The following is a 55,480-nucleotide window of genomic DNA, read 5'->3' on the forward strand; positions in this document are numbered from 1 at the left end:
CAGTTCCACCCGACGGTTTTATGGCTGGGCTCCGGTGTGAAGGGCCAGCTGACGCTCGTCTCGGAGGCGGTGCGCGGTGAGGGTGCGCTGCTGCTCGACACGGACGGCGTGCGGTTCATGCCGGACGTGCACCCGATGGCGGAGCTCGCACCGCGGGACATCGTCGCGCACGCGATCGTGCGCCGGATGGCCGCCACGGGTGCGGACCATGTCTGGCTGGACGCGCGGCACCTCGGCGCCGACTTCCTGCGTCGCCGCTTCCCGACGATCCACGACCGGCTGCGCGAGCACGGCATCGACCTGACCACCGACCTCGTCCCGGTCGCCCCGGCGCAGCACTACCACTCCGGCGGCGTCGTGACCGACCTCGTCGGCCGCACCACCGTCCCCGGTCTGTACGCCGTCGGGGAGGTCGCGTGCACCGGGGTGCACGGCGCGAACCGGCTCGCCTCCAACTCCCTCCTCGAGGGCCTGGTGTTCGCCACGCGCGCGGCTCGGCACATCGCGGCCCAGGCCCCCCGCCCGCCGCTCGAGCCGGTCGAGCGGCCCGGTGCCGAGGCGCTGGTGGCGGCCGCCTCGCGCTCTCGGGTGCAACGCATCGCGTCCGACGGTCCCGGCGTCCTGCGCTCGGGCGACGGCCTGCAGCGCGCGTCCGTGGCCCTCGCGGCGGTGCCGACCGATGCCCACCTGCGCAGCGACGACGGTCGCCGGCTGGCCGCCCCCCAGGTGGCCGAGTGGGAGACCACGAACGTGCACCAGGTGGCCACGGTCCTGACCGCGACCGCCATGGAGCGCGAGGAGTCTCGTGGCGGGCACGCCCGCAGCGACTTCCCGTCGCCGTCCGACGCGTGGCGGCTGCGTCTCGAGGCCTGGCTCGACGCGGAGGGCACACTCCTCACGCGCAGGGTCCCGCTGACCTGACGGCGCGACGGGTTCACGGACCGACGACCCGGGCCCGGGCGGAGCCTGGGTACCGTGGCGCCGTGAGCCTTCCCGCACTCGACCCCGCGTGGGTCGCCCGGACCGTCGCCATCGCCCTCGACGAGGACCTCGGCCCAGCCCCGGGGCGTGACGTCACGACGCAGGCGACGATCTCGCCGGACGCCACGGGCACCGCCGAGCTCGTCGCGCGGGCGGCCGGGGTCGTCGCGGGCCTCGTGCTCGTGCCGGCGGTCGTCGAGCAGGTGGCGCAGCGGCTCGGGCTGCCCGTGCCGGCCGTCGACCAGCGCGTCCCGGACGGAACCCGCGTGGCGCGGGGTGACGTGCTGGCGGTCCTGGCGGGGCGCACGCAGGTGCTGCTCGTCGCGGAGCGGACGCTGCTCAACCTGGCCAGCCGCGCGTCGGGCGTCGCGACCCACACCCGCCGGTGGGCGGACGCGCTGGAGGGCACCGGCGCCCAGGTCCTCGACACCCGCAAGACCACGCCCGGGCTGCGTGCGCTGGACAAGTACGCGGTGCGCTGCGGCGGCGGGACGAACAAGCGGATGGGCCTGTACGACGTCGCGATGGTGAAGGACAACCACGTCGTCGCGGCCGGCTCGGTGAGCGCGGCGGTCAAGGCCGTCCAGGACCGGTTCCCGGACGTCCTCGTCCAGGTCGAGGCGGACACCGAGGCCCAGGCGCTGGAGGCCGTGGACGCAGGCGCGCGGTTCCTGCTGCTCGACAACATGCCGACGGACGTCCTGCGGCAGGTCGTCAAGGCCGTCCGGGAACGCGACCGGACCGTCGAGCTCGAGGCCACGGGCAACCTGACCCTCGACCGCGCCCGCGAGGTCGCCGAGACGGGTGTCGACTACCTCTCGGTGGGCGGCCTGACGCACTCGTCGCCGATCCTGGACCTCGCGCTGGACCTGGAGCGGTCCTGAAAGGCGGCACAGTTCCCGCCGGTATCCTTGCCCGGTGACTGAGGCACCCACCGACGACGCCCCCGAGCAGATCCGCGTCCGGCGGGAGAAGCGCGAGCGACTCCTCGCGAGCGGCCAGGAGGCCTATCCCGTCGGCGTCCCGCGCACGCACACGATCGCCGCCGTCCGTTCGGCGCACCCGGACCTCGAGGCGGGCACCGAGACGGACGACGAGGTCGGCGTGGCCGGTCGCGTCGTGTTCGTGCGGATCGGCGGCAAGCTCTGCTTCGCCACGCTCCAGGACGGCGAGGGCAACCGCCTGCAGGCGATGTTCAGCCTGGACGCGGTCGGCGAGGAGCGCCTGGCGGCGTTCAAGACGGACGTCGACCTGGGCGACCACCTGTTCGTGCACGGCCGCGTGATCTCGTCGCGCCGGGGCGAGCTCTCGGTGCTCGCCGACGAGTGGCTGATCGCCGCCAAGTCCCTGCGCCCGCTGCCCAACCTGTACGAGGGCGTCGAGCTGTCCGAGGAGGCCCGCGTCCGGCAGCGCTACGTGGACCTCATCGTGCGCCCGACGGCGCGTCAGACGGCCCGGTTGCGTCCCGCGATGATCCGCTCGCTCCGCGACAACTTCCATGCCCGTGACTTCGTGGAGATCGAGACCCCGATGCTGCAGACGCAGCCCGGCGGCGCCGCGGCTCGTCCCTTCGTCACGCACATGAATGCGTTCGACATCGACCTGTACATGCGCATCGCGCCGGAGCTCTTCCTCAAGCGCGCGGTCGTGGGCGGCATCGAGCGCGTCTTCGAGATCAACCGCAACTTCCGTAACGAGGGTGCTGACTCCACGCACTCTCCGGAATTCGCGATGCTGGAGGCGTACGAGGCCTACGGCGACTACGACACGATGGCGGAATTGACGCGCGACCTCGTGCAGACGGCCGCGCTCGACGTTCTGGGCACGACGACGGTCACACTTCCCGACGGCACGGACTACGAGCTCGGCGGGCAGTGGGCGCAGCTGTCCATGTACGACTCGCTGGCCGCGTCCCTGGGAATTGCGATCACCCCGGAGACGTCGTTGGACGACCTCCTGGTGCTGGCGCAGAAGTTCGACATCGAGGCGGACCCGAAGAAGCTCAATCACGGCAAGCTGATCGAGCTGTTGTGGGAGCACCGCGTCGGTGACGACCTGTACGCACCGACATTCGTGCGCGATTTCCCGGTGGAGACGAGCCCGCTGGTGCGCCAGCACCGGACGGTGCCGGGGGTCGTCGAGAAGTGGGACCTCTACGTGCGGGGCGTGGAGCTGGCCACGGGCTATTCCGAGCTGGTGGACCCCGTGATCCAGCGGCAGCGGTTCGAGGCGCAGGCGCTGCTGGCTGCCGCCGGCGACGACGAGGCGATGCGGGTCGATGAGGATTTCCTCACGGCTGTCGAGTACGCCCTCCCGCCGAGCGGCGGTATCGGTATGGGCATCGACCGACTTCTGATGACGCTCACGGGGCTCGGCATCCGCGAGACGATCCTCTTTCCGCTCGTGAAACCGCAGGGCTGAGATGAATCCCCTGTTCACGGCCCTCGCGGCCCTTCTTCCCTCGATCGGTGTCGGGCTGCTGTTCTGGGTCGCCATCCGCGCGCTGGTCAATGCAGACCGGACCGAACGGCAGGCGCTCGCCAAAATGGATGCCGAGGAACGCAAGGCCGAGGCCGCCGCGAAGGCGCGAAACACAAATGGCGAAACGCCCCCCAGCGTTTGACCTTGTAATCTCACGATGCCATAGTGACCGCGTCAGCCTTGCTACACCAGCCAGACGGAGCGAACAATGGCACAGAAGGTCCAGGTTCTCCTGGTCGACGACATCGACGGTGGAACCGCCGATGAAACCGTGACGTTCGGGCTCGATGGCGTCACCTATGAGATCGACCTCACCGCCTCACACGCGACCGAGCTGCGTGACGCCCTTGCCCAGTGGGTCGGGCACGCGCGCAAGCTCGGTGGTCGTACGTCGAGCAAGCCGGCCGCCCGCGGTCGGCGTTCGTCGTCCGGCGACGCGCAGGCGATCCGCGAGTGGGCCAAGGAGCACGGGCACCAGGTGTCCGAGCGGGGTCGCATCTCGGCCGAGGTCAAGGCCGCGTACGACGCGTCGCACTGACGCGAGTAGAGCATCGCCGGCCCCCGCCGGCAGACGGAGAGCCCGGCGCCCCCGCGCCGGGCTCTCCTGCGTCCCACCCGTACAACTCCCGATAAACCACAACGTCCGCACTCGTGGGCGCTATAGGCCCATCGAGTGCGGACGTCGTGTGTGTGTGTGGCGCTAGCGGGGCTGCGTGCCCGTGAGCTCGCGGACCGCGGCGTACTGCTCCCGGATGTGCGGGCGGGGCGCGGAGCGGTGGACGGCGGCCTCGGTGGCCGAGGACCACGTCGGTGCTTCGCCGGTGAGGACCCACGCGGCCTGCCGGGCCGCCCCGTCGGCGACGTACTCCCCGGGTGTCGGGACGGAGACATCCAGCCCGAAGACCGCCGGCGCGATCTCGCGCACGGCGGCGGACTGGGCACCGCCGCCGACGAGGAACAGCCGCTCCACAGGCACTCCTTGGGCGCGCAGCGCGTCGATGCCGTCCGCCAGCGCGCACAGCATCCCCTCGACGGCGGCCCGGGCGAGGTGCGCGGGCGTCGTGTTGGCCAGCCGCATCCCGTGCAGGGCGCCGGTGGCGTCGGGCTTGTTGGGCGTGCGCTCGCCCTCGAGGTAGGGGATCAGGACGAGGCCGTCGGCTCCTGCGGGGGCGCTGCGGGCCAGGTCGGACAGTCCCTGGTGGTCGACGCCGAGCATGCGTGCGGCGGCGCCGAGCACCCGGGACGCGTTGAGCGTGCACGCGAGCGGGAGGAAGGCGCCGGTGGCGTCGGCGAACCCGTTGACGAGGCCCGACGCGTCGGCGGTCGGGGCGCTCGAGATCGCGGAGACGACGCCGGACGTGCCGATGGAGACGGCGACGTCGCCGGGCGCCAGGTCGAGCGCGAGGGCGGCCGCCGCGTTGTCGCCGGCACCCGGGCCGAGCACCTGGCCCGCGAGCGCGCGATATCCGGCGTCGGACGGGCCGAGCACGCGCGGGAGCAGCGCGTCGTGGCCGAGCGCGAGCTCGAGCAGGTCGTGTCGGTAGGAGCCGCTCGACGGCGACCAGTACCCGGTGCCGGAGGCGTCCGACCGGTCGGTGACGAGCGTGTCGAGGCTGACGGCGCCGGAGAGCTGCCAGGTGATCCAGTCGTGGGGGAGGGCCACGGCCGCGACGCGTGAGGCGATGTCGGGCTCGGCGTCGCGCAGCCAGCGCAGCTTGGTCACCGTCAGGGAGGCCACGGGCACGGAGCCGACCGCCGAGGCCCACGCGGCCGAGCCGAGCTCCTCGGTCAGATCGGCGGCGGCTCCCGCCGACCGGGTGTCGTTCCAGAGCAGGGCGTCGCGGAGCACGGCACCCGACGAGTCGAGGGCGACCAGCCCGTGCTGCTGACCGCCGACGGAGATCGCGGCGACGTCGTCGAGACCCCCGGCCTCGGCGATGGCGGACTGCAGGGCGTCCCACCAGCGCTGCGGGTCGACGGACGTCCCGTCGGGGTGCGGCGCCCGGCCGCTGCGCACGAGCGCCCCGGTGTCGGCGTCGCGAACCACGACCTTGCAGGCCTGCGTCGAGGAGTCCACCCCGGCGACGAGCGTCATGACGATCCCCTCACACAGCAACGTCGAACAGAAGGAGCCCAAAGGTGCCGCAACGTCCGCACTCACGTGGGTCAGGGGCCACACGAGTGCGGACGTTGCGGGGTCTAGCCCGGTGGCACCACGAGGGTGCCGTCCGGTCAGCGGGCGCCGAGGGCGTGCTCGAGCGCCAGCTGGTTGAGGCGCACGAAGCCGAAGCCGCGCTCGGCGACCGCGTCGACGTCCAGGTCCTCGTACGCGGACGGGTCGGCAAGCAGGTCGCTCAGCGTCTCGCCCTCGGAGAGCGTCGGCTGCGAGAGCTCGAGGACGCCGGACTCCTCGAGCGCGGCCTGCACCTCGGGGTCGGCACGGAACGCCTGTGCGCGCTCCTTGAGCAGCAGGTACGTCGACATGTTGGCCGCCGCCGAGTCCCAGACGCCCTGGAAGTCCTCGGTGCGCGACGGCTTGTAGTCGAAGTGCCGCGGACCGTCGTAGCGCGGGCCGCCCGAGGGGAAGCCGTTCTCGATCAGGTCCACCGTGGCGAACGCGGAAAACAGGTCGCCGTGGCCGAACACGAGGTCCTGGTCGTACTTGATCGACTTCTGTCCGTTCAGGTCGATGTGGAAGAGCTTGTCCGCCCACAGCGCCAGGCCGATGCCCTGCGTGTAGTTGAGCGCGGCCATCTGCTCGTGCCCGACCTCGGGGTTCAGGCCCACGATGTCCCCGTGCTCGAGCTTCGCGATGAGCGCGAGGGCGTGGCCGATCGTCGGGAGCAGGATGTCGCCGCGAGGCTCGTTCGGCTTGGGCTCGAGCGCGATGCGCAGGTCGTAGCCCTTCTCCTTGATGTACGCCGCGACCGTGTCGATGCCCTCCGCGTAGCGCTCGTGCGCGGCGAAGAGGTCCTTGGCGGAGTCGTACTCGGCGCCCTCGCGGCCGCCCCACATGACGAAGGTGCTGGCCCCGAGCGACGCGGCGAGGTCGACGTTGCGGACCACCTTGCGCAGGCCGTAGCGACGGACCCGGCGGTCGTTCGACGTGAACGCACCGTCCTTGAAGATCGGGTGGCTGAACGTGTTCGTCGTGACCATCTCGACGGTGATGCCCGTCTCGGTCAGGGCGCCGCGGAACCTCTCGAGGATCTTGTCGCGGTCGGCGTCCGAGGAGCCGAACGGCACGACGTCGTCGTCGTGGAACGTGACGTGGGCGGCGCCGAGCTCGGCCAGCTTGTGCACGGACTCGACCGGGTCGAGCCAGGGGCGCGAAGCGCCGCCGAACTGGTCCTGCGCGTTCCAGCCGACCGTCCAGAGGCCGAACGAGAACTTGTCCTCAGGGGTGGGCCGCGGTGTCATGGCATGTCTCCTCGTCGAGATTGATTTGCGCGACGAATTTATCGCGGCGAGCCGCTAAGGTCAACCCCATGGCGAGACAGGAGCAGATGCGGGACCAGAACCTGGCCGTGGCGCTGCGCGCCATCATCGACGCCGTCAAGCCGCTGTCTCGTGCCCAGCTGGCCGCACAGGCGGGGTTGGCTCGGGCCACCGTGACGGGGCTCGTGGACCAGCTCGTCGAGGCGGGCCTGGTCCGCGAGCTCGAACCGACCCAGACCCAGCGCGCCGGTCGGCCCGCGGTGCCTCTCGTGGCGCAGCGTGGGACAGTCGCCGGGCTGGGCATGGAGATCAACGTCGACTACCTCGGGGTTCTGGTGATCGACCTCGCCGGGGACGTGCTGGCCGAGCGGGTCGAGTTCGAGGACCTGCGGAACTCGGACCCCAAGGCCGTGCTGGGCCGTCTGATGCGGATCGCCGACGACGTCGTCGCCACTCTGGACGGCGTGTCGGTCGCGGGCTCGGCGCTGGCACTGCCGGGGCTCGTCGACCGCGTGACCGGACCGCTTCGGATCGCCCCGCGCCTCGGCTGGCGGGACGTCGACGTGATCGCCCTCCTCGGCGGCCCCCGCCCGCGGCTGGCCAACGAGGCGAAGCTCGCCGCCCGGGCGGAGGCGCACGCGCGCCGGGGCGGCTCGTTCGTGTACGTGTCCGGCGAGGTCGGAGTCGGCGGCGCGATCGTGCTCGACGGCGAGCTGTTCCGCGGCCGCCGCGGGTGGAACGGCGAGATCGGTCACATCCGCGTCGACGGCGGATCGCTCGAGGAGGTGGCCGGCCAGCACGCGATGCTGCGCGCGGCCGGCATCGACCCGGTCAGGCGGCTCGAAGCCCTCCTGCAGGCGCTCGACGCCGGCGACTCGCGGGCGCAGGAGGCGGTGGCGCAGGCGGGCCGGTCGCTCGGTGTCGCGCTCGCCGCGGCCGTGAACGTGGTCGACGTCCCCGAGGTGGTGCTCGGCGGCACGTTCGGTCGACTGTTCGACCATGTCCGCGGGCCCGTTCAGGAGGAGCTCGACGCGTCCGTCATCTTCGCGCCGTGGGCGCCGCTGACCGTCTCGAGAGCCCGCGCGGGTGCCCACCCCGCCATGAAGGGTGCGGCGCTCGCTGTGCTGAACGGCGTGCTGTCGGACCCGGCGAGATGGCTGCGCACCGCGCGGGTGTAGTTCTCGCGCGGTCACTGGCGTGTGCGCGGGGTGCCGTTCTCGCGCGGGCCCGGGCGGGCGCGGCTGTGCCCCTGTCGCCGTCGTAGGCTCGTGCCCCGTGAGCAGCCTCTGGATCGGTACGTACCCCGTCGCAGGAGCCGGCACTCCTGTCGGTCAGGGGGAGGGCATCTGGCGGGCCGACCTGGTCGACGGGGTCCTGCAGGACGCCCGGCAGGTGGTGCAGACCCCGTCGCCGTCGTTCCTCGCGCTGCACCCGAGCGGGACGGTCCTCTACGCGGCGAACGAGCAGACCGTCGGCACGATCAGCGCGTTCGACGTCGTCGGCGACGGACTGGTCCACCGCGCGACGGTCCCCAGCGGTGGGGACGACCCGTGCCACCTGCTGCTCGACACGGACGGCCGTGCGCTGCTCGTCGCCAACTACAGCAGCGGTTCGCTCGCGGTCCTGCCCCTCGACGAGGCCGGCGGGTTCGCCGGCGAGGTCCGCGTGCTCGGGCATGCCGGCGCCGGCCCGCACCCGCAGCGCCAAGAGGGTCCGCACGCACACTTCGTCGCACACGCACCCGGCAGCTGGGTGCTCGTGGTCGACCTCGGGACCGACGAGATCCGGCGCTACGGCCGTGGACCGCAGGGTCTGCACGCCGACGGGATCGCGGCCACGTTCCCGCCGGGGACCGGCCCGCGGCACCTCACCTTCGACGAGGACGGCCACGTCGCGTACGTCGTCGGCGAGCTCGACGTGACGGTCCGCGTGCTGGCCTGGGACGCCGCCAGCGGCACGGGGACGCTCGTGCAGACCGTGCCGGCCGTCGAGCGCACGACCGACGGAGCGCTGCCGTCGCACGTGGTGCTCGACGGGCGTCGGCTGCTCGTCGGCACCCGGACGGCCGACGTGGTCGCCGAGTTCGCCACGGGCGACGACGGCCTGCTCGAGCACGTCGCGGACCACGCCCTGCCGGGTCGGTGGCCGCGTCACTTCGAGGTCGTCGACGGGTGGACCGTCGTCGCGGACCAGGTCTCCGGCGACGTGGCGGTGCTGGCTGCGGACGGCTCGGTGCGCGGATCCTGGCCGCTCCCGTCACCCGCCTGTGTGGTTCCTGCGCATCCGTGACGTCGTTCCTGTGCATCCGTGACCGTTTCGTGATTCGCTGACGAGTGTCGCGAGGTCGCGACTGGGCGACGGGGCCCTCGGCGACATCGCGGCGCCGGCTGCGCGACGGAGCGCGGTCGTGTCACGAGGGAGTGGCCGTGCGCCGTGCCGATCGTCCGAACCGGGTCCCCGCGAGCCTCGCCGCTCTCGCACTGGTCGTACCGCTGTCCCTGTTCGCGCTCGCGCCGCCCCCGGTCACCGAGGTGGCGCACGCCCGGGTGGCCGAGGACGTTCGCGGGTCCGCCGAACCCGAGCTGTCCGCCGCCGAGCCGGTGGCCTCGGCGACGGCGCTCTCGCTCTCGTCGGGCGTCACCGTGTTCGGGCTGCCGGTCTCCGCGCGGGTCACGGTGACCGCGCCCGGGGCGACGCCGTCCGGCGAGGTCGAGGTCCTCGTCGACGGGACGGCCGTCGGGCGCGGCCGGCTGGGCGCGGACGGCACCGTGCGGGTGCCGCTCCCCGCGACGGTCGAGGTGGGGCGGCACAGCGTCACCGCCGGCTACACGGGTGGTCCGGCGGTCGTCCCGTCGTCGACCGCAGCCCGCACCCTGACGGTCACCAGGACGCTCCCCACGGTGCGCACCGACGGCACCGACTGGTCGGTCGGTCGGTCGAAGCCGAAGGCCATCCGCATCCAGGTCACCGGGTTCGCGGGCGTCCCGCCGACGGGGACGGTCGTCGTGTGGGTCAACGGTGTGCGCAAGGGCTCGGCGATCCTCGACCGGTTCGGCCAGGCCGATGTCCGGCTCGCGAGCTCGACGAAGAACTCTGTCGTCGTGGTCACCTATGCCGGTGATGCGACGTTCGTGCCGTGGGCCGCGTCGCCGCACCTGCTCATCGTGAGGTGACGCCCGGATTCTTCAGGGAGAATGGAGGCCGACCAGTCCCTGACAGGAGCCTTCGTGACCCTCGCACCCCGCGTCGCCATGCTCTCGGTGCACACGTCGCCTCTCGAGCAGCCGGGAACCGGTGACGCGGGCGGCATGAACGTCTACGTGCTGGAGCTCTCCCGGGCGCTCGCCGGGCGAGGCGCGCGCGTCGAGATCTTCACGCGCGCCACGTCGTCGGACCAGGCGGAGACCGTCACGCTGCCCGGCCTCGACGCTGCCGGTCGGCCGTTGTCCCGGGCGCAGGAGCGCGAGGTCCTGCTTGCCGACGACGTCGAGGCGGGCGTGGTCCCGCCGATCCTGGTCCACCACGTTCCCGCCGGCCCGTTCGAACGGCTCGACAAGAACGACCTGCCTGGCGTGCTGTGCGGGATGGCCGCGGGTGTCCTGCGCTCGGAGGCCGCGCGCCGGCCCGGCTGGTACGACGTGGTGCACTCGCACTACTGGCTGTCGGGGCAGGTGGGCGCGATCGCGGCGGACCGGTGGGAGGTCCCGCTCGTGCACACCGCGCACACGCTGGCCCGCGTGAAGAACGCGTCCCTGGCGCCGGGCGACGTGCCCGAGCCGAACGTGCGCGTCATCGGCGAGGAGCAGGTGGTCGCCGACGCGCACGCCCTCGTGGCCAGCACGCCCGTCGAGGCCGAGGAGCTGGTCGAGCTCTACGGTGCCGACCCCGACCGTGTGCACGTCGTCGAGCCCGGGGTGGACCTGGACCGCTTCGTGCCGGGGGACCGGTCGGCGGCCCGCCGGTCGCTCGGCCTGCCGCCCGACCGGCAGATCGTGCTGTTCGCCGGCCGTGTCCAGGCGCTCAAGGCGCCGGACGTGCTGGTCAGGGCGCTCGGGGTGCTCAAGGTGACCGGCCGGCCCGTCCCGCTGCTCGTCGTGCTGGGTGGCCCGTCGGGACGGACGACCGCCGTGCGGGAGCTGCTCGCGCTCGCCTCGATGACCGGGGTTGCCGACGACGTGATCATGCACCCGCCCGCCGACCGCGACACCCTCGCCCGGTGGTACCACGCGGCCGACGTCGTCGCGATGCCGTCGCGCAGCGAGTCGTTCGGGCTGGTCGCCGCCGAGGCGCAGGCCAGCGGGATCCCCGTCGTCGCCGCCTGTGTCGGTGGCCTGCGCACGATCGTCGACCACGACGTCTCCGGCAGGCTCGTTCGGGGCCACGATCCCGCCGTCTGGGCGGACGTGCTCTCCGAGGTGCTCGCCTCCGACGACCTGCGCCAGGCGTACGCGGTCGGTGCGCGTCAGGTCGCCGAGCGGTTCGGCTGGTCGACCACGGCGGACCAGATGCTCAAGGTGTACTCGGTGGCCGGCGAGATCCGGGCGTCCAGGGTCTGATAGCCCTGCTCACCCCTCGTGGCTCTGCGGCAGGATGGCAGCCATGACCTACACCCTCGTGCTGCTCCGCCACGGCGAGAGCGAGTGGAATGCAAAGAACCTGTTCACCGGCTGGGTCGACGTGGCCCTGTCCGAGAAGGGTGTCGAGGAAGCCAAGCGCGGCGGCACCCTGCTGACCGACGCGGGTGTGCTGCCCGACGTCGTGCACACGTCGCTCCTGCGGCGGGCGATCACGACCGCCAACCTGGCGCTGGACGCCGCCGACCGGCACTGGATCCCCGTGAAGCGCTCCTGGCGTCTGAACGAGCGGCACTACGGCGCCCTGCAGGGCAAGGACAAGAAGCAGACGCTCGACGAGTACGGCGAGGAGCAGTTCATGCTCTGGCGCCGTTCGTACGACTTCCCGCCGCCGGACATCGAGCTGGGCTCGGAGTTCTCGCAGGACAGCGACCCGCGCTACGCCGGGGAGCCGATCCCGCGCGCCGAGGCCCTCGAGCAGGTGCTCGTCCGTGCGCTGCCGTACTGGGAGTCGGACATCGTCCCCGACCTGAAGTCCGGCAAGACCGTGCTGGTCGCGGCCCACGGCAACTCGATCCGCGCCCTGGTCAAGCACCTGGACAACGTGGACGACGCGACGATCGCCGGGATCAACATCCCGACGGGCATCCCGCTGCTCTACACGATCGACGAGACGACCCTCAAGCCCACCAACGCCGGCGGCACGTACCTCGACCCCGACGCCGCGGCCGAGGCGATCAAGGCCGTAGCCAACCAGGGCCGCTGACCCTCCGCAACGTCCGCCCTCGTGGGGCCTATAACGCCCACTTGTGCGGACGTTGCACTTTGCGCACTAGCGACGTCCGCCCATGTGGGGCCTATAGCGCCCACGTGTGCGGACGTCGCGGTTTCCGCACTAGTGGCTTCCGCACTAGTGGTTTCCGCACTAGTGGCGTCCCCCCATGTCGGGCCTATAGCGCCCACTTGTGCGGACGTTGCGGTTTGCGCACGAGTGGCGTCCGCACTCGTGGGGGCTGTAGCGCCCACGAGTGCGGACGTTGCGTTGTGGGGGGGGGATCCTGGATCTCGACGACGAGAGAGAGCGGCAGCTCCCTCAGGAGCTGCCGCTCTCGTCGGCCGGTCGCGCGTCCCCCTCAGAACGCGCGACCGGCCCGCCCAGAGACACCACGGGCGACCGATCGGCCCGCGCGACAGACGCGCCAACCGACCGGAGGTCTCAGCCGACCGTCTGGTCGAGCTCCTGGCGTCCGGCGCCGGTCACCAGGTAGGTCACGCGCCGCGCGACGGAGACCCCGTGGTCCCCGAAGCGCTCGTAGTACCGGCCGAGCAGGGTGACGTCGATGGTCTCCTGCGTGGTCCCGGCCCACGAACCGCCCAGCAGGGCGGCGAACGTGTCCTCGTGCAGCTCGTCGAGAAGGTCGTCGTCCTGCTCGATGCTCTCCGCGAGCAAGACCTCACGGCTGTTCAGCAGGGTCGTGGTGCGACGCGCCACCCGCACGGCGGCGTCGTGCATCTCGGCGAACGTGCCGGACAGTGCGTGCGGCACGGCGTGCCGGGGGTAGCGCCCACGCGCGACCTGCGCGACGTGCCGAGCCAGGTCGCCCATCCGCTCGAGCGTGGCGCTCATGCGCAGGGCCGAGACGATGATCCGCAGGTCGGTGGCGACGGGCTGCTGCTGGGCGAGCAGGAGGACGCACCGCTCGTCGAGGTCGCGCTCCATGGCGTCGATGTCCAGGTCGTCTGCGATGACCGTCTCCGCCAGCGCGAGGTCGGCGGTCAGGAGCGCGATACCCGCGTTCGTGATGGCGTGCTCGACCTTGCCGCTCATCGCCGCCAGGTCCTCGCCGAGCTGATGCAGCTCGGCGTCGAAGATGTCCCGCATGTGCTCCCTCTCGTGCCGCGCAGGCAGGCGCCCCGCGGGGTCAGATTCGCATCGGCAGATGAACGGAGGGTCCCACCAAGATGAACGCACGGAGACCGTTGCGTAGGACTCCCGCACTTTCGGGCGGAATCAGGATCCCACGTCGATGTCCGGAACGATCGCCATCTCGGTCACCGGAAGGTCGAGATCGTTCAGCAGCGTGACCAGTCCGGTCAGGGCGGCGGTGTCGGGCAGGCGGCAGGACAGCACCGTGTCCGCGCCCACGCGGGCGCTGACGATGTCGTAGGAGCTCAGCCGGGCGGCCTGCAGGTCGACGACGGCCGCGGTTCCGGCGATGCGGATGTGGTAGAGCACGGGACCCCCATGGGGTACGAGCCTCCAGCCTCGCGCGCCTTGCCCGTGCACGAATCGCCCGGCCGGGGTGAGATACCACTAGCACCGGCGGAGTCATCCGTCGCGGGTGAGCCGGTCGGCACCGCAGGGCCGTCGGGAAGGCACCAACCGAAGGGATCCGCGATGACCACGTTCACCGCTTGGAAGTTCGACACCGCCGACGGCGCCCAGAAGGCCGCCGAGGCGTTGCAGGGTGCCGCGACGGACCACCTGGTCAAGATCGTGGACCACGCCGTGATCAGCTGGCCGGACGGCGCGACCAAGCCGGACATGCACCACTCGCACGAGGACAAGTGGCGCGGCACGGGCTGGGGCGCGTTCTGGGGGATCCTGTTCGGCGGACTGTTCTTCGTCCCGCTGCTCGGCGCGGCCGTGGGTGCGGCGGCCGGCGCGATCAGCAAGGCGATCGCGGCGGTCGGGATCGACGACGCGCAGCTCGCCACGATCCGCGAGCAGATCACGCCCGGGACGTCGCTGCTGTGCGCGGTCACGGAGGAGGGTGACCTCGACCGGCTGGGCGAACGGTTCCACGGGCTGCACTGGACGCTCGTCGAGACGAACCTCACCGAGGCGGAGCGCTCGGTCCTGATGGAGACGTTCGGCTGACGGGCGTGAACGCCCGGTGAACGCTCGACGGCAGGACGGGCCGGCGGGGCGTCGCGGGCGGGGTGCACGCCGGAACCCGCCCTAGGGTTGTGGTGTGGATGTACATGGGATGAGCCTGCTGCTGGCCGGCGGGCTCGGCGTGCTGGTCGGCGTCGTGGCGACGCTGGCCTTCCGCTGGAGCGAGCACGCACAGAAGGGCCCGCTGCCGTCGACCCCCGAACCGGACCTCGACGAGGGCCTCGTCCGCACGCTCGCCGTGCTGCGTTCCGCCGCGGTGGTCCTGGACGAGGCGGACCACGTGGTGCGGGCGAGCGCTCCGGCCCACGCGCTCGGGATCGTGCGTGAGGGCCGCATCGCCCCGGCGGCGATCCGGGACCTGATCGCCGCAGTCCGTCGCGACGGCGTGATCCGCGACGAGGAGCTCGAGGTGCCGCGCGGGCCGGTGGGTCCCGGCGTCCTGCTCGTCCAGGTCCGGGTGGCGCACGTGAGCGGGAGGCATCTGGTGGTCCTCGCCGAGGACCTGACGCAGGCCCGCCGCCTGGAGGCGATCCGACGGGACTTCGTCGTCAACATCTCGCACGAGCTCAAGACGCCCGTCGGTGCGCTGTCCCTGCTGGCCGAGACCGTGCAGGACGCGGCCGACGACCCGGACGCCGTGCGACGGTTCGCGGGTCGGATGCAGGCCGAGGCGACCCGGCTGTCGGCTCTGGTGCACGAGATCATCGAGCTGTCGCGGCTGCAGGTCGCGGGCGCGCTGGGTGAGGCCGGGCTCGTGGACGTGGACGCGGTGCTGTCGGAGGCCGTCGAACGCGCCCGCACGACCGCCGAGGCCAAGCGCGTCCGGCTCGACATCGGCGGCGTGCGCGGCACCACCGTGCTGGGCCAGCACGAGCTGTTGGTCACCGCCGTCCGCAACCTGCTGGACAACGCGGTCGCGTACTCGGGGGCCGCCTCGCACGTCGGCGTCGGTGTCCGGCTCGTCGACGACCTCGTCGAGATCGCGGTGGTCGACGAGGGGATCGGCATCAGCGCGGCCGAGCAGGAGCGCGTCTTCGAACGGTTCTACCGGGTCGACCCGGCCCGCTCCCGGGACACGGGCGGCACGGGGCTGGGTCTGTCCATCGTCAAGCACGTCGCTGCCGACCACGGGGGCGACGTCACGGTGTGGTCGCAGCCCGGACGCGGGTCCACGTTCACGCTCCGCCTCCCGCGAGCCGAGAGCGCGGCCGTGACCGACGCGCCGGAGAATCAGCTCGAACCCTCGATCCCCGACCAGCCAGCAAGCCCCGAAGGAGCACCAGTGCGCAGGAGCGCCTCATGACCCGGATCCTGCTCGTCGAGGACGAGGAGTCCTACCGGGACCCGCTGACGTACCAGCTCGAGCGTGAGGGTTTCGACGTCGTGACCGCCGCGACCGGCACCGATGCGCTGCTGCGGTTCGAGGAGCTCGGCGCGGACCTGGTGCTGCTCGACCTGATGCTCCCGGGTCTGCCTGGGACCGAGGTGTGCCGCCGGTTGCGGCTGGTCAGCGACGTGCCGGTCATCATGCTCACCGCCAAGGACGACGAGATCGACAAGGTGGTCGGCCTCGAGCTCGGCGCCGACGACTACGTCACCAAGCCCTACTCGTCGCGCGAGCTGCTCGCGCGCGTGCGGGCCGTGCTGCGTCGGCGGGCGGCCGCCTCCGTGACGGTCGGCGCCCCGCCCGCGGCGCCGCTGGCGGATCCGGAGGACGACGAGCTGCTCGCCGCCGGGCCGGTCCGCATGGACGTGGAGCGGCACACGGTCCGGGTCCGCGGCGAGCTCGTCGCGTTCCCGCTCAAGGAGTTCGAGCTGCTGGAGATGCTCCTGCGCAACGCCGGTCGCGTGCTGACGCGCGGCCAGCTGATCGACCGGATCTGGGGTTCGGACTACGTCGGTGACACCAAGACCCTCGACGTCCACGTGAAGCGGATCCGCGCCCGCATCGAGAACGACCCCGGGAACCCGGAGCTGGTGCTGACCGTGCGCGGGCTCGGCTACAAGTTCACGGACGACGTCGAGGACTGACGACGCACGACGGAGCCCCCTTCCCGTGAACCTCACGCGGTGGGGGCTTCGTCGTTTCCGTTCTCCGTCGGCTGTGGTGAAATCGGGACGACCAGGGCGAGCGAGGGCACGACGACGTGCTCGTGACGAATAACCGTCGGCCACCGTTCACCTGGGGTTCACCCGAACCCGTCCGGACGGTCACGTCCGCTTCCTACCGTCAGCCTCGCCGCGCACACACCCGGTGCGCGCACGAACGACAGGACGGACCACAGTGAAGCTTCCCCTCCACGGCCGCATCGGGGCGGTTGCCCTCGCCGGCGCACTCGCCCTCACCCTCTCGGCCTGCGGATCGGACAACGCTACCGAGACTCCCGCCGCGACAGGCGGCGCCTCCGAGGCCCCCGCCTCGACCTTGAGCGGCTCGCTGAACGGCGGCGGCTCGAGCGCGCAGGAGAAGGCCCAGCAGGCCTGGGTCGCCGGGTTCCAGACCGCCAACCCCGACACGACGATCAACTACACGACGTCCGACTCGGGTGCAGGCCGCAAGGGCTTCCTCGACGGCTCGCTCGACTTCGCCGGCTCGGACAGCGCGCTCAACGCGGACGAGATCGCCCAGGCGGCCACCCGCTGCACCGGCGGCGCGGGCATCGACCTGCCCGTCTACGTCAGCCCGATCGCCGTCGCGTTCAACATCGACGGCGTCACCGAGCTGAAGCTCAGCCCCGACGTCGTCGCCAAGATCTTCAACGGCGCCATCACCCAGTGGGACGATGCCGCGATCACCGGGCTGAACCCGGGCGCGAAGCTCTCCGGCCCGATCCAGGTGGTGCACCGCTCCGACGACTCGGGCACGTCCAAGAACTTCCAGGACTACCTGTCCAAGACCGCCCCGTCCGTGTGGACCTACCCGGTCTCCAACACCTGGCCCGCCCAGGTCGGGCAGGGCGCGAACGGCACGTCCGGCGTCGTCCAGACGATCCAGGCGGCGCCCGGCACGATCGGCTACGCGGACGCCTCCGCGGTCGGCACCCTCGGCAAGGTCTCGCTCGGCGTCGGCAGCGAGTTCAACGCTCCGACGGCCGACGGCGCCGCCGCGACTGTCGCCGCATCGCCCCGTGACACCACCCGCGCCGACGGGGATATCGTCGTGAACATCGACCGCACCACCACGGCGACGGGCGCCTACCCGGCGATCCTCGTGTCCTACCTGGTCGTCTGCAACACGTACCCCGCGGACAAGGCCGACCTGATCAAGGGCTACGCCACCTACGCGGCGAGCTCCGACGGCCAGTCGAAGGCGGCCACCGCGGCCGGCTCGGCGCCGATCCCCGACGCGCTGGCCACGGACGTCGCGGCCTCGATCCAGGCGATCAAGGCCAGCTGAGCAGTCAGTTCGCACCGCCTCGTCCGGTGACCGCTCAGCGGTCACCGGACGGTGGCGCTCTCCCACAGTTCTGACAGGAGACATCCGTTGGCTTCGCCTACGACAGCGATGACCCCGCCGGTCGCGCCGGTCCGCACCCCGCAGAAGAGGTCGCGTACGACCGACCGGGGTCTGGACCGCGGCTTCCGGTACCTCGCCGTGTGGTCGGGGATCCTCATCCTGGCGGTCCTCGCGTCCGTCGCGATCTTCCTGATCATCGAGGCGCTGCCCGCCCTGAAGAACCCGGACCTCGCGTCGGTCGTCCCGTGGATCCCGGCGGGTGGCAACCTGTGGTCCGTCGTCGGGCCGCTGATCTTCGGCACCATCCTCGCGGCTATCGTCTCGCTCGTCCTGGCGGTGCCGGTGGCGGTCGGGGTTGCGCTGTTCATCTCGCACTACGCGCCCCGACGGCTGGCCTCGGTCCTCGGGTACGTCGTGGACCTGCTGGCCGCCATCCCGTCGGTCGTGTACGGCTTGTGGGGCGTGATGGTGCTGGCGCCCAAGGTGCAGCCCGTGTGGCAGTTCCTGGTCGACTACTTCGGCTGGATCCCGCTGTTCGCCGGTGACGCCAACGGGAACGCGTCGAACCCGCCCCGCGTGCTCATGACCACCTCTCTCGTCCTCGCCGTGATGATCCTGCCGATCATCACCGCGGTCAGCCGGGAGGTGTTCCTGCAGACTCCGCGGCTGCACGAGGAGGCGGCGCTGGCCCTGGGCGCGACGCGTTGGGAGCTCGTCCGCATGGCGGTCCTGCCGTTCGGACGCTCGGGCGTGACGTCCGCCGCGATGCTCGGCCTGGGCCGCGCCCTCGGCGAGACGATGGCCGTGCTGATGATCCTGTCGCCCGGGATCCTCTACTCGTTCAAGATCCTGGTCGCGAGCCAGCAGCAGACGATCGCCGGCAACATCGCGGCGAAGTTCAACGACGCCAACGACATCGGCCGCTCGACGCTCATCGCGACCGGCCTGGCGCTGTTCGTGATCACCCTGCTCGTCAACCTGGCCGCCCGCGCGATCATCGCGCGCAACAAGGAATTCTCGGGGGCGAACTGACATGGCGACCGCAGAGCTCACTCCCGAGGCGTCCTCCCTGCGCGACACGCTGACCCAGGTCGACGGTGGCCGCAGGCGCAAGGACCGGTTCATGACGGGGCTGATCTGGGGCGCCTTCGGGCTCGCCCTGATCCCGCTCGTCTCGCTGGTCTGGAGCGTGCTGGCCAACGGCCTCGAGCGCTTCAACATGTACTTCCTGACGCACTCGATGCGCAACGTGTACGGCGGGATGGACGCCGGTGGCGTCTACCACGCGCTGCTCGGCACGATCCTGATCACGGCGATGACCGTGGTCATCTCGGTGCCGATCGGCATCATCACGTCGATCTACCTCGTCGAGTACGGCAAGGGACCGCTGGCGCGGGCGGTGACGTTCTTCGTCGACGTCATGACCGGCATCCCGTCGATCGTCGCCGGTCTGTTCGCGTTCTCGCTGTTCTACCTGCTCTTCGGTCCGCAGTCGATGAGCGGGCTCACCGGCGCCGTGGCCCTGTCGGTCCTCATGATCCCCGTGGTGATCCGCTCGACGGAGGAGATGCTGCGGCTCGTGCCCAACGAGCTGCGCGAGGCGTCGTTCGCTCTCGGGGTGCCGAAGTGGCTCACGATCATCCGCATCGTGCTGCGCACGGCGATCGCCGGCATCACGACGGGCGTGATGATCGCGATCGCCCGCGTGATCGGGGAGACGGCGCCGCTGCTCATCACGGTGGGCGCCACGGACTCGATCAACCGCGACCCCTTCCACGGCAACATGATGACGTTGCCGGTGTACGTCTACCGGCAGTACGCCGCGGGACTTGTGCCATGCGCCCCCGGTGCGACAGATTGCATCGCGACGATCAATTACGACCGGGCATGGAGCGCAGCACTCGTGCTGATCCTGTTCGTCATGCTGCTCAACCTTCTGGCGCGCGGCGTGAGCCGCTGGTTCGCGCCCAAGACCCGGGCCTGAGCCCCACAAGGAGATCGACCATGGCACAGCGAATTGACGTCAAGGACCTCAACATCTACTACAGCGACTTCCTCGCCGTGGCGGGCGTCGAGATGTCCGTGGAGCCTCGCTCCGTCACGGCGTTCATCGGCCCGTCGGGCTGCGGGAAGTCGACCTTCCTGCGCACGCTCAACCGCATGCACGAGGTCATCCCCGGCGCACACGTGCAGGGGTCCGTCGCGATGGACGGCATCGACCTCTACGGCGCGGACGTCGACCCCGTCGCGGTCCGCCGGCAGGTGGGCATGGTGTTCCAGCGCCCCAACCCGTTCCCGACGATGTCGATCGCGGACAACGTGCTGGCCGGCATCAAGCTGAACAACAAGCGCATCTCCAAGAGCGACGCCGCCGACGTGGTGGAGCGCTCCCTGAAGAGCGCCAACCTCTGGAACGAGGTCAAGGACCGCCTGAACAAGCCGGGCTCGGGGCTCTCCGGCGGCCAGCAGCAGCGCCTGTGCATCGCCCGTGCGATCGCGGTCAAGCCGCAGGTCCTGCTCATGGACGAGCCGTGCTCGGCCCTCGACCCGATCTCGACCCTCGCCATCGAGGACCTGATCTCGGAGCTGAAGAACGACTACACGATCGTCATCGTCACGCACAACATGCAGCAGGCGGCGCGCGTCTCGGACCGCACGGCGTTCTTCAACCTGCTGGCGACCGGCCAGCCGGGCCGCCTGGTCGAGATCGACGAGACGTCGACGATCTTCTCCTCGCCGCGCGAGCAGGCGACGGAGGACTACATCTCCGGCCGCTTCGGCTGAGCGGACCCGACGCCGGCCCGGTCCGGCCAGGCGCGACGAACGGGCCGGTCCCCCTGGGGACCGGCCCGTTCGTCGTACGGCGTGCTAGCTCGTCGACGACGGCGACGGTGTCGGCACCGAGCTGGCGTAGTCGGAGCCGTCGAGGATGGGCACGTCCAGCTCGACGCTGCCCGCGTCCGTCGTCGCGACCGTCACGGTCACGACGGCGCCCGGAGGTTCGGGTATCGACTCGAAGACGACCTCGACGTTCGTGTCGGTGTTGCCGCCGGGGGCGTCGAGCAGCACGGTCTGGCCGGCGGGCACCCCGACCGTCTGGTCGTCGGTGCCGAGCGTGATCGTCACGGTCTGGTCCTTGGCGCTCGTGTTCTGGAGCGCACCGAGTAGGGCACCGGGCTCGCCCTTGGCCTTGGAGGCGACGAGGAAGTTGAGCGCCTTGACCTGGCCGATCTCGGCGCTCACGCCGTCGGAGGAGTCGTACTCGTTCTCCGTCGTCATGGGGTTGGTGGCCGAGCAGCCCGTGAGCGTCAGGGCGGCGGCGATACCGGCGACGGCCAGGCCGGTCGCGGCACGGAGCCGGCGGGTGCGGGGGCGGGGCGAGGTCACGGTGACTCCTGGGGGCGTCGGGGCGTGCGTGGCGCGCGCCCCTGACCGACGGGGTGAGGCGCGGGCGGTGGTGGCGCAAGCCTAGCCCGGGACCGACGCTCGGCGAGTCCTGCGGCTGCCGTGTGAGCGAGGTCATCGGCGGCCGCGTGACCTGCGGGGACGGGGGCCAGCGCCAGGTAACCGCCCGGCAAAGCGCCAATTTCGCCGTGATAAGATACCCCTCTGCGAAAGGGGACACCTGCAGATGACTTTCACTGTTGGGGAGACCGTTGTCTATCCGCACCACGGTGCGGCATTGATCGAAGAGATCAAGACCAGGACCATCCGCGGAGAGGACAAGATCTACCTCAAGCTCAAGGTCGCTCAGGGAGACCTCACCATCGAGGTTCCCGCTGAGAACGTGGACCTGGTGGGCGTGCGTGACGTCGTCGGACAGGAAGGTCTGGACCGCGTGTTCGAGGTGCTCCGCGCCCCGTACACCGAGGAGCCGACCAACTGGTCCCGTCGCTACAAGGCAAACCTCGAGAAGCTCGCGTCGGGCGACGTCATCAAGGTGGCAGAGGTCGTCCGCGACCTGTCCCGCCGTGACGCCGACCGTGGCCTGTCCGCGGGCGAGAAGCGCATGCTCGCCAAGGCCCGCCAGATCCTCGTCTCGGAGCTCGCACTCGCCGAGCACACCGAAGAGGAGAAGGCCGAAGCGATCCTCGACGAGGTCCTGGCGTCCTGACGCCAGGTGACCGTTGCTGCTGTCCTGACTGCCGCCGGGAGCGGTAGCAGGTTGGGTCATCCCCTCCCGAAGGCACTGGTGCCGCTGGGTGGGAAGTCGCTCGTCGTGCATGCCGCCAGGAACCTCCTGGCGGCGCGCGCGGCGGGCGATCAGCATGTCCGGGCGCTCGTGGTCACGGCGCCCGCCGAGCACGTAGCGGCATTGTCCGAGGAGCTGCTCGCGGCTCTGTCCGACGAGCTCGGCCGCGTCGACGTCGTCGTCGTCGCCGGCGGCCCGACCCGGCAGGCCTCCGTCGCCGCGGGCCTCGGAGCGCTGTCCGACGAGTTCGGCGTCGTCCTCGTGCACGACGCCGCACGCCCGCTCGCGCCCGCGTCGCTGGTCGCCCGCGTGATCGACGCCGTCCTCGACGGCCATCCCGCCGTCGTGCCGGGGCTGCCCGTCGTCGACACGGTCAAGCGGGTGCAGACCGGGGGACCGGTGGAGCTCGTGCTGGCGACGGTTCCCCGCGTCGACCTGCGGGCCGTGCAGACGCCCCAGGGGTTCAGGCGCGAGCTGTTGCTCAGGGCGCACGCGGAGTTCGCCTCGGGTGCCCTCGACGAGGCGACGGCCGCATCCGACGACGCCGGCCTCGTCGAGCGGCTCGGGGAGCCGGTCTGGGTCGTCGCGGGCGACGAGCGGGCCGCCAAGATCACCACACCACGCGACCTCGCGATCGCGACCCTGCTGCTGGAGGACTGATGGCCACGGAGGCTCCTTCGCCCGGCGCTGCACCCGGCCCGCGCGGTCTGCCCCGCACGGGGATCGGGATCGACGTGCACGCGTACGCGGCGGACCCTGTGCCCGGCGCCGTCCTGCACCTCGCTGGCCTCGCCTGGCCCGGTGAGCGGCCCCTGGAGGGCCATTCGGACGCCGACGTGGCGGCGCACGCCTGCGCGGACGCGCTCCTGTCGGCGGCCGGCCTGGGTGACCTCGGGTCGAACTTCGGGACGTCCGAGCCGCAGTGGGCCGGCGCCGCCGGTGCGGTGCTGCTGGCGGAGGCGGCCTCGCGGGTGCGGGCTGCCGGGTTCGTCGTCGGGAACGTCGCCGTGCAGGTGATCGGGAACAGGCCGCGACTGGGTCAGCGGCGGGCTGAGGCCGAGGCGGCACTGTCGGCGGCCGCCGGGGCACCCGTGAGCGTGTCCGCGACCACGACCGACGGGCTCGGGCTCACCGGCCGCGGGCAGGGCGTCGCGGCGATCGCCACCGCGCTCGTGGTGGCCGCAGACTGATCCGCGTCCGCGTCCGCGTCCGCGTCCGTGCCTGCGTCCGGGTCCGTGCCCGTGCCCGTCGCGACGGACCGGCGACGACGTGCCTGCGTGCTGCCCAGCAGCACCCCGCCCAGGACCAGCGCTCCCCATGCCAGCTCGGTCACGCTCGTGCGCTCGCCCAGCAGCAGGAACGACGCCCCGATCCCGACGACAGGCACCAGCATCGAGAACGGCGCGACGGTGCTCGACGGGTGCCGACCCATCAGGCCCGTCCAGAGCACGCCGCCTCCGAGGGTCGCGACGATGACGGTGTACACCAGGCCCACGAGCGCCAGCAGGCCCCGCGTGCTGGTCAGGCCGGTGAACGCGTCGCTGATCTGCGCCGGACCCTCCACGGCGAGGGAGAGCGCGAGCATCGGCAGCGGTGGCACGACCGACATCCACAGCAGCAGCCGGATGGGCTCGTGCGGGCTCGCCTGCATCGCCTTGCGGCTGCCGAGGTTCCCGATCGCCCAGCCCAGCCCGGCCGCGAGCGTCAGCAGGACGGGGACGAGCGTGGCGCCGCCGGCCAGACCTGCGCGGTGCGCGGCGATGCCACCCAGGCCTGCCACCGCCACGAGGATGCCCAGACCCTGCCGAGCGGTCAGCCGTTCGCGCAGGAACGTCGCGGCCAGCACGACCGTGAAGGGTGCCGACGACTGCAGGACCAGCGACGCCAGCCCCGTCGGCATCCCGTTCGCCATGGCCAGGTACAGGAACACGAACTGCAGGACGCCGAACCCGACCCCGTACAGCAGGATCCAGCGCCAGGGTGCCGAGGGTCGCGGGACCAGCAGCAGCGTCGGGACGGCCAGGATCGCGAACCGCAGCGCGACGAGGAAGAACGGCGGGAACTGCTGCAGCGACAGGTGGATGGCCGTGAAGTTGAGACCCCAGAGCACGGCGACGAGCACGGCGAGCAGGCGGTCGCGGGTGGCCATGGAACGAGTCTCGGTCCGGTCTGCAGTTCAGCACCAGCGCAAGATCCTTATCCGACGATGTAGCGTTCCTACATGGACGCCCGCGCACTCGAGACGCTCCGGACCGTCGGGTCGCAGGGGGGCGTGACCGCCGCAGCGGCGGTCCTGCACCTCACGCCGTCCGCGGTCTCGCAGCAGGTGGCCGTGCTGCAGCGCGAGGTCGGCGTCCCCCTCACGGAGCGCGTCGGACGCGGCCTGCGGCTCACGCCCGCCGGCGAGGCGTTGGCGGTGGCCGGGCTCGACGTGGCAGTGGCCCTGGAACGGGCTCAGGCGGCCTGTGACGCCTTCCTGGAGCGTCCGAAGGGGACGGTGAGGGTCTCGGCGTTCCAGAGCGGTGCTGAGCTGCTCCTGCCCGGCCTGCTCACGCGCGTCGGCCGGCTCGGCGGCATCACGCTGGAGTGCACCGACGAGGACGTCGCCCAGGAGGACTTCGCCGCGCTGACCGACCGGATCGACATCGTCGTCGCCCACCGGCCGGAGGGCTCGCCCGGCTGGCCCGGGGTGCGCGTCGTCCCGTTGCTGCGCGAACCCCTCGACGTCGCGGTCGCGCTCGACCACCCGCTCGCGGGGCGCACCGCGGTCGAGCCGGCCGACCTGGCCGACGCCGACTGGATCTCCGTCCGGGTCGGCTTCCCGATCGCCGCGCTCGTCACCGAGGTCGCCACCCGCGCGGGCACGGAGAGCGCGGGGACGGCGCCGCGCATCGTGCACCGGGTCAACGACTTCCACGTGGTCGAGGCTCTCGTCGGCGCCGGCCACGGGATCTCGCTGCTGCCGCGCTACACGTTCGGCGGCAGCACCCGTATCCGGCTCCTGCCGTTGGAGGGCGTGCGCGCGGGCCGTCGGATCGACGCGCTCCTGCGTCGCGACCGTTTCGAGCGCGTCGTCGTGCGTCGCGTTCTGCACGAGCTGCAGACGCTGGCGGGCGAGATCGCCCCGGCACCCTGAGACGCCCGCCGAGGTTCCATCACCGGGCCCCAGCTCGAGACCTGCTCCGACCCTGCTTCGGCCCTGCTCGCCCCGTGCCGCGCCTGCTTCCGCCCCGCTTCCGCCCTGCTTCCGCCCTGCTTCCTCCGTGCTCCACGCCCGTCCGGGTGAGCGACGGGTGATGTCCTGAAATGTGGGCTGGCGTCCGATTCGGCGGGCCGGTACGGTCCTGCCGTGACCCAGACGTCGGACGCTCCCACGCAGCAGCTCCCCGTCGTGCGCACCGCCGGCCAGCGCCGGCTCGACGACCCTCGGGGGTACGTGTCGATGGAGGTGCTCGAGGCCACGCGTGCGGGCCTGACGGGGTTGTCCGACCACGCCCCACGCCAGCTCACGGGCGTGGTCCCACCGGTCCCGGAGCTCGGCCGCACGCTCTGAGCGGTCCTCCGCATGGCGGCGGGTCGCGCGGGGCGCGGCGGTCCCTCGGGACGAGGCAGTCGCTCGGGTCGAGCCCGTGCCGTGCGGCCTCAGGGCAGCAGGACCAGCTTGCCGTGCACGTGCCCGGTGAGGCCGTCGGCGTGCGCCTTCGCGGCGTCCTCCAATGCGTACGTCTGGGCGACGCGCACGTCCAGGGTGCCGTCGGAGGCGAGCTCGGCCAGCTGGGCGCGGGCCGCCTCCCGCACGAGGGTCCCGGGGTCGGCACCCGGACCCCCGCCCAGCGCACGGATGCCCAGCTCGCCGGCTCGTCGGAACCCGGCGATCGTCGCGATGCGCTGGCGGTCCTCGACGACGGCGACCGAGGTGTCGAGCGCCTCGTCGGTACCGACGGTGTCGATCGCGACACTGATCGGGCCCGTCGTGCGGACCACGTCGCGCAGACGGTCCAGGAGGCCCTCGCCGTAGGCGACGGGGATCGCGCCCAGGGTGCGCAGGTCGTCGTGGTGGTTCGGGGACGCAGTCGCGACGACCTGCGCCCCGCGGAGCACCGCGAGCTGCACCACCATCCGGCCGACACCACCGGAGCCGCCGTGCACGAGGACGACGTCACCGTCGTGCGTCCCGGTCGCCGAGAGCGTGTGCACGGCCGTGGCGCCCGTGAGCAACAGGCCTGACGCGGGGGCCCAGTCGAGGTTGGACGGCCGACGGACGGTCACCTGCTCGGACGCGACGATCCGGTCGGCGTACCCGCCGTCGACGCGCCAGGCGATGACCTCGTCGCCCGGCGACAGCCACCGCACCGACGGGCCTACGGCGCTGACGACCCCCGAGACCTCGTACCCGAGGCGCATCGGAAGCTGGTTGGGGTCGGTGGTGAACGCGCCGGAGTACCGCTTCCAGTCGATCGCGTTGACCGCGGCCGCCCGGACGTCGATCAGGACGTTGCCCGGTCCGGGCTCCGAGGTGTCGACGTCGACCACACGGAGAACTTCGGGGCCGCCGTACGCGGACGCGACGACGGCTCTGCTGCTGACTGCCACGGCCTCAGAGTGCACCCGCGTGCCGCCCTTGACCAGCACGGGCCGATGAGAAAACCCTTACGAGCCGAACAGCCGGCCGAGGTAGGGGCTGCTGAAGACGCCGTCGGGGTCCGCCTGCGTCCGGACCCGCTGCGCGTCCGCGAACCGCGGGTAGAGCTCGCCCAGGCGCTCTGCCTCGAGCCAGTGCATCTTGCCCCAGTGCGGACGGCCCCCGACGGCGGCGACGATCTTCTCGACCGCGCGGAAATAGGCCTCGAACGGCAGGCGGATGTACTGGTGGACGGCGATGTAGGCGGTCTCGCGGCCGTGGGCGGTCGACAGCCACAGGTCGTCGGCCGCCGCGAAGCGGATCTCGACCGGGAACGGCACGCGCTGCCCGGACGCCTCCAGCCAGCGGTCGATCTCGGTCAGGACCGGGACGAGCTGGGCGCGCGGGACCGCGTACTCCATCTCGCGGAAGCGCACGCGGCGAGGGCTGACGAACACCTCGGGCGCGGGTGCGACGAAACGGCGCGAGCTCAGGGCCCGGGCGGCCAGACCGTTGATCCCGGCGGTGGTCTTCGGCGCGATCGTCGCCAGGGCGTTGGTCACGGAGAACAGACCGTTCGACAGCAGCTCGTCGTCGAGCCAGCCGCGGACCGGGTTCAGTGGCTTCTCGACCTCGTCGGGAACCCTGTTGTTCCGCTTGGTCAGAGCGCGGCGCGTGTGCGGGAACCAGTAGAACTCGAAGTGGTCGTTGCCGTCGACGAGCCCGTCGGGTCCGTCGAGCCGCTCCAGGACCCGGTCGAGGGCCCACGGCTCCTCGACGGCCTCGAGCTTGAACGCCGGCACGACCTCGAGGGTGACCGCCGAGAGGACGCCGACGCTGCCGAGGCCGAGGCGCGCCAGCTCGAACATCTCCGGGTTGAGCTCGGGACTGGTCTCGAGAACTTCACCCTTCGCGGTGACGATCCGGGCGCCGACGACCTGCGTCGCGAGACCACCCAGGCCGGCTCCGGTACCGTGCGTCCCGGTCGAGATCGCCCCGGCGATCGACTGCTTGTCGATGTCACCGAGGTTCCGCATACCGAGCTCGCGGGCCGCCAGCTCAGCGTTCAGGGCCCCGAGCCGGATGCCCGCCCCGACGGTGACGTGCGTCGTGCCGTCCTCCTGGGGCGCGACACGCTCGAACGCGTTCAGCCGATCGAGGTGCAGGTGGATGCCGTCGGACGCTGCCACGGGGGTGAAAGAGTGCCCGGCCCCGACCGCCCGTACCTGGAGGCCCTCGCTCGCCCCGTTTCGCACGGTTTCGGCGAGTTCGTCCTGGTCAGCAGGGTGCACGACACGCTGCGGCGTCGCGGAGGCGGTGCGCGCCCAGTTACGCCACGGTGCGGTGTCGGACAGTTGTCCCATGAGATAGAGGGTCCTATTGGTCAACCGTCCAAGTCAAGTGCGCCTGGTCCTTGACTATCGTCACGATGGATATTGAACTGTGCACTGGGGAGGCGTCGGCCTCACCACCGGTGACCAGACCGGCCGGTGGGGCCGTCGTTCGAGGGAGGGGACCTTCGTGAATCGTTTGCCAGTAGCCGAGAGACGTGAACAGCTCATCGAGGCCGCGCTGACCGTCGCGAGCCGGGACGGCATCGACGCCGCCACCGTGCGAGCGGTCGCGGCCGAGGCCGGCGTCTCGCTCGGCGTCGTCCACTACTGCTTCCAGGACAAGGACGAGCTGCTGCGGGCGATGGCGCACGCCATCACCTCGGCCAACCTCGAGCGCAGCCTGGGGGAGTTCCCGCCCGACGCCGGCGTGTCCGAGATCATCGACGGGACGATCGACGCGCTCTGGGACGGGATCAAGGACTCGAGGGGCGCGCAGCTCCTGAGCTACGAGCTCACGACCTCGTCGCTGCGCCACCCCGAGCTCAACCAGGTCGCCATCGAGCAGTACCGCGGGCAGTGGGCTGCGGCCGAGCAGGTGCTGCGCGGGGTCGAGCAGGCCGCCAACGTGACCTTCACCGTTCCTCTCGAGACCCTCGCCCGCACCGTCGTCGCGGTCGTCGACGGCTACTCGCTGGCCTGGCTCGTGGACGGTGACGAGACCAAGGCCCGCGAGGGCATGCACGGCTTCGGTCGGTTCCTCCTGTCGACGACGGTCGCCAACCCGGTCGGTGGCCTCGACGAGCTCCTCGGCACCGGCGACGAGGCCCTGCCCGCGTGAGCGAGGTGGTCCCGGCGACACCGGTGGCGTCAGCTCGCCGGGCACGCGTCGCCGTGTCCCTGGGCTTCGGCGCCCAGGGGTTCGTCTTCGCGATGATCCTGACCAGCCTGGACGTGTTCAAGGACAGGTACGGGATCGAGGACGGGACCATCGCGTTCGTCATCCTGGGTGTCTGCGTCATGGCCGGCGTGGGGACGGTGGTCGCCGACCGCGTCGCACGCTCGACCGCCGGCTCACGCGGGGTGCTCGTCCGAGGTCTGGTCGTCGTCGCGGCGGCCGTGGCGCTCGTCGCGGTGTCCCCCACCTTCGCCGTGCTGGCGGCGGGGTTCGCCGTGTACGGGGTCGGCCTCGGCATGGTCGACTCCGGCACCAACATGCAGGCCGTGAGCATCCAGCGTGCCTACGGTCGCTCGCTCCTGACCGGCTTCTACGCCTCGTGGTCGGCCGGGGGGATCCTCGGCTCCGTCATGGTGGCGGTCGCCACCGGGCGCATCTCCGCCGACCCGATCGGCTGGACGCTCCTCGTCGGCACGGTCGTCGCTGTCGGTGTCTGCCTGATCGTGCGTAGATCCGCCTGGCGGGAGCAGTCCGACCCGGTGCCCTTCTCGGTCGACGCGGCGCTCGCGGACACGGAGGCCGCGCAGGACGCCCGCAAGCCCGTCATCCCCTGGGGACCGCTGCTGATCCTCGGGCTCGGCGTCGTCGCCTACTACGTCAACGACCAGGCGATCTCGACCTGGAGCCCGATCTTCATGCACGAGGTGCTGGGTGAGACCGGCACCCTGACCAAGCTCGGCTACGCGGCCTACCTGGCGATGACGCTGGTGTCCCGGCTCGCCGGTGACCCGTGCGTCCGGCGCTGGGGTCGTGTCCGGGTCGTGCGGGTCGCGGCCCTGGTCGGCGCGGTCGGACTGGTCCTGGTGCTCACGGCGCACGCGCCCGCGCAGGCCGTGCTCGGGTTCGCGGTGGCCGGCGCCGGTCTCGGGCTGATCGCTCCGCTGTGCTTCTCGTCGGCCGGCCTGCTCGCCCCCGGCCACGCCGACGCGGTCATCGCCCGGCTCAACGGCTTCAACTACCTTGGAGCGGTCCTCGGCGGCGTCTTCGTCGGGTTCATCGGCACCGCGTCCAGCCTGCGCTGGGGGTTCCTGGTGCCGGTCGTCCTGGTCCTCGCGGTCGCCGTCCTCGCCGGCCGGTTCGGTGTCGTGCAGCACGCGAAGACCCCCTTGTCGGCAGGAGCCTCGGCATGAGCCTCACCATCGGCGCACGGCTCGACCAGGCGACCCAAGGGCTTCCCGCGCCCCTGGCGGTCGTCGACCTCGACGCTCTCGACGCCAACGCGACCGACCTGGTCCGACGAGCCGCCGGCACCCCCATCCGGGTCGCCAGCAAGTCCGTGCGGGTCCGGGCCGTCCTGCAGCGCGTCCTGGCGCGCGACGGCTTCGCGGGCGTCATGGCCTACTCGCTGCGCGAGGCGCTCTGGCTGGTCTCCCAGGGCGTCGACGACATCCTGATGGGCTACCCGACCGTCGACACGGACGCGATCGCCAAGCTCGCCGCCGATCCCGCCGCGGTCGCGGCGGTCACGCTCATGGTCGACGACGTGGCTCAGGTCGACCTCGCCGCGCGCGCGGCGGCCGACCACGGGGTCACGGTGCGCCTCTGCCTGGACGTCGACGCGTCGCTCCGGGTGAAGATCGGGCCGCTGGCCGCCCATCTCGGCGTCCGCCGCTCTCCCGTGCACTCCGCGTCCGACGCCGGCGCGCTGGCCGCAGCCATCGCCGCTCGACCGGGCGTCGACGTCGTCGGGGTCATGTTCTACGAGGCCCAGGTGGCCGGTCTGCCGGACTCCAGCGCCGCCGTCCGCGCGGTCAAACGGCTCTCGATCGCCGACCTCGCCTCCCGTCGCGCCGCCGTGGTCGCCGCGGTGCAGGACGCCGTCGGCCACGACCTGGAGCTCGTCAACTCCGGTGGCTCCGGCTCCGTGGCGTCCAGCGCGGCCGACCCGGCCGTCACCGAGGTCACCGCCGGCTCGGGCCTGTTCGTGCCCACGCTCTTCGACTCCTACCGCTCGTTCACGCCCCGCCCGGCTGCGTTCTTCGGGCTCGACGTGGTGCGCATCCCGGCGGCCGGTTTCGCGACGGCGTTCGGTGGCGGCTACATCGCGTCCGGCCCGGCGACGAAGTCGCGGCAGCCGCGACCCGTCTGGCCGGGTGGGCTGTCGCTGACCAGCCGCGAGGGCGCCGGTGAGGTGCAGACCCCGCTGCGCCTGTCGGGCGACGTCGATCTGCGCGTCGGTGACCGGGTCTGGTTCCGGCACGCGAAGTCCGGTGAGGTCATGGAGCGCTTCGAGTCGGTGCACCTGGTCCGCGGCACGACGGTCGAGGCAACCGTCCCGACCTACCGAGGCGAGTCCCACACCTTCGGCTGAGCACCAGCTGCCGCTGGTCGAAACGCCGACGTCCGCACTCGATGGCCCTATGACCCCCACGAGCGCGGACGCCACGGAGGCTGGACGCGCAACGTCCGCGTTGGTGAGGCCTATGACCCCCACGAGTGCGGACGTTCGGGGATCGGCGGTGGCGCCTCGTCGCCAATGTCCTTGGAGCTTGCGTCGGGCGGCGTGTCGCGCCGGTAGCCTTGCCGCGTGACCCTGCGCCTCTTCGACACCGCGACCCGGACGGTGCGTGACTTCGTACCGCTCGTTCCCGGCGAGGTCGGCGTCTACCTGTGCGGGGCCACCGTGCAGTCGCCGCCCCACATCGGTCACCTGAGGTCAGCCGTCGCGTTCGACGTGCTCGTCCGCTGGCTGCGCCGGTCGGGCAACCGCGTGACGCTGATCCGCAACGTCACCGACATCGACGACAAGATCCTGGCCAAGGCCGCCGACGCGGGCGAACCGTGGTGGGCCTGGGCCATGCTCAACGAGCGCGCGTTCAACGACGGCTACGACGCCCTCGGCGTCCTGCCGCCCAGCTACGAGCCGCGTGCCACGGGCCACGTGCCCGCGATGATCGAGCTGATGACCCGTCTCGTCGAGAAGGGCCATGCGTACTCGACGAGCCCGGGGAACGTGTGGTTCGACGTCCGCAGCTACACGGAGTACGGCGCGCTGACCAACCAGCGGGTCGAGGACATGATCCCGGCGCCCGACGGCACGGTCGGCGACGACGCCAAGCGGGACCAGCGCGACTTCGCGCTCTGGAAGGCCGCCAAGCCGGGGGAGCCCGAGACCGCCAGCTGGGACACGCCGTTCGGGCGCGGCCGGCCGGGTTGGCACCTCGAGTGCTCGGCGATGGCGCAGCGCTACCTCGGCGACACCTTCGACATCCACGGCGGCGGTCTCGACCTGCGGTTCCCGCACCACGAGAACGAGCAGGCCCAGTCGCGCGCGGCCGGGTACGGGTTCGCGCAGTACTGGCTGCACAACGGCTGGGTCACCCAGGGTGGCGCCAAGATGAGCAAGTCGCTCGGCAACGGGTTGCTGGTCACCGCGGTGCTCGCCAAGGAGCGCCCCGCGGTGCTGCGGTACGCGATGACGGCGGTGCAGTACAGCTCGATGCTCGAGTGGTCCGACGACACGCTGCGTGAGGCCGAGGCCACCTGGGACCGGCTCGCGGGCTTCGTCGAGCGGGCCACCGAGAAGGTCGGCGTGGTCGACGACGCCGAGGTCGCCACCGCCGAGCTGCCCGCCGAGTTCGTCGCGGCGATGGACGACGACCTCAACGTTCCCGCCGCTCTGGCGGTCGTGCACGAGCACCTGCGCACCGGAAACTCGGCGCTGGCCAAGGCCGATGCGACCGAGGCCCGTGAGTCGATGGTCGCCCTTCGTGCGATGCTCGACGTGCTCGGCCTCGATCCGGCGGGCGCGCACTGGCGTGCGACGGCAGGCGACGAGCGCTACGTCCGGGCGCTGGAGTCGGTGGTCTCCGCCGAGCTCGAGGCGCGTGCGCAGGCCCGCGCGGCCCGTGACTTCACCACCTCGGACGCGATCCGTGACCGCCTCGCAGCGGCCGGCGTCGTCGTCGAGGACTCGTCCTCCGGAGCGCGCTGGTCACTCGCCGCGCGCGCCGACCTCGACGGCTGACGGCCGCCGACCCCCAGCTTCAGAACAAAGGAACACAGCATGGCTGGCAACTCCTCCCGTCGCGGGGCCACCCGCAAGGCCGGGTCCAAGAAGGTCGCCTCCGCGGGCACCGGCGGCAAGAACCGCCGTTCGCTGGAAGGTCGAGGCCCGACGCCCAAGGCCGAGGACCGCGAGTACCACCCGGCGCACAAGGCCAAGATCGCGGCCGAGCGGCGTGCCGTCGCCGGCACCCGTGGCACCTCCGGGCGGCAGTCGGCGGGCGCGTCCCGCAGCGCGGCCGGGTCCAAGGGCGGGCGGAAGAGCTCGACCCACGAGATCGTGTCCGGTCGCAACAGCGTGGTCGAGGCGCTGCGCGCGGGGATCCCGGTGTCGACGGTGTACATCGCCTCCCGGCTGGAGGCCGACGACCGGACGCGCGAGATCATCGCCGCGGCGGGCAACTCGAACTACCCCCTGCTCGAGGTCAGCCGCAGCGAGCTCGACCGGCTCACCGACGGCTCGGTCCACCAGGGCGTCGCCATCCAGGTCCCGCCGTACGAGTACGCCGACGACGACGACCTCCTCGACGCGGCCGCGGAGTCGGACCGGGCGGCGCTGATCGTCGCCCTCGACGGGGTGACCGACCCGCGCAACCTCGGTGCGGTCCTGCGGTCCGCCGGGGCGTTCGGTGCGCACGGCGTCCTCGTGCCCGAGCGGCGCGCCGCCGGCGTCACCGCGTCGGCGTGGAAGGTGTCCGCGGGCGCGGCCGCGCGCGTGCCCGTCGCCCGCGTGACCAACCTGGTGCGCACCCTGCAGGGCCTCAAGCAGGCGGGCGTGTTCGTCGTCGGCCTGGACGGCGGCGGTGACACCACGATCACCGAGCTGCCGTACGCCACCGACCCGCTGGTCCTCGTCGTCGGCTCGGAGGGCAAGGGGCTGTCGCGCCTCGTCCGCGAGCAGTGCGACGCCATCGCCTCGATCCCGATCACGAGCTCGGTCGAGTCGCTGAACGCCGGCGTCGCCGCAGGGATCGCCCTCTACGAGGTGGCCCGCCAGCGCGCGATCTGACGCCGCCCGGCAGTCAGCGTGTCGTGGGCGTGAGCGCTCGGAGCCGGTCGCCCAGCTCGTTCGCGAAGAACTCCAGGAAGCCGTCGGGGTCCGGTCCCGCGTTCTGGGTCACCAGGTGGTCGAACCCGGCGTCCACGAACTGCTGAGCCACCCGGACGTGCTCCTCGACGTCCGGTCCGCAGGCGAACTGCGCCGTCACGTCCTCCTTCGTCACGGTCTGCGACGCGGCCTCGAAGTTGACGGGGTTCGGCAGCTCGCTGAGCACCTTCCAGCCACCGGTGAGGATGAACCGGTTCTTCTCGAGGACCGCCTGTACCGCCGTGTCGGCGTCGGGCGCCCAGGCCAGCGGGATCTCCGCGTACCGCGGTCCGGCGCCGGTGAACCCCGCGACGAGCTCGGCCTTCGGCTCGATCGCGAACAGGCCGTCGCCGAGCTCGTTGGCGATCCGCAGGGATGCCGACCCGCTGACCGCCACGCAGATGTCGGGCAGGCGCTCGGGCAGGTCGAAGATCCGCGCGTCGTCGATCTGCAGGTGGGCACCCTCGTACGACCGGTACCCGCCCTGCCAGAGGAGCCGGATGATCTCGAGCGCCTCCCGGAACGCCTGATGCCGCTTGCGGATGGTCGGGAAGGTCGTCCCGACGACGTGCTCGTTCAGCCGTTCGCCCGCACCGACCCCGAGCGTGAAGCGGCCCTCGGACAGGATCTGCAGGGTGGCCGCGGACTGGGCGACCACGGCGGGGTGGTACCGGAACGACGGGCACGTCACGCCGGTCACCAGGCCGACGCGCTGCGTCTTGGCGGCGATCGTCGGCAGGAGGACCCAGGTGCTGGCGCTGTGCCCCTGGCTCTCCAGCCACGGGTGGAAGTGGTCGCTCGACTCGACGAAGTCGAAGCCCGCCTCCTCGGCGGCGACCGCCTGACGGACGAGCTCCTGCGGGCCGAATCCCTCGGTGGACAGCTTGTAGCCGATCTTCACGTGTGCTCCCGGTGAGCGATCTCTGGTGACGAGCTCCCGGGCACGAGGACGGTCGTGCGTTCTGCAGGCTGGGACCACGCTAAGAGGGTCCGGGAAGCCCGGCAAACGGTGCGGGCTCAGGATGCCGAGCCACAGGCCGCACAGCAGGAGACGTCACGGACAGCGCCCCGCCGACGTTCGGAGGGAGCAAGCCTCAGCCCAGCAGCGGGTCGTCCTGCGCGACGCGCGGGATCTCGCCGGTGTCGGGCACCTCGCCCGCCTGCACGCCGAGGATCGACTGCTCGTCGGGCCGGCTGGGCAGGATGTCCTGCAGGTAGCTCTTCACGGCCTTCTTCATCGACACGTCGTGCCCGGCCTGCTCGGACAGGTACCAGCGGTGGTCGAGGAGCTCGTGGTAGATCTGCGCCGGCTCCAGCTTGAGGCGCAGGTCGCGCGGGACGGCCCGGACGGCGGGCTCGAACACCTCGGTCAGCCAGTCGTGGGCGACGAACGACTCGTCCTCGCGCTGCCGGTCGGTGGCGGCGCGGTACTCGTCGAGGTCATTGAGCAGCCGGCGCGCCTGGTTCTCCTGCACGTCCAGACCGGTCAGCCGCATGAGGCGCCGGGAGTGGTGACCGGCGTCCACGACCTTCGGCTGGATGACCACGCGGGTGCCGTCCACGTCGGTGGTGATGTCGAGCTCGCCCACGTCGAAACCGAGGTCGTTGAGCCGGTCGATGCGCGCCTGGACCCGCCAGCGGTCCCCGTAGCCGAAGGTCTCGGGCTCGGTCAGGGCACGCCACAGGTCCTCGTACCTCTCGACCAGTGCGTCACCGATCGCCACCGCGTCGACGTCCGCCTCGAGGAAGTCGCCGGCCTGCAGGTCCATGAGCTCGCCGATGATGTTCACGCGGGCGATCTCCAGGTCGTACCCGCGCTGGCCGTCGGAGAGCCGGTCGTGCAGGTCGCCCGTCTCGGCGTCGACGAGGTAGGCGGCGAACATCTCGGCGTCTCGTCGGAAGAGGGTGTTGGACAGCGACACGTCGCCCCAGAAGAAGCCGACCAGGTGGAGCCGCACCAGGAGCACCGCGAGGGCGTCGATCAGGCGCGTGGCGGTGTCGGGCTGCAGGATCTGGCTGAACAGCGCGCGGTACGGCAGCGAGAACGAGAGGTGCTGGGTGATCAGGCACGCCTCGAGCCGGTCCCCGGACGCGTCCGAGCGACCGGTGATGACGCCCACCGGCTCGACGCCCGGCACGTCCAGCCGACGCAGCTGCCGCAGCAGCTCGTACTCGCGGTAGGCAACCGTCTCGCCGATCTCCTTCACCGCGATGACCCGGCCGGACAGCTTGACGAACCGCACGATGTGGCGCGAGATGCCCCGGGGCAGGGCCGCCAGGGTCTCGTCCGGCCAGTCCTCGAGCGGGAGGTGCCACGGGAGGTCGAGCAGCGCCGGGTCCGGCGAGGCCGCGGTGATCTGCAGCGCGTTCATGCGTCCATCATCCCAGCAGTCGCCAACAGCGAAGGAGCGGCCCCGGCAGGAGCCGGGACCGCCCCTCGACGATCACGGTCAGACCGGGATGCGCTCGCCCGAGCCGGCGTGGAACAGGTGGGACTCGCCGGTGCGGATCGCGATGTAGATGGTCTCGCCCTTGGCGGGCACCTGGCGCGGGTCCACGCGGACGATGACCTGCGCGTCGCCGGCACCGGAGTGCACGTCGGCGGCGTGGCCGAACTCGTTGGTCAGCGAGCCGTAGACGAACGCGTCGGAGCCGAGCTCCTCGACGATGTTCACGATGACCGGGATGCCGCCGGGGGTGCCGGAGGGTACGACGTCCACGGACTCGGGGCGGAAGCCGATCGTGATGTGGTTCTTGTCGTCGTCGGTCAGCTGGCCGAGGACGTCACGAGGGATCGGCACGGCGGTCCGGCCCAGGTTGGCACTGCCGTCGAGCACCGGGAACGTGCCGATGTTCATGGCCGGCGAACCGATGAAGCCGGCGACGAACACGTTGGCCGGGGTGTCGTACATGTCCCGCGGGGTGCCGACCTGCTGCAGGAGGCCGTCCTTGAGGACCGCGATGCGGTCGCCCATGGTCAGGGCCTCGGTCTGGTCGTGCGTGACGTAGACGGTCGTGACACCGAGACGACGCTGCAGCGACGCGATCTGCGTGCGGGTCTGGACGCGGAGCTTGGCGTCGAGGTTCGACAGCGGCTCGTCCATGAGGAACACCTGGGGCGAACGCACGATGGCGCGACCCATGGCGACACGCTGACGCTGGCCACCGGAGAGGGCCTTCGGCTTGCGGTCGAGGTACTGCGACAGGTCGAGGATCTTGGCAGCCTCCTCGACGCGCTGACGGATCTCCGCCTTCGGGGTGCCGGCGATCTTGAGCGCGAAGCCCATGTTGTCGGCCACCGTCATGTGCGGGTACAGCGCGTAGTTCTGGAACACCATCGCGATGTCGCGGTCCTTCGGCTGGACGTCTGTGACGTCGCGGTCGCCGATGAGGATGCGGCCGGCGTTGACGTCCTCGAGGCCCGCGAGCATGCGGAGCGAGGTGGACTTGCCGCAGCCCGAGGGGCCGACGAGGACGAGGAACTCGCCGTCCTCGATGTGCAGGTCGAGCGCGTCGACCGCGGGGCGTTCGGTGCCCGGATAGACCCGGGTGGCCTTGTCGAAAGTGACCGTTGCCATGACTGATCAGTCCCTTCACCGGCAGGTACGTGCCGGACGATCCGTTGTGAAGAGTGTCAAAGGTGTCTTCGATGACACGGACCGGATGAGGGTTGTCCATCGCGGCCCGCCGTCATCTTGCCACACCCGCGCGACACGTCCACAGGCCCACGTGAGCAGCGTCACACGATCGGGGCCGTTCACCCGAGTGCGACACCGGACCCGTCCTGGAACGTCACGACGAGCCGCCCGCCGTGCTCCTGGGCGTCGGCGAGGCTGCCGACGTCGGCGTGGAGCATCGACCGGAGGTCGGAGGTGGCGTCGGCGCGGCCGTCGCCGAGGTCCAGCGAGCGCAGCCGGAGGTCGTCCGTGAGGACCACGACGTGCAGGGGATCGGCGCCCAGGTAGACGGGCGTCGCGTCGAGCCGGACCCGCCAGCGCTCGTCCCCCGTCCGGGCGTCGCGAGAGACGACGGACGACGGTCCCGCGGCGATGACGGCGCCGTCCAGCACGAGCACCTCCCCGGCACGGCCGTCCGCCCGCCACAGCTCCTCGCCGGTACGGGCGTCGTCGGCGGCGACGCCCGTTGCCGTGCGGAGCAGGACGACGCCGGCCGCGCTGCCGTCGTCGACCGCCGGTACGACCTGCGGGCCGTCCACGGGCACGTGCTTCCCGCGCCGGGTGACCAGGACGCCCGCGGGCAGCGTGCTGCTCTGGAACGGCGCCCAGACGAGGGTCCCGGACCGGCCGAGCTCGAGCGAGCCGCCGGTCCCCACCGACAGCGACCGCCGCGACGCACCGTCGGGCGACCACACCCATGCGTGCCCGTCGTCGTGGAGTAGGACCCGCGCCGGGTCGCTGGTCAGGGTCGCCGCCGTGTCGGTCGTGTCGACGCCGACCTGCAGCGGACCGGCTCCCTTCAGGGTCGGGGTGTGGTCCTGCCAGGCGGGCGCGCCGGTCTGCGGATCGGTCGCGCGGACGTCCCAGTGCCTGTGGGTCTCGTCGTCGGCGACGGGCTCCGCGATCACGAGGTGGCCGTCGCTCACCGCCCACAGCGAGCCGGCGGGCAGGATCTGGTGGGCGAGGACCGTGCCGTCCGTCGGGTCCAGGGCCATGAGCGGCGTTCCGACGGACAGCAGCTCCGGGCCGGACACGTCCGCGCCGCACACGGCAACCGCGTCCGGGGGCCCCGACGCGCTCGCGCACCGGACCAGGACGGACGGGAAGGTCCCTCGGGCCTCGGGGAGCAGGGCGTCGTCGAAGGGGAACGGGGTGGACCACCGCAGGGCGCCGGTGTCCGGGTCGGTCCCGCGCAGCTCGACGTAGCCCGTCCGGGCCCGCGTACCGATCGTCCACCGGCCCGCGGTGTCGTCGGCGACGAGGGCGACGGACTCGGCGGGCGTGAAGTGCCACAGGGGGACGACGTGCCCCGGCAGGGGCTGCAGGACGCCGGGGACGTCGGCCAGGTACGCGAGCCGATCGCGCTCGCGGGCGTCGACCATCGTCTGCGCACCGACGAGGGCGATCACTGCGAGCACCGCGGCGACGACCAGCCACGCTGCTCGCCGCCGGATCCAGTCCCGTGGTGCAGCCGTGACGTCCGCGACCTCGGGCGGTCCGGCCTCGTCCATCGCGAGGACCTGGCGGTGCCCGCTGGTGCGCAAGCCGTCGGTCGGGCTCATCGAGCGACCGTCATCCCAGGACGGCGACCGCGCCGTCGCTCATCCACACGAACAGTCGCGGGTCGCGCCCGCTCGACTGGAAGCTCTGCGCGAGCCGCGTCGGGCTACCCCCCGTCACGGCCTCGGTCAGGTCCTTGGACCATGCGAGCCGACCGTCGGTCAGGGCGTACGCCTCCAGCGAGATCTTCTTCCCCGGCACGAGCAGGTACCGGCCGTCGGTGGAGAGCTGGCGGGGCTGGTGATCGAGCGTGGTGGTCCAGTGCACCTTCCCCGACCGGGCGTCGACGGCGCTGAGCTCGTCGAACGAGGCGAGGTAGACGACGCCGTCGAGCAGCAGTGCGGCCGTGAGGGCGTCGGGCCGGTCCCAGAGCACGTCACCGGTCCCTGCGTCCCGGCCGGTGATGCCGATCCTCCCGGCGGGGCCGTCGCCGACCGTGAGAACCACGTCGGGGGCGGAACCGTCGTCCACGGACAGCCACGCGGCGGTCTGGGCCATCGACACCTCGGCCCCGTCGGCCAGCAGGAGCTTCCCCGTGTAGGCCGCACCCGACGAGAGCGAGCTCAGCACGTAGGCGCCCGCACGCGCACCCTGGATCCACGAGCCAGGATCGAGCGGCTGGTCCCGCAGGAGCGTGCCGTCGCCGTCGAGGATCCACGCGTTGCCGTCGACGCTCAGCACGACCTGGTCGCCGAACGTCTCCATGTTCGCGCCGCCCGAGGCGCTCGCGGCCTCCGGCCCGTCCTCGCGGCCCTGCACGTCGACCGTGGGCGTGGTGTACGTCCACAGCCGCGTCCCGTCGAGGGGGTCCGTCGCTGTCACGTTCCAGCGCACCGACCCGGCGTCCGTGCGGGCAGGGCCTCCGGTGTCGTCGACTCGTGAGGCCACGAGGATCGCCTCCGGTGCGAAGGCCACGTCGGACGTCCCGGCGACCCGGCGTTCGGACAGCACGTGCCCGTCCGACGGATCGAGCACCCAGATCGTCGAGTCGGGCAGCCCGACGATGTTCTGGCCGTACTGCACCGACGCGCACCCGGCGAGCGGTCGGCCGACGTGCTGGACCGCCTTGCAGCTGATCCACGCGCTCGGTATGACGCCGTCCGGCTGCGGGTGCAGCCGCGGCAGCGTCACGGGTGTGGCCCACCTCGTCGCGCCGGTGTCGGGGTCGAGCGCGACCACGCGCACCAGCCCGGCATCGTCCGCGGCGCCGCCCACCATGAGCCCGTCGACCATGGCCCCGCCCTGCATCACGGTGCCGAGCTCGGGAGGTGCCCGCCAGATCACGCCGATGTCGGAGCTGGCCGGCGGGACGACCCCGGGGACCTCGGCCAGTGCCGCGATGCGGTTCCGCTCCCGGGCGTCGAGGACGGACTGCGTGCCGACGAGCCCGAGAACCGCCAGCACGAGCGCTGGCACGAGCCAGAGGGCGTGCCGACGAGGCCACGACCGCGCCGCCGGCGCGGCGCTCGGCGCTCCCCGAGCGGGCGCCGCTGGGACGTGGACGTCGACGTCGTCGACGAGCTCGACCTCGCGCATCCGGCCGGTCATGGGGCGGACGGTACGCCTCGGTCCTGTCAGCGGCCAGCGGCCGGGGCGCTCATCCGAGGACGGCCACCCCACCGTCGTCCATCCACACGTAGAGCCGTGGGACGTGCCACGACCACTGGAAGCCCTCGACGTAGATCGGGTCGCGGTCACCGGCCGCCTCGGCCAGCAGGTCCTTGGACCAGGCGAACCGACCGTTCGACAACGCGTAGGCGCGCAGCGAGACGCCCAGCCCGGGCACGAGCAGGTAGCGCCCGTCGGTGTCGAGCTGCTGCGGCTGGAAGTCGACGCGGGTCGACCACCGGATGCGTCCGGTGGTCGCGTCGACGGCTTGGATGGCCTTGTCGGTCGACAGGTACAGCACGCCGTCGAGCAGGATCCCCGCCGTCACGTTCTGGTCGCGGTGCCACAGTCGCTTGCCGGTCGAGGCCTCGCGTCCGGTGAGCCCGACCGGCCCGGCGGCTCCGTCGGAGACGGTGAACAGCATGCCCGGGGCCGAGCCGTCGTCTATCGCGAGCCAGGCCGCCGTCTCGTCGATCCGGAGCGACGAGCCGTCGGCCAGCCGGAGCGTCCCTGGGGGAGCCTCTGCCGAGGAGTAGGTGCTGTCGAGGTACACACCGGATCGCACGCCCTGGATCCAGGCGCCCGGGCCGAGGGGGATGTCGCGCACGACGTGCCCGTCGTCGCGCAGGATCCACGCGTGCAGGTCGACGGCGAGCAGGAGCTCGTCCTCGAACGTCTGCAGCGACGCCGTGCCCGTCGCGCTGGCGGCGTTCGGGTAGTCCTCGCGACTGAGCACGTCGACCACGGGGCTCGTGGTGGTCCACCGGGCCGCACCCGAGACCAGGTCGGTCGCGGTGGTGCGCCAGCGGACCGTCTCGGCATCCGCAGGGGGAGGCCCGTCGCCGTCGGGGGCGATCCGGGTGGCGACGACCGCGGCGCCGTCCGCGAACGCGACGCCCGCTCCGCCCGGGACCACCGCGTGCCACACGATCGAGCCGTCTGCGGGGTCGACGGCCCACACGCCCGACTCCGGGAGGCCGACGATGTCGTCGCCGTACTGCTGGGACACGCACCCCACCAGCGACCGGTCGCCGTGCTCGACCGGGACGCAGCCCACCCCCGAGGTCGGCCGGCCGCCGTCTGGGGTCACGTGCGCCGCGGGCACCTGGACGGGCGTGGTCCAGCGCACCTCGCCGGTGTCGATGCTCAGCGCGACCAGGTCGATGCCGTGGTCGGAGGAGGCCTTGCCACCGATCAGCAGCCCGTCGACCGAGGTTCCGCCCTGCATGACCGTCGCCAGGTCGGGGTCGGCGCGCCAGATCACCCCGATGTCGGGACCCGTCGGCCGGACCACGCCGGGGATCGCCGCCAGCGCCTCGAGACGCGACTGCTCGCGCGCGTCGGCGACGAGCTGCGTGCCGACGAGGGCCAGCAGGGCGACGACCACGGACGGCACGAGCCACCGCGCGTGGCGCCGGGCCCACGAGCGTCCGGCTGGGACGGCGCCGCCCGCCTCCGGGCCCGCGGGCAGCGTTGCGCTCTCGTCGACAGCCTCAACGAGCTCGACCTCACGCATCCGGTCGGCCATGAGGCGGACGGTACCCCTCGGTACGTGCCGGAGCCAGCGGGTCCCTCTCGTGCGCGTCGGGGCGGACGTCCCCGCCCCGTCGCCAGCGGGTCCTCTAGTGCGGGTCGGCGAGCGCCACGAGCGCCGCGACCAGCTCCTGCGGCGATCCGACGCGGTAGCGGGCGGCGGTCGGGCCGTCGCCCACCTTCACCGTGACGTCGTCGGGGCCGAGCGCCTCGAACGCGTGCTCGTCGGTGACGTCGTCGCCGGCGTACAGGACGACGCTCGCGCCGAGCTCGTCACGCAGCGCGACAAGAGCCTCGCCCTTGCTGGCGCGCAGCACGGAGATCTCGACGACGTCCTTGCCGTGCAGGACCCCGGAGCCCAGCTGCTCGCCGAGCGCGATCGCCTCGTCCTCGGCCGGCCGCGCCACCTCGTCCTCGGCCAGGCGCGTGTGCACGACGACCGCCGTCGGCTTGGTCTCGACCCAGACGCCGTCGCGGCCGCGTGCGATCCGCAGGGCCTGGGCGCCGAGGCTCGCGAGCCGGTCGGCCTGCTCGTCGGAGAGCTGGACGACGTCGCGGTCGAGCCCGAACGTGGTGACCCGAGCCCGCTCCGCGCCGTGGCTGCCGATGAGGAACGTGCCCGCGGGCACCTCGGCAAGGGTGTGCAGGTCGTTCATGGACCGCCCGGAGACCAGCGCGAGGGACACGCCGTCGGTCGCGGCCAGCCGGGCCAGCGCGGTGACGCCGTCGGGAAGGATCCGCGACGTCTGGGGGTCGTCCTGCAGCGGTGCCAGGGTGCCGTCGAAGTCGAGGGCGACGAGGACCGGCCGGCGGGTCGCAAAGGTCGCGAGGGCGTCGTCGAGGGTGGTCATGAGGGGCCTCCGATCGGCACCGCGTTCAACGCGGCGAGAAACTCCTGCGACCACGCGACGACGTCGTGCCCGAGCACCCGGCGGCGCAGGCTGCGCATCCGTTTGCGCGAGTCGCGCGCGTCCATGTGCACGGCGTAGGTGATGGCGTCCTTCATCCCGTCGATGTCGTGCGGGTTGACCAGCACGGCACCGTTCAGCTCGTCGGCGGCGCCGGTGAACTCCGAGAGCACGAGGGCGCCGCGGTCGTCGGAGCGGGCCGCCACGTACTCCTTGGCCACGAGGTTCATGCCGTCGCGCAGGGCGGTGACGAGCATGACGTCGGCCGCGAGGTAGAGCGCGGCCATCTCCTCCATCGGGAACGACTGGTGCAGGTACTGCACGGGCGCGTGGCCCACCTGCCCGTAGTCGCCGTTGATCCGTCCGACGAGCTGCTCGACGTCGTCGCGCAGCTGCTGGTAGGCCCCCACGTTCTCGCGGCTCGGGCTGGCCACCTGCACCAGCGTGGTGCTCTGCGGCGACAGCCGCTCGTCGGCGAGCAGCTCGCCGTAGGCCTTGATCCGGTGCCGGATCCCCTTGGTGTAGTCGAGCCGGTCCACACCCAGCAGCAGGAACTCCGGGTCACCGAGCTCCCGACGGATCTGCAGGGCGCGCTCCCTGACGTCGGCGGTCCGGGCCAGGTCGTCGAACGCGTGGGAGTCGATCGAGATGGGGAACGCGGCGGCACGCACGTGCCGGTCCACGCGTCCGTCCTGGTCGTCGATCGTGATCACCTGACCGCGCGTGGTCAGGTCCGTGAACCGGCGGACCACGCGCACGAAGTTCGCGGCGTCGCCGCCGCGCTGGAAGCCGATCAGGTCGGCGCCGAGCAGACCCTCGACCACCTGCTTGCGCCACGGCAGCTGCGCGAAGATCTCGAGGGCCGGGAACGGGATGTGGTGGAAGTAGCCGATCCGCAGGTCCGGGCGCAGCTCGCGCAGCATCCGCGGCACCAGCTGCAGCTGGTAGTCGTGGACCCAGACGGTGGCGCCGTGGGCAGCCTGGTCGGCGGCTGCGTGCGCGAACCGCCGGTTGACGCGCTGGTAGACGTCCCACCACTGCCGGTGGAACCGCGGCGCTGCGATGACGTCGTGGTACAGAGGCCAGATGGTGTCGTTGGAGAACCCCTCGTAGAACTGCTCGACGTCGCCCTCGCTGAGCACCACGGGGATCAGCTCGGTTCCGTCGACGTCGAACGGGTCCAGCTCGAGGTCGGGGGCGCCGCCCCAGCCGACCCAGGCGCCCGTCGTGCCGGCCATCACCGGTGCGAGGGCGGTCACGAGCCCTCCCGGCGAGCGGGTCCACGTGGGCTTGCCGTCCTCGTCGAGGGACACGTCCACCGGCAGCCGGTTGGCGACGACGACGAAGTCATAGCCGGGCACGTCGGAAGGCACCTGATCAACTCCTCGGATTTCGGTCGACCCTATCGGTGCAGATCGGTTGCGCGCCCCGTCACGGGTGCGCGTCCCGGAGCGGACGGGCTCGGCCTGCCAGGACGGCCGCCGAACGGCCGCGCGCCGCCATGCCCTGGACGGGCCCTCGCCGTACCGTGCACGGATGGAACGGATCGGACTGGCACCGGGGTCGGAGATCGGCGGATACACCGTCGTCTCGCCGCTGGGTGAAGGCGGCATGGGGACGGTGTACCGGGCGGTCGACGGCGGTGGCGACGCGGTGGCTCTGAAGCTGCTGCACACGCAGATCGGCACAGACGCGGCGGCCAGGGCGCGGCTTCGTCGTGAGGTCAGTGCGCTGCAGAGGCTGCGCCACCCGGGCGTCGCGGCGATCCTCGACGCCGAGGCCGACTCGACCGAAGCGTTCCTGGTCACGGAGCTCATCCAGGGCGAGAACCTCGAGGAGCACGTCCACCAGCGCGGCCCGCTGGACGCCGCGGACCTGCTGGACCTCGCGGAAGGGCTGCGGGACACGCTCGAGGCCGTCCACGGTGCCGGCGTCATCCACCGCGACCTCAAGCCGTCGAACGTGCTCGTCACCGACGACGGCCCGGTGCTCATCGACTTCGGCATCGCCCAGGCGGCCGACGACACGAAGATGACGTCGACCGGTCTGGTCCTCGGCACCCCCGGCTACCTCGCGCCCGAGCTGATCGACGGCGGCGAACCGAGCGCCGGGACCGACTTCTGGGGATGGGCGGCTGTGCTCGCGTTCGCGGCCACGGGCCGCCCGCCGTTCGGCTCGCGCCCCCTCGAGGCCGTCCTCGCCCGCGCACACACGGGCGACGTCGACCTGGACGGTGTCGGACCGCTGACCGCTGCCGCGCTCCGCAGGGCCCTGGCCCCGGCTGCGCAGGATCGCACCAGTCCGGACGACGTCGTCGCCGCGCTGACCCTCGTCGTCGCGGAGGGCGAGCCGGTGGACGACGATCTCGACGACCGTCCCGATGGCCGTCGCGAAGGCGTCGACGACGAGGCGACGACCGAGTTCGGCCCGCAGGACGTCGTCGGGACCACCGCGCTGGGTGTCGAGCCCGCCACCGTCGCTGTCTCGGCCGGTGCCGTGGCGGCCGGCGGCTCCGTCGTCTCCACGGCCCCGCCCGTGAACGACGGGCAGACCCGCGCGTTCGTCCCGCTGGCTGCGGCCGGCCCGGCGCAGGACCCTGCCGACGAGTCCGAGGGCGACGAGCCCGACGAGCTCGACCCGGACGGCGTCGACTGGATCGAGGACGACCTCGACGCGTCCGAGGGTGACGGGCCGGAAGGCTCGGGATACGTGCGCCCGCCGGCCCTGCGCCGCTGGGGCACGCTGCTCGCGTTCGCCGTGCTGGTCGGGTCGGCCGGTGCGATCTACCCCGGCATCACCCTGATCGCGTTCCTCGTGCTCGTCATCGCGATCCGCACGATCGGGGCGGCCGTCGAGTCGATGCACGCGCACCGTGAGCGCGTCGGCGTCCGGCGTTCGGACCACGCGCGGACCGTGGCGACCGGTCCGTGGTACCTCCTGCGCTCGCTGCTCGGACTCCTGCCGTCGCTCGTGGTCGCGGGCAGCGTCGTCGTGATCCTGCTGGGCATCTCGTGGTGGCTCATCGGTGAGGGGCGCTGGACCATCGGCGGGTCGCCGGCCGGCCAGGAGCCGCAGGGCGTCACGGCGTCGCTGCTGGTGGCGGCCATCCTCATGATCGGCGTGTGCATCATCTGGTGGGGTCCGCTGTCACGCATGACGCGGTTGGGTGCGCGCCGGGTCCTCGCGGTCGTGGCTCCGGGGCGCAAGGGTGCGTTGATCGCGGTCGCCGTCCTGCTCGGTGTGTCAGCGATCTTCGTCACACTCATCCTCACCGGAACCGACATCACCTGGGCCCCGCTGCCCGAGCCGACGCTGCCCCCCGCCTCGTCATAGTCGGCATTTCGGGCAGCCGGACGCCCGCGGGTCCACGCGACGTCGCCGTCCGACGAAGTCTCGCCATGCGGAACCGGCCTGGCGCGTCGCCCTCGGCACCCCCTTGGGTGGGGCCGTGAGCGAGGGTCCGGTGGACGGGAGCACGGGTGGCGCAGCTTGAGCACTGGGGCGACCTCGGCGACGAGATCGCCGAGGGGCGTCGCAGCAACGGCGACGTGGTCCGGTTCGACCACCGCACGGGAACGCTCGGGGTGCACCGCGGTGACGTGATCATCGCGTGGTTCCGACCCGACGAGGGTTTCGAGCTCTACCTGCGCGAGGTGGCCAAGTGATCACGCCGCCCAGCCCGTTCGACGCCGCGTTCACGGCGTTCGTCCGTGGCCGCGGGCTGTGGCGCGACGACACCGCCGGCGCGGTGCTCGAGCGCTGGTCCAGCTTCGTCGCGGAGTGCGAGCAGGGGTACCGCGGCGACGAGTTCGCCTACGCCAACGAGGTGATGTCCCGCACCACGCTCGAGGCCGCGATGCGGGAGCCGTCGCTGGCCCGGTTCCCCGAGATGGGCGTGCTCCGCCGACGGGTGGCGGACGTCGATGCACGGTTCAAGCCGCTGCTCGTCGAGCACGCGTTCCGGGGGATCGACGTCGACGAGTGGTGGCTGCGCGGCATCGTTCGGTACGCCGGGCACCGGCTCGCGCGCGAGTGGAAGCAGTCCTTCGGGTTCGACGTCGAGGTGGTCCGTCACTCGCGTGCCTGACGTTCCTCAGGTGCTACCCCTACGCTGTGCGGCATGACGGCGCGAGGACGGGCGATCGACGCGCTCTCGCGCGCCCGTGGGCCGGCCCTGCCGGCGCTCGCCCTCGGCGGTCTCGTGGTGTTCACGGCGGGGATCGCGCTGCAGGGGCGGGTGCTCCTGCACGGCTGCGTGGGTTCGGGCGGTGCCGTCGGTTCGCTCGGCCTGCACCTCGCCGTGCTGCAGGACGTCGCGGACTGCCCGGAGGGTTCCTACGGCCTCGGCGGCGTCTCGCGGGGGGCCGTCGTGCTGCTCAGCGTCGCGCTCCCGATGCTCGTCGGCTACCTGCTCCTGACGGCGTGCGGCGTCGGCCTCTCCGCGCTGCTCGTGCGGGGCGCGCTGCAGGTGCGCGCGCTCCTGCGGGCGGTCCTGCCTCGGTTGGCGTCCGACGCCTCAGGGAGTCCCGGGGCGCAGGGGTCGCTCGCGGTCGTCGCTCAGGGACTCGCGCCCCGCCCCAGATGGCTGACCGGGAGCATCGCGCGTCGCGGGCCTCCGCTTCTCGCTGCCTGAGCCCCGGACCCCCTTTCGCCCTTCCCCCAGCTACTGGAGTGCACCATGCCCACGAACGAACCACGTCCCACCAAGGCGGTGCGGCGCGACGAGGCCCGCGCCAAGGCCCTGCAGATGCGCAAGGAGCAGGAGCGCAAGGCCAAGCGCAACCGCATCATCGGCGTCGCCATCCTCGTCGCCGCCGTCCTCGGGCTCGGCTTCGTCGTCTGGACGATCGTCAGCCAGCAGCACGAGAACGAGACCGCCAACTCCGAGGTCGTCTACGGCGGCAGCGCCTCCGACGTGATCCCGCCCAAGCTCGCAGACGTCAAGGCCCCGTCGACGGCGGGTGACAACGGCGGCATCCCCGTCAGCAACGGCGGCGCCGACGTCGGCAAGACGGGCGACGGCGACGTGGTGCTCAGCATCTACTTCGACTTCATGTGCCCTGTGTGCGGTGAGTTCGAGAAGATCAACGGCGCCGACCTCGACACGATCCTCGGCGAGGGCGGAACGACGGTCGACTACCACCCGGTCGCGATCCTCGACTACAAGTCGGCCGGCTCCAACTACTCGACGCGTACCGCGAACGCGGCCGCCGTCGTGGCGGACAAGGACCCGAAGCACTTCACCAAGTTCGTCACAGAGCTGTACAAGAACCAGCCCCAAGAGGGCAGCGCCGGTCTGACCGACGAGGAGATCGCCAAGGTCGCGACGGACCTCGGCGTCCCGAAGGACGTCGCCGACACCTTCACCGACACCGTGGACGGCACCTACGAGACGGGCACCGCAGCCGACCCGACGTCCCACGACGGCACGTGGCGCACGTTCGCACCGTGGGTCGCGGCAGCCACGCAGCAGTTCGGGACCGTCGGCCAGGGGACGCCTACCGTGCTGATCGACGGCAAGGTCTTCAAGGACTGGAGCACGCCCGGCGCGCTCCTCGAAGCGGTCAACGCCGCGAAGTCCTGACCCGACGACGAGCGCGGGCGCGTCCCCCTGTCGGGGCGCGCCCGTGCATCTCGTATCCTTGGACCTCGCCCGCCTCCTTAGCTCAGTTGGCCAGAGCACCTGTCTTGTAAACAGGGGGTCATCGGTTCGAATCCGATAGGGGGCTCCACCGTAGGCCCAGGTCGCCGTGAAGCAGAGTGGACCGTTCGCCAGCCAGATCGTGGTCGCGGCCGGTCATTCGACGCGCAGGTCCAGGCCCATCGCCTCGACGATCACGACCGCCTGCTCCAGGGTGATGATGGCCCGGTCGAGGTTCACCGTGGCCGGGTCGATGCCCGACAGCTGGCTGCCCCGCAGGTCGCAGCCCGACAGGTCCGACAGGTGCAGCCACGCGGCGGTCAGGTCGCAGTCGCGCAACGTCCCGCCCGGTGCGCGCAGGCCGGTCAGGTCGGCCTCACGCAGGGTGACACCGGTGAGCGTCGCGGAGTGCAGGTCGGCGCCGGGCAGCCCCACGAACGACCAGTTGCCGCCGTCCACCCTGGTGATGTCGAACGTGCACCCGTCGAACAACGAGCCGACCAGCTTGCAGCGTTCGAACCGCGCGTCGAAGAACGTCGAGCGGGTGAAGGTGCAGTTCACGAACGCCGCGTCGGTATGCACCGAGGCGTTGAACTTCGCGTGCCGGAACATGCACTCCTCGAAGACAGCGCCGACGCCGAACGCCTCGGTGAGGTCCAGGTCCACGAACTCGACGCGGGAGAACCTCGAACCACTCAGATCGCGGGCGTACCAGTCCTCGCCTCGGACCGTGCTGGTGGTCAGGGGTGCGGGTTCGCCGCCCCGGCGTTCGGCCATCCGTCGATCATGGCCCATGCCACCGACGGGCTGCCGACCGAATCGTCGGACCGGACCGCGGGCCTCAGTTCGTCGGACCGGTCTGCTCCAGAAGGCGCAGGGCCGCACTCACCCGAGGGTTCCGCTGCGGGTCGCTGTCGATACCCAGCGTCGCGTACATCCCGTTGACGTGGTTCTGTACGGACTTCTCCGTGATGCCGAGCTTGTCGCCGATGCCGGAGTTCGACAGCCCCGCCGCCAGCAGCCGCAGAACCTCGTACTGCCGGTCGGTCAGGCGAGCCACCGCGGAACCGGCGCGCGGCGTCATGCGCGCCAGGAGAGCCGGGTCGAGGACCGTCTCGCCGACGGCGGCTGCCCTGACAGCCCCGACGAGGACCTCCTCGCTGGTGGAGGAGTTCTTGGACAGGTAGCACCACCCCGCCGCGACGTCGGGGGGCAGGTCCAGCAGAAGGTCCATGGCGTCGTGCGCGGAGAGCAGCAGGATGCCCAGCCCGGGCATGCGACGACGCAGCGTGACGCCCAGCGCGATGCCGTTGCCGTCGGGCAGGTCGATGTCGAGGATCGCGACGTCGACGAGGCCCGGACGGATGGCCCGGGCGGCCTCGGTCGCGGTGCCGACCGCGACGACGGTCTCGAGGCCGAGCGACGAGTCGAGCGTGTGCTCGAGCATCGACCGGAACAACGGCTGGTCCTCGACGACGGCGACGCGGATCGGTTGGTGGCTGGGTGCGCTCATCGGCACCAGTATCGTCGGCAATCGGGTCCGGCGTACGCCCACGCGCCCGTCTCACCCGGACGAAACCGCGGGCAATTCGCGGATAACGGCTGGTGAACGGCCGAAGACGGACGAAGGAGTGGTCGATGACGATGCCGCCGACGGACGCGGCCGCCGCCGTCGCCGCGCGCCTGGACGACCGACGTGACCGGCGCACCCTTCTGCGCGGCACCGCCGGGATCGCCCTCGGCTACGGCATCGGGGCGACGCTGCAGGCCACCTACGTGTACTCCGTCTACGTCACCAACTGGACCGTGGCGCCCGTGAGCACCCGGCTGCTGGCGAACGTCGTCGCGGTCACCGGGCTCGTCGGGTGCCTCGCGCTCATCCGTGCACACCGCGCCCGGACGACCACGTTGATGCTCGGCGCAGTCCTCGTCGCGGCGATGGTCGGGGCGTCGGCGCGGTTCGGGACGCAGATCGTGCTCGGCGTGTACGAGGCCCCCGCCGCCTCGGTCCGGGACGCAGAGCTGTTCAGCGGCTTCCTCATGGGCACGATCTCCGGCCTGATCGGCATGTGGGCGATGGTCTCGCGGCGTGCGATGCGTGAGCAGATCCGGGTTGCCACCCGCGACGCCGTCCATATCGAGGTCGCGGTCAAGGCGCTCGAGCAGGAGGAGATCCGGGTGCGTCGGGCGGTCGCCGAGGGTCTGCACGGCACGCTCCAGTCGAAGCTCGTCCTCGTCGACGCGCGTCTGGCGTCGTTGCTCTCGCGGCACGGCCAGGACGCGCTGGACGACGAGAGCCGGACGAGCGTCGAGTGGATCCGCGCCGAGCTCGACGCGGCCCGCGAGATCGACGTCCGGGAGATGAGTCGTCTGCTGTACCCCGATCGGCTCGAGCTCGGGCTCGTGCCGGCGCTGCGCGCGCTGCTCGGCCGGATCCCTGCGAGCATCGCGACCCAGCTCGTGGTCAGCGACTCCGTGCGGGTCCTGGACGACCCCGCGAGCGGGTCGCTGACGCTCAGCGAGCGCCTGCTGGCTGTGCGGGTGGTCGAGGAGGGCATCACGAACTCCCTGAAGCACGGGCCCGCAGGGTCCGTCAGGGTGGTGCTGGACACGAGCGACGGGCTCCTGCACGTGGGTGTCGAGAACGACGGTGAGCTCTACGACCCGGTGTCCGCCGGCGTGGCCTCGGGTACGGCACGGCTCGACACGCGGTTGTCGCTGGTCGGCGGACGACTGGAGCTGACCCCCGGAAGTGGTAGGGGCGCCCATCTGGACGCATGGCTACCGCTCGGCACGGGCGCGCTCTAGCAATTCCCGAGTGCCTCTTTGTCGCATTCGGTCGAAACGCCCGGGGTGAAAGAAACGGGCATCTCGGGCCCCCCAGGTGCTGCCACCTAGGGCCATCTGAGTGAAGTTGCCGAAGACACCAACGTTCACCGCAGCCGTCCAACGGTCGTCCGTGAGCGGGTGCCGGCAGTAGCCGGCCCCCGGCCGCTTCCTCATCAGGAGATCCCATGAGCACCACGTCCAAGAAGTCCCGCAAGGGCCTTGCGATCGGTCTGGCCATCCTCGGCATCGCGGGCCTGTCGCTCGCCTCTGCGTCGGCCCTGAACCTGGGCGGTACCGCGCAGCTGCAGGCCGGCGTCAAGGACCTCACCGGCTGCCAGCCCGCAGCCACGCCGGTGGTCGTCGGGTTCACGCCTCCGAGCATCCCGGTCGGCGGAAGCGCGTACACGTCGACCACCCTGACGCTGTCGGGCATCGACGCCCTGTGCTCCGCTCCCGTCGCCGCGAAGTACAAGGTCTCGCTGCTGAGCTCGACGAACGCCCTGCTCGGCACCGAGTTCTCGGGCACCCTCGCGGGCACCTCCCTGTCGCTGACGCTGACTGCTGCTCAGACCCCGGACGTGATCTCGCGCGTCGCGGTGACGTTCTACAACTGATCGAACGACCCGCGGACCTGATGTCGTGACCGAGACGGCCCTGCTCGCCGCACCTGACGCCCCGGCCGGGCGTCGGGTGCGGCGCGTTGTCGTCTCGGTCCTGTTCTGGTCCTTCGCGGTCGCGGCGGCGGTGCTGCTGTGGCCCGCGAGCCTCGGCGGGTGCACGCAGGTCATCGTCGTCTCGGGCGAGTCCATGAAGCCGACGTACGACACCGGGGACCTCGTGGTCGCGCGGTGTGGTGAGCCGCGGATCGGCGACGTCGTCGTCTACCGGCCCGACGGGATGCACGGCCACGTCATCCACCGACTGGTCGGTGGTGACGGCGCCGACGGGTGGCAGGTCCAGGGCGACAACAACTCCTGGGTCGACCCGTTCAGGCCGACGAACGCCGACGTGGTCGGCATCGCGCAGTTCCACCTGCCGCGAGTCGGGCTGGTCACCACCGTGCTCGAGTCGCCCCTCGTGTGGGCATCGCTGCTGGTCACCGCCTGTGCGGTGTTCCTCTGGCCGCGCGGCGAGGACGAGGAGACGCCGGGGGCCGACGACACGGAGACCGGCGCGGCCGACGAGACCGAGACCGGCGGGGCCGACGAGACCGGGACGGCCGACGAGCAGGATGACGCCATCGCGGTCGACGACCGGTCCGTGCTCCCGTGAGGGCGCGCGCGACCGCAGGCCGGATCGTGGGGCTGCTCGCCGTCGTCGCCCTGATCGTCGTGTCGCTCGCGGGCGAGTCGGTGGCCAGCGCCTCGAAGCTCACCCTCACCTCCGCGCTCAAGCCGTTCAGCACGAGCCAGAGCCGCTGCACGGGCCAGGCGGTCGCCGTCACGACACCGGTCACCTCGAACGCGACGAACCAGCTGCTCGTCACGAACCTCGACGCGACGAGGTGCACCGGCAAGTCCGTCGTCGTGACCGTGTACGACCCCGCGGAGACCACGTGGACCGCCGCGCAGCAGGCGTCCAGCACGGCGAACCTCACCTCGGCGTCCCAGACCTTCACGTCGACTACGAGCTTCGTCCCCGACGCGACCCTCAAGGCCTACGTGACGATCGACGGCTGGCCGGTCACCGCGACGTTCACCTCGGTGGTCACGCGGCTCGTGCAGCTCACCGACCGCCACGGCAAGTGCCTCGACGTGCGGAACCGGACCTGGACCGTCGGCAACGCCGTGCAGATCTACACGTGCAACAAGACGCCCGCGCAGAAGTGGTCGCTCATGGCCAACGGCACGCTGCGCGCCAACGACTTCTGCGTCCAGGTCCCGAGCGCGACGAACAACGTGGGGCTCGTGATCGCGACGTGCACCACGGCGGCCAACCAGCGCTGGACCATGGACACCACACGCACGGTGAACCCGTACTTCCAGCTCGTCACCGGCCTGGCCTGGACGCCCCCGACCGCCGGCGGCTGCCTCACCGTGCCGGGCGGGACCACGACCGACGCGACTCAGGTGGTCGCCGCGACGTGCACGAACCTGAACCAGAACCAGTACTGGCAGTTCACCGACTGGACCTGGGCCGACGCACCGTAGGCCCCTCGTGGCCCACGGCTCGCCCAGCAGCTCAGTCCAGAGGGCTGAGCTGGGGCCGCTTCGGCACCCGCAGGTCGCCGCTCGAACGCCCGCGCAGCCGCCGGGTCGCCCACGGGTAGACGTGCACGCGCACCCACGCGGCGTCCTGGCGGGCCCGCGTCAGCCGGGGTGTCGGTGGCAGGGGGGTCAGCGGGTCGTCCCACGCCGGGTTGTCGGGGTCGAGCCCGAGGCCGACGAGGGCCGCCTGCGCGACGCGTGCGTGTCCCTCGCCGGTGAGGTGGATCCGGTCCTCGGACCACATGCGCGGGTCGGCCAGCGACCGCATGCCCCACGTGTCCAGCACGTACGCGCCGTGACGTCGGGCCATCGACCAGATCAGCGAGTTGTAGACGCCGACGCGGCTGCGGGTGGTGCTGAACACGGCGCTGCCGAAGGAGTCGTACCCCGTGCCGAGCAGCACGTCGACACCGGCCTCACGCAGCCGCACGACGCGGGCCTCGAGGTTGCGTGCCAACCGGTCGATGTCCGTGCTGGGGCGCAGGATGTCGTTGCCGCCGCCGATCATGCTGACCAGGTCCGGCTTCATCGACAGGGCGACGGGCAGCTGGTCCACGAGGATCGAGCGGAGCTTCTTGCCGCGGATGGCCAGGTTCGCGTACTGGAGCGTCGACTCGCCGGCTGACTTGCGGCGCTCGGACAGGTGCGACGCCAGCAGGTCGGCCCAGCCCCGCTGCGGGGCCTCCACGCCGTCGGGGGCGTCCCAGAGTCCTTCGGTGAACGAGTCTCCGATCGCGACGTAGCGGGACCAACGGGGTACGGGGGAGTGCTCTGTCACGCCCTCAGTCTGCCGCCCGTCCGCGCGGTGCGGGCAAGCGGTCAGGTGAGCGACCAGTTCACCGGGTCCGCCCCCTGGGCCACGAGCAGGGCGTTCACCCGGGAGAACGGCCGCGATCCGAAGAACCCCCGGCTGGCCGAGAGCGGGCTGGGGTGCACGCTCTCGACGGTCGGCACGGCGCCGAGCGCGGCCTTGAGCGACTGGGCGTCACGACCCCACAGCAGTGCGACGAGCGGGCCGCCGCGGTCGACGAGCGCCGCGATCGCGCGGTCGGTCACCTGCTCCCAGCCCTTGCCCCGATGGGACGCCGACGTGCCCGGGCGGACCGTGAGGACCCTGTTCAGGAGCATCACGCCCTGGTCGGCCCACGGGCTCAGGTCGCCGTTCACGGGGGGCGCCACCCCGACGTCGGCGACCAGCTCCGTGAAGATGTTGCTCAGCGACCGGGGCAGCGGGCGCACGTCGGGCTGCACCGAGAAGGACAGCCCCATCGGGTGCCCAGGGGTCGGGTACGGGTCTTGTCCGACGACGAGGACCCGGACCTGCTCCATCGGGCGCTGGAACGCGCGCAGCACGTCGTCGCCCGCGGGCAGGTAGCCCCTCCCCGCGGCGACCTCCTCGCGCAGGAACTGGCCGGCCGCCCGGATCTGCGGCTCCACGGGTGCCAGGGCGAGCGCCCAGTCGGGAGCGACGAGCTGGTCCAGGGGTGCGGTGG

Annotated in this window: 55 protein-coding genes, 1 tRNA gene and 1 pseudogene (2 of these 57 running past the window's edge); 37 read left to right on the plus strand and 20 right to left on the minus strand. The window is 71.8% G+C overall.

Annotation, left to right across the window (positions count from 1 at the left end):
• From I847_RS0117020 to I847_RS0117040, 5 genes are all read left to right on the plus strand, one after another.
• On the plus strand, positions 1–921 hold the 3' portion of the coding sequence (locus I847_RS0117020; protein ID WP_028050639.1) for an L-aspartate oxidase. 813 nt of this gene lie to the left of the window's left edge; only the last 921 of its 1,734 coding nucleotides appear in the window; its start codon lies beyond the left edge, outside the window; its stop codon occupies positions 919–921.
• A gap of 62 nt (positions 922–983) precedes the next feature.
• Positions 984–1,865, plus strand: coding sequence for a carboxylating nicotinate-nucleotide diphosphorylase (gene nadC, locus I847_RS0117025; protein WP_028050640.1), 882 nt, complete (start codon positions 984–986; stop codon positions 1,863–1,865).
• Between the two features lie 34 nt (positions 1,866–1,899).
• The gene (gene lysS / locus I847_RS0117030) at positions 1,900–3,402 is read left to right on the plus strand and encodes a lysine--tRNA ligase (RefSeq protein ID WP_028050641.1); all 1,503 of its coding nucleotides are present in this window, start codon (positions 1,900–1,902) and stop codon (positions 3,400–3,402) included.
• Position 3,403: 1 nt separating this feature from the next.
• Positions 3,404–3,604, plus strand: a complete 201-nt coding sequence (locus I847_RS0117035) for a hypothetical protein (protein WP_028050642.1) — start codon at positions 3,404–3,406, stop codon at positions 3,602–3,604.
• A 66-nt stretch (positions 3,605–3,670) separates the two neighbouring features.
• Entirely contained in the window at positions 3,671–4,000 is a 330-nt protein-coding gene (locus tag I847_RS0117040; RefSeq protein WP_028050643.1) for an Lsr2 family protein, read from the plus strand.
• 162 nt (positions 4,001–4,162) lie between these two features.
• Here the strand turns inward: I847_RS0117040 and xylB are convergent, their stop codons facing one another.
• The gene (gene xylB, locus I847_RS0117045; protein WP_028050644.1) at positions 4,163–5,557 is read right to left on the minus strand and encodes a xylulokinase; all 1,395 of its coding nucleotides are present in this window, start codon (positions 5,555–5,557) and stop codon (positions 4,163–4,165) included.
• Positions 5,558–5,694: 137 nt separating this feature from the next.
• Positions 5,695–6,882 (minus strand): xylose isomerase, encoded by a 1,188-nt coding sequence (gene xylA / locus I847_RS0117050; RefSeq protein WP_028050645.1) that lies wholly within the window; start codon positions 6,880–6,882, stop codon positions 5,695–5,697.
• 68 nt (positions 6,883–6,950) lie between these two features.
• On the opposite strand from xylA, the gene I847_RS0117055 reads away from it, so the two are divergent.
• The 5 genes from I847_RS0117055 to I847_RS0117075 all read left to right on the plus strand — a co-directional run bounded on the left by I847_RS0117055 (position 6,951) and on the right by I847_RS0117075 (position 12,240).
• Entirely contained in the window at positions 6,951–8,078 is a 1,128-nt protein-coding gene (locus tag I847_RS0117055) for an ROK family protein (protein WP_034610800.1), read from the plus strand.
• Between the two features lie 97 nt (positions 8,079–8,175).
• Positions 8,176–9,189: a beta-propeller fold lactonase family protein gene (locus I847_RS24535; RefSeq protein WP_034610802.1), complete on the plus strand. Its 1,014-nt coding sequence runs from the start codon at positions 8,176–8,178 to the stop codon at positions 9,187–9,189.
• A 137-nt stretch (positions 9,190–9,326) separates the two neighbouring features.
• Positions 9,327–10,073, plus strand: a complete 747-nt coding sequence (locus tag I847_RS0117065; RefSeq protein WP_196804602.1) for an Ig-like domain-containing protein — start codon at positions 9,327–9,329, stop codon at positions 10,071–10,073.
• Between the two features lie 78 nt (positions 10,074–10,151).
• On the plus strand, positions 10,152–11,456 hold the full coding sequence (locus I847_RS0117070; protein ID WP_034611067.1) for a glycosyltransferase: 1,305 nt from the start codon (positions 10,152–10,154) through the stop codon (positions 11,454–11,456).
• Between the two features lie 43 nt (positions 11,457–11,499).
• Positions 11,500–12,240 carry a phosphoglyceromutase gene (locus I847_RS0117075; RefSeq protein WP_028050649.1) on the plus strand — a complete coding sequence of 247 codons (741 nt, stop codon included), beginning with the start codon at positions 11,500–11,502 and terminating at the stop codon, positions 12,238–12,240.
• Positions 12,241–12,690: 450 nt separating this feature from the next.
• Here I847_RS0117075 and phoU read toward each other — a convergent pair whose 3' ends face one another.
• Positions 12,691–13,356, minus strand: a complete 666-nt coding sequence (gene phoU, locus I847_RS0117080) for a phosphate signaling complex protein PhoU (protein ID WP_028050650.1) — start codon at positions 13,354–13,356, stop codon at positions 12,691–12,693.
• A gap of 129 nt (positions 13,357–13,485) precedes the next feature.
• Entirely contained in the window at positions 13,486–13,710 is a 225-nt protein-coding gene (locus I847_RS0117085; protein ID WP_028050651.1) for a hypothetical protein, read from the minus strand.
• Between the two features lie 162 nt (positions 13,711–13,872).
• On the opposite strand from I847_RS0117085, the gene I847_RS0117090 reads away from it, so the two are divergent.
• The 7 genes from I847_RS0117090 to pstB all read left to right on the plus strand — a co-directional run bounded on the left by I847_RS0117090 (position 13,873) and on the right by pstB (position 20,614).
• Positions 13,873–14,355 (plus strand): DUF1269 domain-containing protein, encoded by a 483-nt coding sequence (locus tag I847_RS0117090; protein WP_028050652.1) that lies wholly within the window; start codon positions 13,873–13,875, stop codon positions 14,353–14,355.
• Positions 14,356–14,464: 109 nt separating this feature from the next.
• The gene (locus tag I847_RS24540; RefSeq protein ID WP_034610806.1) at positions 14,465–15,676 is read left to right on the plus strand and encodes a cell wall metabolism sensor histidine kinase WalK; all 1,212 of its coding nucleotides are present in this window, start codon (positions 14,465–14,467) and stop codon (positions 15,674–15,676) included.
• Positions 15,673–16,404 (plus strand): response regulator transcription factor, encoded by a 732-nt coding sequence (locus tag I847_RS0117100; RefSeq protein WP_028050653.1) that lies wholly within the window; start codon positions 15,673–15,675, stop codon positions 16,402–16,404. The genes I847_RS24540 and I847_RS0117100 overlap by 4 nt, the downstream gene beginning before the upstream one ends.
• 253 nt (positions 16,405–16,657) lie before the next feature.
• Positions 16,658–17,770, plus strand: a complete 1,113-nt coding sequence (locus tag I847_RS0117105) for a phosphate ABC transporter substrate-binding protein PstS (RefSeq protein ID WP_028050654.1) — start codon at positions 16,658–16,660, stop codon at positions 17,768–17,770.
• A 108-nt stretch (positions 17,771–17,878) separates the two neighbouring features.
• Complete coding sequence (gene pstC, locus I847_RS0117110) at positions 17,879–18,862, plus strand: phosphate ABC transporter permease subunit PstC (protein WP_028050655.1); 984 nt, start codon at positions 17,879–17,881, stop codon at positions 18,860–18,862.
• 1 nt (position 18,863) lies between these two features.
• Entirely contained in the window at positions 18,864–19,814 is a 951-nt protein-coding gene (gene pstA / locus I847_RS0117115; RefSeq protein WP_028050656.1) for a phosphate ABC transporter permease PstA, read from the plus strand.
• Between the two features lie 20 nt (positions 19,815–19,834).
• Entirely contained in the window at positions 19,835–20,614 is a 780-nt protein-coding gene (gene pstB / locus I847_RS0117120) for a phosphate ABC transporter ATP-binding protein PstB (RefSeq protein WP_028050657.1), read from the plus strand.
• Positions 20,615–20,698: 84 nt separating this feature from the next.
• Here the strand turns inward: pstB and I847_RS0117125 are convergent, their stop codons facing one another.
• Complete coding sequence (locus tag I847_RS0117125; RefSeq protein ID WP_028050658.1) at positions 20,699–21,217, minus strand: hypothetical protein; 519 nt, start codon at positions 21,215–21,217, stop codon at positions 20,699–20,701.
• Positions 21,218–21,461: 244 nt separating this feature from the next.
• On the opposite strand from I847_RS0117125, the gene I847_RS0117130 reads away from it, so the two are divergent.
• From I847_RS0117130 to ispF, 3 genes are read left to right on the plus strand one after another with little or no spacing between them, the layout of a single operon-like run.
• Complete coding sequence (locus I847_RS0117130) at positions 21,462–21,944, plus strand: CarD family transcriptional regulator (RefSeq protein ID WP_013769765.1); 483 nt, start codon at positions 21,462–21,464, stop codon at positions 21,942–21,944.
• A 6-nt stretch (positions 21,945–21,950) separates the two neighbouring features.
• On the plus strand, positions 21,951–22,682 hold the full coding sequence (ispD, locus tag I847_RS0117135) for a 2-C-methyl-D-erythritol 4-phosphate cytidylyltransferase (protein ID WP_028050659.1): 732 nt from the start codon (positions 21,951–21,953) through the stop codon (positions 22,680–22,682).
• Positions 22,682–23,212 carry a 2-C-methyl-D-erythritol 2,4-cyclodiphosphate synthase gene (gene ispF, locus I847_RS26340; protein ID WP_028050660.1) on the plus strand — a complete coding sequence of 177 codons (531 nt, stop codon included), beginning with the start codon at positions 22,682–22,684 and terminating at the stop codon, positions 23,210–23,212. Before ispD ends, ispF begins: the two co-directional genes overlap by 1 nt.
• Positions 23,213–23,319: 107 nt before the next feature.
• Here ispF and I847_RS0117145 read toward each other — a convergent pair.
• Positions 23,320–24,171: pseudogene (locus I847_RS0117145) on the minus strand (EamA family transporter); the annotation flags it as partial.
• A 72-nt stretch (positions 24,172–24,243) separates the two neighbouring features.
• Between I847_RS0117145 and I847_RS0117150 the strand changes: the two are divergent.
• Together I847_RS0117150 and I847_RS24545 are read left to right on the plus strand one after the other, a co-directional pair.
• The gene (locus I847_RS0117150) at positions 24,244–25,158 is read left to right on the plus strand and encodes a LysR family transcriptional regulator (protein WP_028050662.1); all 915 of its coding nucleotides are present in this window, start codon (positions 24,244–24,246) and stop codon (positions 25,156–25,158) included.
• A gap of 213 nt (positions 25,159–25,371) precedes the next feature.
• Complete coding sequence (locus tag I847_RS24545) at positions 25,372–25,575, plus strand: hypothetical protein (protein ID WP_034610811.1); 204 nt, start codon at positions 25,372–25,374, stop codon at positions 25,573–25,575.
• An 89-nt stretch (positions 25,576–25,664) separates the two neighbouring features.
• Here I847_RS24545 and I847_RS0117160 read toward each other — a convergent pair whose 3' ends face one another.
• Both I847_RS0117160 and I847_RS0117165 read right to left on the minus strand, forming a co-directional pair.
• Positions 25,665–26,615, minus strand: coding sequence for an NADP-dependent oxidoreductase (locus I847_RS0117160; RefSeq protein WP_028050663.1), 951 nt, complete (start codon positions 26,613–26,615; stop codon positions 25,665–25,667).
• A gap of 57 nt (positions 26,616–26,672) precedes the next feature.
• The gene (locus I847_RS0117165; protein ID WP_028050664.1) at positions 26,673–28,007 is read right to left on the minus strand and encodes a D-arabinono-1,4-lactone oxidase; all 1,335 of its coding nucleotides are present in this window, start codon (positions 28,005–28,007) and stop codon (positions 26,673–26,675) included.
• A gap of 157 nt (positions 28,008–28,164) precedes the next feature.
• On the opposite strand from I847_RS0117165, the gene I847_RS24550 reads away from it, so the two are divergent.
• From I847_RS24550 to rlmB, 5 genes are all read left to right on the plus strand, one after another.
• A complete protein-coding gene (locus I847_RS24550) occupies positions 28,165–28,815 on the plus strand; it encodes a TetR/AcrR family transcriptional regulator (protein ID WP_034611070.1) in 651 nt (216 codons plus the stop codon).
• Positions 28,812–30,062, plus strand: coding sequence for an MFS transporter (locus I847_RS24555; RefSeq protein WP_051275023.1), 1,251 nt, complete (start codon positions 28,812–28,814; stop codon positions 30,060–30,062). Before I847_RS24550 ends, I847_RS24555 begins: the two co-directional genes overlap by 4 nt.
• Positions 30,059–31,243: an alanine racemase gene (locus I847_RS0117180; protein ID WP_028050665.1), complete on the plus strand. Its 1,185-nt coding sequence runs from the start codon at positions 30,059–30,061 to the stop codon at positions 31,241–31,243. Before I847_RS24555 ends, I847_RS0117180 begins: the two co-directional genes overlap by 4 nt.
• Before the next feature lie 216 nt (positions 31,244–31,459).
• The gene (gene cysS, locus I847_RS0117185) at positions 31,460–32,899 is read left to right on the plus strand and encodes a cysteine--tRNA ligase (protein ID WP_028050666.1); all 1,440 of its coding nucleotides are present in this window, start codon (positions 31,460–31,462) and stop codon (positions 32,897–32,899) included.
• A 39-nt stretch (positions 32,900–32,938) separates the two neighbouring features.
• Entirely contained in the window at positions 32,939–33,946 is a 1,008-nt protein-coding gene (gene rlmB, locus I847_RS0117190; RefSeq protein WP_028050667.1) for a 23S rRNA (guanosine(2251)-2'-O)-methyltransferase RlmB, read from the plus strand.
• A 13-nt stretch (positions 33,947–33,959) separates the two neighbouring features.
• Here the strand turns inward: rlmB and I847_RS0117195 are convergent, their stop codons facing one another.
• The 8 genes from I847_RS0117195 to I847_RS0117230 all read right to left on the minus strand — a co-directional run bounded on the left by I847_RS0117195 (position 33,960) and on the right by I847_RS0117230 (position 44,683).
• Positions 33,960–34,925 carry a TIGR03557 family F420-dependent LLM class oxidoreductase gene (locus I847_RS0117195; protein WP_028050668.1) on the minus strand — a complete coding sequence of 322 codons (966 nt, stop codon included), beginning with the start codon at positions 34,923–34,925 and terminating at the stop codon, positions 33,960–33,962.
• Positions 34,926–35,118: 193 nt separating this feature from the next.
• A complete protein-coding gene (locus tag I847_RS0117200) occupies positions 35,119–36,396 on the minus strand; it encodes a DUF4032 domain-containing protein (protein WP_028050669.1) in 1,278 nt (425 codons plus the stop codon).
• A gap of 78 nt (positions 36,397–36,474) precedes the next feature.
• Positions 36,475–37,602: an ABC transporter ATP-binding protein gene (locus tag I847_RS0117205; protein WP_028050670.1), complete on the minus strand. Its 1,128-nt coding sequence runs from the start codon at positions 37,600–37,602 to the stop codon at positions 36,475–36,477.
• Between the two features lie 179 nt (positions 37,603–37,781).
• Positions 37,782–39,263: a PQQ-binding-like beta-propeller repeat protein gene (locus tag I847_RS0117210; protein WP_028050671.1), complete on the minus strand. Its 1,482-nt coding sequence runs from the start codon at positions 39,261–39,263 to the stop codon at positions 37,782–37,784.
• 10 nt (positions 39,264–39,273) lie between these two features.
• Positions 39,274–40,809: a PQQ-binding-like beta-propeller repeat protein gene (locus I847_RS0117215; protein WP_028050672.1), complete on the minus strand. Its 1,536-nt coding sequence runs from the start codon at positions 40,807–40,809 to the stop codon at positions 39,274–39,276.
• 49 nt (positions 40,810–40,858) lie between these two features.
• Complete coding sequence (locus I847_RS0117220) at positions 40,859–42,397, minus strand: PQQ-binding-like beta-propeller repeat protein (RefSeq protein ID WP_028050673.1); 1,539 nt, start codon at positions 42,395–42,397, stop codon at positions 40,859–40,861.
• Positions 42,398–42,491: 94 nt separating this feature from the next.
• Positions 42,492–43,253 (minus strand): trehalose-phosphatase, encoded by a 762-nt coding sequence (otsB, locus tag I847_RS0117225; protein ID WP_028050674.1) that lies wholly within the window; start codon positions 43,251–43,253, stop codon positions 42,492–42,494.
• A complete protein-coding gene (locus I847_RS0117230) occupies positions 43,250–44,683 on the minus strand; it encodes a trehalose-6-phosphate synthase (protein ID WP_028050675.1) in 1,434 nt (477 codons plus the stop codon). The genes otsB and I847_RS0117230 overlap by 4 nt, the downstream gene beginning before the upstream one ends.
• A 163-nt stretch (positions 44,684–44,846) precedes the next feature.
• On the opposite strand from I847_RS0117230, the gene I847_RS0117235 reads away from it, so the two are divergent.
• The 6 genes from I847_RS0117235 to I847_RS0117260 all read left to right on the plus strand — a co-directional run bounded on the left by I847_RS0117235 (position 44,847) and on the right by I847_RS0117260 (position 49,042).
• Positions 44,847–46,643: a serine/threonine-protein kinase gene (locus tag I847_RS0117235; RefSeq protein ID WP_028050676.1), complete on the plus strand. Its 1,797-nt coding sequence runs from the start codon at positions 44,847–44,849 to the stop codon at positions 46,641–46,643.
• Positions 46,644–46,789: 146 nt separating this feature from the next.
• Complete coding sequence (locus tag I847_RS0117240) at positions 46,790–46,975, plus strand: hypothetical protein (protein WP_028050677.1); 186 nt, start codon at positions 46,790–46,792, stop codon at positions 46,973–46,975.
• The gene (locus tag I847_RS0117245) at positions 46,972–47,397 is read left to right on the plus strand and encodes a hypothetical protein (protein WP_051275024.1); all 426 of its coding nucleotides are present in this window, start codon (positions 46,972–46,974) and stop codon (positions 47,395–47,397) included. Before I847_RS0117240 ends, I847_RS0117245 begins: the two co-directional genes overlap by 4 nt.
• A gap of 33 nt (positions 47,398–47,430) precedes the next feature.
• Complete coding sequence (locus tag I847_RS0117250; protein ID WP_028050679.1) at positions 47,431–47,943, plus strand: hypothetical protein; 513 nt, start codon at positions 47,431–47,433, stop codon at positions 47,941–47,943.
• A gap of 45 nt (positions 47,944–47,988) precedes the next feature.
• Complete coding sequence (locus I847_RS0117255; protein WP_028050680.1) at positions 47,989–48,894, plus strand: thioredoxin domain-containing protein; 906 nt, start codon at positions 47,989–47,991, stop codon at positions 48,892–48,894.
• Positions 48,895–48,965: 71 nt separating this feature from the next.
• Positions 48,966–49,042 (plus strand) — tRNA-Thr (locus I847_RS0117260).
• 65 nt (positions 49,043–49,107) lie between these two features.
• On the opposite strand, the gene I847_RS0117265 is transcribed toward I847_RS0117260, so the two are convergent.
• Together I847_RS0117265 and I847_RS0117270 are read right to left on the minus strand one after the other, a co-directional pair.
• Complete coding sequence (locus I847_RS0117265) at positions 49,108–49,728, minus strand: pentapeptide repeat-containing protein (protein WP_028050681.1); 621 nt, start codon at positions 49,726–49,728, stop codon at positions 49,108–49,110.
• A gap of 64 nt (positions 49,729–49,792) precedes the next feature.
• The gene (locus I847_RS0117270; RefSeq protein WP_034610814.1) at positions 49,793–50,464 is read right to left on the minus strand and encodes a response regulator transcription factor; all 672 of its coding nucleotides are present in this window, start codon (positions 50,462–50,464) and stop codon (positions 49,793–49,795) included.
• A 125-nt stretch (positions 50,465–50,589) separates the two neighbouring features.
• On the opposite strand from I847_RS0117270, the gene I847_RS0117275 reads away from it, so the two are divergent.
• From I847_RS0117275 to I847_RS0117290, 4 genes are all read left to right on the plus strand, one after another.
• The gene (locus I847_RS0117275; protein ID WP_155856206.1) at positions 50,590–51,759 is read left to right on the plus strand and encodes a sensor histidine kinase; all 1,170 of its coding nucleotides are present in this window, start codon (positions 50,590–50,592) and stop codon (positions 51,757–51,759) included.
• Positions 51,760–51,965: 206 nt separating this feature from the next.
• Positions 51,966–52,394, plus strand: coding sequence for a hypothetical protein (locus tag I847_RS0117280; RefSeq protein WP_028050684.1), 429 nt, complete (start codon positions 51,966–51,968; stop codon positions 52,392–52,394).
• Positions 52,395–52,419: 25 nt separating this feature from the next.
• Positions 52,420–53,052, plus strand: coding sequence for a signal peptidase I (locus tag I847_RS0117285; RefSeq protein ID WP_028050685.1), 633 nt, complete (start codon positions 52,420–52,422; stop codon positions 53,050–53,052).
• Positions 53,049–53,930, plus strand: a complete 882-nt coding sequence (locus I847_RS0117290) for an RICIN domain-containing protein (protein ID WP_028050686.1) — start codon at positions 53,049–53,051, stop codon at positions 53,928–53,930. Before I847_RS0117285 ends, I847_RS0117290 begins: the two co-directional genes overlap by 4 nt.
• A gap of 31 nt (positions 53,931–53,961) precedes the next feature.
• On the opposite strand, the gene I847_RS0117295 is transcribed toward I847_RS0117290, so the two are convergent.
• Together I847_RS0117295 and I847_RS0117300 are read right to left on the minus strand one after the other, a co-directional pair.
• A complete protein-coding gene (locus I847_RS0117295; RefSeq protein ID WP_028050687.1) occupies positions 53,962–54,765 on the minus strand; it encodes an SGNH/GDSL hydrolase family protein in 804 nt (267 codons plus the stop codon).
• 41 nt (positions 54,766–54,806) lie between these two features.
• A protein-coding gene (locus I847_RS0117300) for a uracil-DNA glycosylase (RefSeq protein ID WP_028050688.1) crosses the window boundary here: on the minus strand, positions 54,807–55,480 show its 3' portion. 4 nt of this gene lie beyond the right edge of the window; only the last 674 of its 678 coding nucleotides appear in the window; the start codon falls outside the window, past its right edge; the stop codon is at positions 54,807–54,809.

Origin of the sequence: Cellulomonas sp. URHD0024 (genome assembly GCF_000426185.1) — a bacterium.
In the GTDB taxonomy this organism is placed as follows: Bacteria; Actinomycetota; Actinomycetes; order Actinomycetales; family Cellulomonadaceae; genus Cellulomonas.

Excerpts from the sequence above, each read along its gene's own strand:
- I847_RS0117035 (WP_028050642.1), top strand. The coding sequence starts at position 3,404 with ATGAATCCCCTGTTCACGGCCCTCGCGGCCCTTCTTCCCTCGATCGGT.
- I847_RS0117040 (WP_028050643.1), top strand. The coding sequence starts at position 3,671 with ATGGCACAGAAGGTCCAGGTTCTCCTGGTCGACGACATCGACGGTGGA.
- xylB (WP_028050644.1), bottom strand. The coding sequence starts at position 5,557 with ATGACGCTCGTCGCCGGGGTGGACTCCTCGACGCAGGCCTGCAAGGTC.
- xylA (WP_028050645.1), bottom strand. The coding sequence starts at position 6,882 with ATGACACCGCGGCCCACCCCTGAGGACAAGTTCTCGTTCGGCCTCTGG.
- I847_RS0117055 (WP_034610800.1), top strand. The coding sequence starts at position 6,951 with ATGGCGAGACAGGAGCAGATGCGGGACCAGAACCTGGCCGTGGCGCTG.
- I847_RS0117070 (WP_034611067.1), top strand. The coding sequence starts at position 10,152 with ATGCTCTCGGTGCACACGTCGCCTCTCGAGCAGCCGGGAACCGGTGAC.
- I847_RS0117075 (WP_028050649.1), top strand. The coding sequence starts at position 11,500 with ATGACCTACACCCTCGTGCTGCTCCGCCACGGCGAGAGCGAGTGGAAT.
- phoU (WP_028050650.1), bottom strand. The coding sequence starts at position 13,356 with ATGCGGGACATCTTCGACGCCGAGCTGCATCAGCTCGGCGAGGACCTG.
- I847_RS0117090 (WP_028050652.1), top strand. The coding sequence starts at position 13,873 with ATGACCACGTTCACCGCTTGGAAGTTCGACACCGCCGACGGCGCCCAG.
- I847_RS24540 (WP_034610806.1), top strand. The coding sequence starts at position 14,465 with ATGAGCCTGCTGCTGGCCGGCGGGCTCGGCGTGCTGGTCGGCGTCGTG.
- I847_RS0117100 (WP_028050653.1), top strand. The coding sequence starts at position 15,673 with ATGACCCGGATCCTGCTCGTCGAGGACGAGGAGTCCTACCGGGACCCG.
- pstC (WP_028050655.1), top strand. The coding sequence starts at position 17,879 with ATGACCCCGCCGGTCGCGCCGGTCCGCACCCCGCAGAAGAGGTCGCGT.
- pstA (WP_028050656.1), top strand. The coding sequence starts at position 18,864 with ATGGCGACCGCAGAGCTCACTCCCGAGGCGTCCTCCCTGCGCGACACG.
- pstB (WP_028050657.1), top strand. The coding sequence starts at position 19,835 with ATGGCACAGCGAATTGACGTCAAGGACCTCAACATCTACTACAGCGAC.
- I847_RS0117130 (WP_013769765.1), top strand. The coding sequence starts at position 21,462 with ATGACTTTCACTGTTGGGGAGACCGTTGTCTATCCGCACCACGGTGCG.
- ispF (WP_028050660.1), top strand. The coding sequence starts at position 22,682 with ATGGCCACGGAGGCTCCTTCGCCCGGCGCTGCACCCGGCCCGCGCGGT.
- I847_RS0117150 (WP_028050662.1), top strand. The coding sequence starts at position 24,244 with ATGGACGCCCGCGCACTCGAGACGCTCCGGACCGTCGGGTCGCAGGGG.
- I847_RS0117165 (WP_028050664.1), bottom strand. The coding sequence starts at position 28,007 with ATGGGACAACTGTCCGACACCGCACCGTGGCGTAACTGGGCGCGCACC.
- I847_RS0117180 (WP_028050665.1), top strand. The coding sequence starts at position 30,059 with ATGAGCCTCACCATCGGCGCACGGCTCGACCAGGCGACCCAAGGGCTT.
- rlmB (WP_028050667.1), top strand. The coding sequence starts at position 32,939 with ATGGCTGGCAACTCCTCCCGTCGCGGGGCCACCCGCAAGGCCGGGTCC.
- I847_RS0117200 (WP_028050669.1), bottom strand. The coding sequence starts at position 36,396 with ATGAACGCGCTGCAGATCACCGCGGCCTCGCCGGACCCGGCGCTGCTC.
- I847_RS0117205 (WP_028050670.1), bottom strand. The coding sequence starts at position 37,602 with ATGGCAACGGTCACTTTCGACAAGGCCACCCGGGTCTATCCGGGCACC.
- I847_RS0117210 (WP_028050671.1), bottom strand. The coding sequence starts at position 39,263 with ATGAGCCCGACCGACGGCTTGCGCACCAGCGGGCACCGCCAGGTCCTC.
- I847_RS0117215 (WP_028050672.1), bottom strand. The coding sequence starts at position 40,809 with ATGACCGGCCGGATGCGCGAGGTCGAGCTCGTCGACGACGTCGACGTC.
- I847_RS0117220 (WP_028050673.1), bottom strand. The coding sequence starts at position 42,397 with ATGGCCGACCGGATGCGTGAGGTCGAGCTCGTTGAGGCTGTCGACGAG.
- otsB (WP_028050674.1), bottom strand. The coding sequence starts at position 43,253 with ATGACCACCCTCGACGACGCCCTCGCGACCTTTGCGACCCGCCGGCCG.
- I847_RS0117235 (WP_028050676.1), top strand. The coding sequence starts at position 44,847 with ATGGAACGGATCGGACTGGCACCGGGGTCGGAGATCGGCGGATACACC.
- I847_RS0117250 (WP_028050679.1), top strand. The coding sequence starts at position 47,431 with ATGACGGCGCGAGGACGGGCGATCGACGCGCTCTCGCGCGCCCGTGGG.
- I847_RS0117255 (WP_028050680.1), top strand. The coding sequence starts at position 47,989 with ATGCCCACGAACGAACCACGTCCCACCAAGGCGGTGCGGCGCGACGAG.
- I847_RS0117265 (WP_028050681.1), bottom strand. The coding sequence starts at position 49,728 with ATGGCCGAACGCCGGGGCGGCGAACCCGCACCCCTGACCACCAGCACG.
- I847_RS0117270 (WP_034610814.1), bottom strand. The coding sequence starts at position 50,464 with ATGAGCGCACCCAGCCACCAACCGATCCGCGTCGCCGTCGTCGAGGAC.
- I847_RS0117275 (WP_155856206.1), top strand. The coding sequence starts at position 50,590 with ATGACGATGCCGCCGACGGACGCGGCCGCCGCCGTCGCCGCGCGCCTG.
- I847_RS0117280 (WP_028050684.1), top strand. The coding sequence starts at position 51,966 with ATGAGCACCACGTCCAAGAAGTCCCGCAAGGGCCTTGCGATCGGTCTG.